A 55,349-nucleotide genomic window follows, 5' to 3' on the forward strand; every position below is an offset into this window, starting at 1 on the left:
CGTCCCGGCGATCACGGAGTACCAGGCGTCGCAGCCAGCTGCCAGCCCGGCCGCGGCGGAAGCATCCCCGGAGATGCCGATGGTGACATGGGCGGGGATGACGGCCCGGATCCCCGCGACCCGCGCTCGGGCCTCCGCCGGTCCGGCGGGGACGGCCGGGATCTTGATCGAAGCGATCCCCGGGAGCGCCGCGATGTCCGAGTACAGTTCGGTGGTGAAGGTGAAGCGGGTGGTCCCGGGATTGTCGTAGACAATGACGGGCAGCCCCGTGTGCCCCGCGACCGTCTCGAAGAGCCCGAAGACGTCGTCCGCGGTGAGTGGCTGGTAGGTCATCGGGGCGAGCAGGACTCCTGCGGCGCCGGCGCCTTCGGCGGCGTCGATATGGCGGAGGACGTCTGAGGTGCGAAGCGCGCCCACCCCGACGAACACTGGCACGTCGCCGGCGTTGGCGACAGCCAGGCGTGCCACACCGGCCCGCTCCTCCGGGCTGAGGTAGGCGTAGGAGCCGGTGGACCCGAGGGCCGTGATCGAGTCAACCCCGGCCGCGGCCAAGCGCCGGACGAGGCCACCGAACGCACCCTCATCAACCGCGTCCCGTGTCAGCGGCGTCAGGGGGAAGGCACTCAGGCCGGTAAAGCTGGGGTTCACTGGATGCTCCTTGCCATGGCGGCCCACTGTATAGGCGGGCCCGAAGGGCAGCGGCCGGCCCTTGCGCCTAGAATACTGACATGCCCACACGTGTTCACGAGTTTGACTGGCCAGACCGGGTGGTCGTCGGCACCATCGGCGTTCCGGGGGCGCGGACGTTTTACCTCCAGGTGAACGCCGGGTCGCAGACGGTGAGCATCGCCCTCGAGAAGCAGCAGTCGGCCCAGCTGGCGGAGAAGATCGACGAGATCCTCGACCAGCTCTTCACCGTCGACGGCAATCCCTTCAGCGTGCCGACCAGCACACCGGTCGAACTGGTCGACAACGATCCGCTGGCACCCGTCCAGGAGCAGTTCCGCGCGGGTGCCATGACGCTGGGCTGGGACCCGACGACGGCCCAAATCATCATCGAGGCCTACCCGATCACCGACGTCGACGCCGATGAGGACGATGATTCGTTCGACGACGACGCGGACGACCGCGAGATGCTCCTGGTGCGCATGCCGGTGGGAACCGCGCGGGCCTTCGCCAAGCGCACCCGGGAGATCGTGGGAGCCGGGCGTCCGACCTGCCCGCTCTGCGGCTACCCGATGGACCCCGACGGTCACACCTGCACCCTTCCCGGCATGTGATTTCCCCTGGGAGGGCCAGGTTCTTCCGGCCCCTCGGGTCTTCAGTGGGTCAGGACGCGCCGCCCACGAAGGCCGTGCTGGGGAGGTCTTTCTCGCCGTCAACGATGGCGGTGACAATGCGGGCGGCCACCGCGTCCGGGTCCAGCGCCGCGCCGAATTTGGGTGCCTGCCCGGCGATCGGATGCTCGGACAGCGCGGTGCCGGTATGGCCCGGCCTCGCGTCCAGGATCCGGATCCCGGCGCGGCGGAACTCGCGGCCGGCGGCCACCGCGAAGGCTGCGAGCGCGGCCTTTGACGCCGAATAGGCCGCCAGCCCGGCGACGGGCGCCTCGGCGACAATCCCGCTCAGGGTGACCACGAACGGGTCCCGGCCCCCCTCGCCGACTCCGCCAGGTGCGGCTGGGCCCCGGCTATCAACTCGATGACACTGGTGGTGTTCACGGCGAAGAGTTCGTCCACCGTTGCCGGGTCCAGGTCCGCCGCTGCGCCGAAGGCGACAACACCCGACGCCACCACCATCCCGTCCAGCCGGCCGTGCTGGGCCATCACGCCCTCAAGCACTTCCCTGACCGCGGCGGGCGCGCGCAGATCCTGTCCGCCGGAGCGCGAGGACCGGACCACGGCGGCTCCGCCGTCCTCCAGCCGGGCGGCGATGCGCGACCCGAGCCCTCCCGTGGCACCCAGCACCAGAACAACTGCACCCTCAAGCGTCGTCATGGCTCGATCCTAATGCCCCGAGTGGAAAGGGTAGCCAGTTCCCCGCCGCTACCAAGCGGGCCCGCTACGCGGTCCTGCCGCGTTTGGATGCACGGACGATCAAGGCCACTACCCCCGCCGCGACCGCGGCTCCCGCGACGGCCAGCAGAATCGTGTTCCTCGATGCCGGAGCGGACGTGTTTGCCGGGGCTTCCAGGCCGCGCCTCGCGACTTCGGGCACGTTCCAGTCTGAAGCTGAGGGGAAGATTCCCGGCGGCAGCTTCTCCCTACGGAGCTCGCGGCGCGTCTCGAGACGCTCCCGGACCTGTTCATTCGGCGCGGCGACGACGTCGTCCGCGGCCAGGGCCGTGGGGAAGTCGATGATGTACGGCTCACCGTAGTAGGCCGACGATGCCACGGACTCCAGCCACGTAAAGGGCGGTTCGTCCACGCCGTGGTCGGCGAAAGCGGCCCGCAGCCGCTTGATGATCTCGTCGTGGCTCCTGCCCTTGGAGTCCTTACTGACCTCGAAGATCGCCAGCTGGAGCTGCAGCTTCGCCTCGGCGTCCGGGTCGTTCGCCGCCGGGTCTTGGCCGGTCGGGTCCTCGACCGGCAGTTTGGCGTTCACGTCGGCGGACTTGCTCTGGTCAGGATTCATGGGGTTCCTTTCGTCGTGCCTGTCATCGCGGACTACGCAGCCACAGTGCGGCCTAGGCGCCATTATCCTCGACGTTACCGAGAGCGACCTGAGCAGCATCCCGATACCCATGGAGGCAGGAAGGGAAACCCGAATAGGAGGCATTCACAGGGAACGGCGCTTGAAGGGGTCAGGCCGCCAACAGAAGCTCCGTAAGCGACATCTCAAGGTTGCGCTGCGCCGCGTCGAGATAACTCTGAGCGCTGGATCAAAGACCGAGCCCGGCAAACGTACCGGGGCACTCTTTACCAGGCGGGCGGTTCATCAGCAGCTCACCAATCGCTCCCGGGATCATTCGCATGCCCCGAGTTCCCTGACAAATCGCCTGAGCTGTCCGCCCTGCTCCGTGAGGCGTATCCCCCATGACTCACTTCGTGTGCCCCCCCTCTAACGTCGGTCCGTTGCTTCTGAACTCTTGTCAGCCGATCAGGTAAGCACATCCGCGCCCGTCCGAGGCGGCCGTGCTGGCGAAGACTTTCGCTCTATCAAGGAAAGCGTTGACGTAGGCCGCCTCGGACTCCAGCGTGTGGCCGGGCGAGCAGGACCCGCCCAGAGCGACGTTGATGGCGTGGCCGTCGATCGCCTCAAGGTCTCTGGCGATCAATGCGACTTCGTGCGGCGGAAGCGCGCGCACCCAAGGGTGCCAGGTAAGACCATCGCCGGCGTGTGTCACATGTCCTTCGAACATCCGGTAGGAAGCTCGGGCCGCAGCACCTGGCGAGGGCGGACCAGTGAGCCGCTGCAAATACGGCCATGCTTTGTCGAGGTAGAGGAGGTCACGCTCCGGCAGGGATTGCCGGAGGTCTGTATAGCCCTGAATGAAGCCACGCTCAAGGCCGAACGCATCCGCGAGCGGGTCGGGGCCGATCACGGTCCGTGGATCAGCAAGTGCTTGCGCCGCCTGATCACTGTCAAATGCGTAGGCGTAGTACCGGATTCCCATGGAACCAATCCTGCACGGACAGCAGGCTGCGCCCATCAGGGTTCTACCGTATGTGGATGACTCGGGGATCCGGATCGACAGCGGTTAGACCTCCACGTCCGGCCTGCCTTCGCATGAGGCCAAGGTCCTTCCCTACCGTCCCAGCGAGCGGCTAATTTGCCTGAGGGCGGCATCATAGGCCGCTTCCCACGTCCAGCCAGCCGCCGGCGCCCCGGCAAGTTCCAGTGACACCATCCCATGCACTTGGCCCCACACCGCGCCCACCATCGAGGCGATCTCATCCCCCGGGGCTCCGGGCAGCGCAGCCTCGACTGCGGCGAACAGCGGCTCCATCGCCGGTTCAGCGGCTCCGGGTGTCGGCCGGCAAGGCACCTGGCTGGTCAGCGCCCCCCCGAACATCAGGCCGTAGAGGACAGGATGCTCCAAGGCCCAGGCCCGATAGGCCAGCCCTAATGCTTCGACGCCGCCGTCGGCCGCGTCCCTCTGGGAGGCAGCGAAGGACGCGAAGCCGTCGTCGAGTACGGCACTCAGCAGTTCCGCTTTACCCCCGAAGAGTGAATACACCGCCGTCGTCGATGTCCCCGCGGCAGCGGCCAGACCGCGCAGCGATACGCCCGCGGCGCCGTCGCGGGCGATCAGGGAGGCGGCGGCGTCGAGCAGCCTCCGCCGCAGGTTGTCGTCATGAACTACGGGTCTTGCCATGGGACCAGTATTCCATAACACTGTTCTGTAACACTGTTATGGAAAGGAATGAGACATGGCGGATCACGTTCACACGGGGCGATTCACGGCGGCTCCCGAAGGACCGGTGACAGTCTTCCTGATCGGGATGCGGGCGAACCGATGGTGGAAACTCGGGAAGGTGGCACAGGTGGCGGCGTCCATGCCCACGATGCTTGGCTACCTGGCCAGGACGCCGGAGGCCGGGCTGCTGGGCTACCAGCAATGGTTCGGCCGGACCACCATCATGGTCACCTACTGGAAGAGCCCCGAGCATCTGCAGCGGTTCGCGGCGGACCGATCCGCGCCGCACCTTGAGCCCTGGCGCCGGTTCATGCGGGAATCAGCCGGCACCGGCGACGTCGGAATCTGGCATGAGACCTACGAGACGATCCCGGGTGGCAGGGAAAGCATGTACAGCGACATGCCGGTCTTCGGGCTGGCAGCAGCGACCGGCCACGCCCCGGTCGGGGCAGGACTCAACACCGCTCGCCAGCGTCTGGACGCAGACAGGGCGGGGCATCATCCGTCCCAATGAGACGTCCAAGCCGATGCCGGCAGGCGGCTTCATTTTCGTTCGGAAGCCCAAAAAAGCGGATGGCCGCCGGGAACAGGTGTTCCCGGCGGTCATGCCTTTGCGGTCCTTGGCGGATTAGACGTTGAAGCGGAACTCCACCACGTCGCCGTCGGCCATGACGTATTCCTTGCCTTCGATCCGGACTTTGCCGCGGGACTTGGCCTCGGCCATGGAGCCGGCGTCGATCAGGTCGTCGAAGGAGACCACCTCGGCCTTGATGAAGCCGCGCTGGAAGTCCGAGTGGATGACGCCGGCGGCCTGCGGGGCGGTGTCGCCCTGGTGGATGGTCCACGCGCGGGTCTCCTTGGGACCGGCCGTGAGGTAGGTCTGCAGCCCCAGGGTGTGGAAGCCGACGCGGGCCAACTGGTCCAGGCCGGACTCGTCCTGGCCGTTCATTTCCAGCATCTCGCGGGCCTCTGCCTCGTCGAGTTCGACGAGGTCGGACTCGAGCTTGGCGTCGAGGAAGATGCAATCGGCGGGAGCCACCAGGGCGCGCAGTTCATCCTGCTTCTCGGGGCTGCCGAGGATGCCCTCGTCGGCGTTGAAGACGTAGATGAAGGGCTTGGCCGTCAGCAGGCCCAGCTCCTTCAGGTGTTCCATTTCCAGCTTGTCGCTCTTGATCGAGGAGAAGATGGTGTCGCCGCGCTCCAGGACCGTCTGGGCCGCCTTGACGGCTGCCAGCTCGGCAGCCTCGCGCTTCTTGATCTTGACTTCTTTTTCGATCCGCGGGATGGCCTTCTCGATGGTCTGCAGGTCAGCGAGGATCAGCTCGGTGTTGATCGTTTCCATGTCCGCGCGGGGATCGACCTTGCCGTCGACGTGGATGACATCGGGGTCGTCGAACACGCGCACCACCTGGGCGATGGCCTCGGCCTCACGGATGTTGGCGAGGAACTGGTTGCCCAGGCCTTCGCCCTCGGACGCGCCCTTGACGATGCCGGCGATGTCAACGAAGGACACTGCGGCCGGCAGGATGCGCTGGGAACCGAAAATTTCGGCCAGCTTCTCCAGCCGCGGGTCCGGCAGGTTCACGACGCCGACATTGGGCTCGATGGTGGCGAACGGGTAGTTCGCCGCGAGCACCTGGTTGCGGGTCAGTGCGTTGAAAAGAGTTGATTTGCCGACGTTGGGCAGTCCGACGATGCCAATAGTAAGAGCCACGAGGATTGATTCTACCGGTAAACGGCTCCCCGGCGTCGCTGGCTAAAACTGTCAGAGGTGCGTGCCAGAGTGAAGGCATGGACGCTTTCGCACTCATTCTCGCCCTCCTGATGCTGCTCATCGGGGCCGCCGCCGGCGGCGGTTTCACCTTCGTCGTACTCCGCCGCCGCGCGATTGGCCTCGAGCAGGACTTCGACGGGCTGTCCGTCCGGCTTTCCGAGACCACGGCCCAGCTTGCAGCGGCCGACGCCGAACGCCGGCTCCTCGCCGCGCAGAACCGCGAGCTGGGTGACGCGCGAGCGCAGGACGGCAGTGTGCTGCGCGCCCTGGCGCCCGTGGCCGAGAAGCTTTCCGCCGTGCAGCAGCAGGTCTCTCTGCTGGAGCGGGACCGTCTTGAGCAGTACGGCCAGCTGGCCCAGCAGCTGCAGGAAGCCAGGCTCTCGGATGAGCAGCTGCTGCGCTCCACCCACGCCCTGGAATCCGCCCTGCGGTCGAACAGTGCGCGCGGCCAGTGGGGCGAGGTGCAGCTGCGCCGCGTCGTCGAGGCGGCCGGCATGCTGCGGCACGTGGACTTCCATGAGCAGGTCCACAGCAGCGGCTCGGACACCGCCGTCCGGCCGGACCTCGTGGTCCAGCTCCCCGGCGCGAAGCAACTCGTGGTGGACGCCAAGGTCCCGCTGACCGCCTACCTTGAGGCCCAGGAACTCGGCGCCTCCGGCAAGGCCGGCCACGCCACCGGGACCGCGGGGCAGGGCCCGTTGCTGGCGGCGCACGCCAAGGCGCTGAAGGCCCATGTGGATGCGCTGAGCGGCAAGAAGTACTGGGACATCCCCGGCAACGCCCCGGAACTGGTGATCTGCTTCCTGCCGGCCGAATCCATCCTGGCTGCCGCCCTGACGGCGGACCCTGCCCTGCTGGACTACGCCCTGTCCCGCAACGTGGTGCTGGCCTCCCCCGGTACGCTGCTGGCCGTCCTGAAGTCCGTGGCCTTCACCTGGCGGCAGGACGTGCTGACCGACAGCGCGCGGGAGCTGTTCGAACTGGCCCAGCAGCTTTACGAGCGGATGGGCACCTTGGGCGAGAACGTCTCCAAGCTCGGTTCCTCACTCAAGACGTCCGTGGACCGGTACAACTCGATGGTGGGCACCCTTGAGGCCCGGGTGCTGCCGACGGCCCGCAAACTCAATGCCATGGACACCGCCGGGCTCACCGCACCGGTCACCGTTGAGGTGACACCGCGCTCCGTGGCCGCGCCGGAGCTCCAGTACGAGGCCCCCGCCGTGGCCGCAGCCGGACCGGCCGAAGCGGGCGAGTCCGCCGCCTAGGAACCCGGATAAGAGCTAGGAACCGGCCGCGGGGCGTGACCCGCGGCCGCCCAGGGCGCGGGAGACATCGCCGGCCTGCTTGAGCGTAGCCCGTAGTTCCTTGGGCAACGAGAACAGCAGGTCTTCCTCCGCGGTAACGACTTCCTCCACGGTGCCGTAGCCGTAGTCGGCCAGAAGCCGGAGCACTTCCTGGACCAGGACTTCGGGCACGGAGGCGCCGGAGGTGACGCCGACGGTGGCGACGCCCTCGAACCAGGACTCGTCGACCTCGTTGGCGAAGTCCACCCGGTAGGAGGCTTTCGCACCGTACTCCAGGGCCACCTCCACCAGGCGGACGGAGTTGGAGGAGTTGGCCGAGCCGACAACGATCACGAGATCCGCCTGCGGCGAGATCTTCTTGATCGCCACCTGCCGGTTGGTGGTGGCGTAGCAGATGTCGTCGCTGGGCGGATCCTGCAGGGTCGGGAAGCGTTCCTTCAGCAGCCGGACCGTCTCCATGGTCTCGTCGACGCTGAGTGTGGTCTGCGAGAGCCAGATGACCTTCTCCGGGTCCCGGACAGTGACCTTGTCCACTTCGTGCGGGCCGTTGATGATCTGAATGTGTTCGGGGGCCTCGCCGGCGGTGCCCTCGACCTCCTCGTGGCCGTCGTGGCCGATCAGCAGGATGTCGAAGTCGTCCTTGGCGAAGCGCACGGCCTCGCGGTGGACCTTGGTCACCAGCGGGCAGGTCGCATCGATGGTGCGGAGGCCGCGGTCCTCGGCGGACTGCACCACGGAGGGAGCCACGCCGTGCGCGGAAAAGATCACCAGGGCGCCCTCGGGGACCTCGTCGGTTTCGTCGACGAAGATGGCCCCCTTCTCCTCCAGCGAGCTGACCACGTGGACGTTGTGGACGATCTGCTTCCGCACGTAGACCGGCGGTCCGTAGTGCTCGAGCGCCTTTTCCACGGCGATCACGGCGCGGTCAACGCCGGCGCAGTAACCGCGCGGGGCCGCCAGCAGCACGCGCTTGGGCCCGGAAACGGGGGCCGCGGCCAGGATTTCCTCCGGCGAACGCCGCCGGCGCGGAACGGAGGGCATCGGAATGGAAACAGCGGTGGACGTCATGCCCCCATGCTACCGGTGTTCGCTACGGCCGGGCCGTGGGCCGCCTGCGCGGGGCGACGACGCGGAGCACGATGCCGGCCACCAGCAGCGCACCGCCGGCTACCAGGGCGGCGATGATCCACTGCCCGAAGTTCGCCGTGGCGGCGTCTACGAATTCGCGCTTAAAGATGCCCGCGACGTCGTTGCCGCCCGAGGTCGCCAGGACAGCCTTCCCGGCCAGGTCCGAGCCGAACTTCCACACCGCGGCCAGCACGAGCGCGCCCAGGCCCATGCCGGCCAGAACGGTCCACTTGCGGCGGGCAGCGACAAAAGCCAGGAGGAAGGCGATGCCAGCCCCCACGGCCACGGGCGTTCCCATCGGCGCATAGGCGGACACGCGTTCGATCATCTGGCGCTGGCTGGATTGCCCGATGTTGATCCGGACCGTGTCGGGGGCCTTCAGCGTCAGGGGCAGCGGGGAAGCCTCGGTGATCCGTTTCACCACCAGACCGACCAACGGTGCGACGTCGAGGGTCAGGGAGGTGGCGCCGTCGGTTTCCGGGGGCAGCGTCGACGGGTCCGCAAAGCTCAGCCGGTGACTGCGGCGGAGAGTCTCCGCCCAGGCATCCGCGTAGCCCGGAGCGGTGGTGAGGGACTTCGCCGCGTCGGTCAGGATCGGTTTGATCAGGTTGGCGAGCGCGTCCGGGAGCTGCTGCTGGCCGGTGCCGATGCCGTTCACCGCCGCCGTCGCCAGGCCCTGTTGGAAGGCGGGATCCTTGCCCAGCGGAGCGGTGAGGGCAACAAACCCGTCCTCCTGGACGATGTTGCGGTCCACCCAGAGGGCGGGGACGGCGACCGCGGATAAGGCCAGGCCGATCAGTACGGCGATGGCCGAGACAAAAGTGCGCACGAAAGTCTCCTGGTGGGTTGGGAGTGAAGCCATCCTACGGGTGAGCCCGGGCGGACGGTAAAACCACCGCGCGCCCCGCCACCAGGAGGCCTGCCGTTAGAAAGTCGGACGCCGCTGGTATTGCTATGGATAGAGTTGAAGCCGGCCCCGCCGCCGGAATCGTTCCGCGACCACCACCGAAGGACCCGCAACCATGCACCTGGCACCCCGCGTCGACAGCCGCCGGCATGTCTGAGGAGACCGCCGAGGCCTCTACGCTGCCGGCCACTGCCGCCGGCACCAGCCCGGACAATCCGTGGCCGCTGCAGCTGCTCTCCCAGAAGCTGAAGGGGTACATCGACCGGGCACCGTCGGCGTGGGTGGAGGGACAGGTCATCGAACTGAACCGCCGCGGCTCCAACGCCTACCTGACCCTCCGGGACATCGACGCGGAGATCTCCCTGCCGGCGTCGGTCTGGAGCAGCGTCCTGGACCGGCAGGCGACCCCGTTGGAGCGCGGTTCACGCGTCGTGGCCCTGATCAAGGCCGAGTTCTGGCTGAAGACCGGCCGGCTGAACATGTCGGTCAAGGACATCCGCCCGGTGGGGCTCGGTGACCTGCTGGCCCGCATCGAACGGCTCCGCCAGGCGCTGGCCGCCGAGGGGCTCTTTGCCGATTCCCGCAAGAAACGGCTGCCGCTCCTGCCCCACCGGATCGGGCTGATCACCGGCCGGGACTCGGACGCCAAGAAGGATGTGCTCCGCAATGCGGCGTTGCGCTGGCCCGCCGTCGAGTTCGAAGTCCGTGAGGTCGCCGTCCAGGGCAACACCGCCGTCGCGCAGGTCCTCGGCGCGCTCCGCGAGCTCGACGCCCATCCGAGGGTGGACGTCATTGTCATCGCCCGCGGCGGCGGCTCCCTCGAGGATCTCCTGCCGTTCAGCAGCGAGGAGCTCATCCGCGCCGTCTCCGCGGCTTCCACTCCGGTGGTCAGCGCGATCGGCCACGAGGCGGACCGGCCCATCCTCGACGACGTCGCCGACCTGCGCGCTTCCACCCCCACCGACGCGGCCAAGCGGATCGTGCCCGACGTGGCGGAGGAACTCGCCCGGGTCCGGCAGGCCCGCGACCACCTGCGGCGCGGCGTCGGCCGGCTGGTCGACCGCGAAACGGACCGGCTGGCATCGCTGCGGTCCCGGCCCGTCCTCTCCGCCCCGGAGGGGATGATCACCACCCGCCACGACGACGTCGAGCGGCTCAAGAACCGCTCGCACTCAGCGATCACCACGGCGGTGGTTCGCGCCGCGGACCAGCTGGTGCACCTCAAGGCGCAAATCCGGGCCCTGTCCCCGCAGAAGACCCTGGACCGCGGCTATGCCGTGGTCCAGCTGGACGACGGCATCGTCGAACCCGGGGCCCGGCACGAGGTCATCCGCTTCCCCGATGAGGCCCCGGACGGCACAGCCCTGGCAATCCGGGTGGCCGGCGGAAAATTCACCGCCCGGTCCACCGGCGGTGCCGAACCCACCGACGACTAACCCAACAGACCACCAGGAGAACCACCATGGCAGCGGACAGCGCGGCAACGCCCACCACCCATACGGACCTCGACGCCCTCAGCTACGAGGAAGCCCGCGAACAGCTCGTCGCGGTCGTCGGCAAGCTGGAGGCCGGCGGCGTCAGCCTCGAAGACTCACTCGCCCTGTGGGAACGCGGCGAGGCACTGGCGAAGCGCTGCGAGCAGTGGCTGGAGGGTGCCCGGAAGCGCCTGGCCGCCGCAAAGGAGCAGGCGGCCGACGAGGGCTAGGAGCGCCGGACCAGCTCCCGCTCCATGTCCAGGTCGATCTCCGGGGCGGGCCACTGCAGGGCCAGGGACTCCAGCGCGTCCAGCAGGAGCTGCTGCACGGCGATCCGGGCGTACCACTTCTTGTTCGCCGGCACCACGTGCCAGGGCGCGTGCTCGGTGCTGGTCCGCTCAAAGGCAGCCTGGTAGGCGTCCATGTAGTCGTCCCAGAAGGCCCGCTCCTTGAGGTCGTTGCCGCTGTACTTCCAGTGCTTGGCCGGATCGTCCAGGCGGGCGAGCAGGCGCTGCTGCTGCTCGTCCCGGCTGATGTGCAGCATCACCTTGACGATCTTGGTGCCTGCCGCGGCCTGCCGGGCCTCAAATTCGTTGATGGCCCGGTAGCGGCGGTCCAGTTCCTCGGCGTCGGCCCACCGGTGCACGCGGTGGATCAGGACGTCCTCGTAGTGGGAACGGTCGAAGACGCCGACCATCCCTGCCGCCGGCACCTCCTTCTCGATCCGCCACAGAAAATCGTAGGACTGCTCCTCGGGCGTCGGTGCCTTGAAAGATTTCAACTGCACGCCCTGCGGGTTCATCTGGCCCATGACGTGGTTGACGATCCCGCCTTTGCCGGCGGTGTCCATCGCCTGCAGGACCAGCAGGACCCGCTTCTTGCCACCGGCGCGTGACTCCGCGAAGAGCTGCTCCTGGAGCCGGGTCAGCTTGCCGTCCAGTTCGCCGAGCAGGGACTCGCCCGCGGCCTTGTCGCCGCTGTACCCGGGGGTGGCGCCGGGGTCCACATCGCCCAGAATGAACTTCTTGCCCGCCCTCAGCAACTCGGCGGGATGTTTCTCAAAGTTCACGGCGTCTGCCATTACAGCCTCATTCCGGTCCGGGCAGCCGGCCGCCGCGACGGGTGTCCGGCGGCGCTGCTGACCCGAATCCTAGTTGCCCTTGTAGCGGCTGAGGAAGTCCGCCATGCGGTTGATGGCTTCCTCCAGGTCCTTGACGTTGGGCAGAGTGACCATGCGGAAGTGGTCCGGGCGCACCCAGTTGAAGGCCCGGCCGTGGGAGACCAGGATCTTCTGCTGCCGGAGCAGGTCCAGCACAAACTTCTCGTCGTCCCGGATGTGGTAAACCTCGGGGTCCAGTTTGGGGAACAGGTACATGGCACCGCGGGCCTGCTGGGTGCTCACGCCGGGAATGGCGTTGAGCATGTCGTAGGCCTTATTACGCTGTTCCAGCAACCGGCCGCCGGGCAGGATGAGATCGTTGATGCTCTGGTACCCGCCGAGGGCGGTCTGGATAGCGTGCTGGGCCGGGACGTTGGCGCAGAGCCGCATGTTCGCCAGCAGGTTGATGCCCTCGAGGTAGTCCGCGGCGTTCTTCTTCGGCCCGGAGATGGCCATCCAGCCGGCCCGGAAACCGCAGACCCGGTAGGCCTTGGACAGTCCGCTGAAGGTCAGGCAGAGCACGTCATCCCCGGTGAGGCTCGCCATGTTCACGTGGACGGCGTCTTCGTAGAGGATCTTCTCGTAGATCTCGTCGGCGAAGAGCACCAGGCCGTGCTTCTCGGCCAGGGCCACGATCTTCTTCAGCGTCTCCTCGGGGTAGACGGCGCCCGTGGGGTTGTTGGGGTTGATCACCACGATGCCCTTGGTGCGCGGGCTGGTCTTGGCTTCCAGGTCCTCCAGGTCCGGCTGCCAGCCGGACTCCTCGTCGCAGAGATAGTGGACGGGCTTGCCGCCGGCGAGGGCGACGGAGGCGGTCCACAGCGGGTAGTCCGGCGTCGGGATCAGCACCTCGTCGCCGTCGTCGAGCAGGGCCATCAGGGACATGGTGATCAGTTCGCTGACACCGTTGCCGAGGTAGATGTCGTCCACGTGGATGTTCTGGATGCCACGGGTCTGGTAGTACTGCGAGACGGCGGTGCGGGCGGAGAAGATGCCGCGGGAATCGCTGTAGCCCTGGGCGTGCGGCAGATGGCGGATCATGTCCACCAGGATCGCGTCCGGCGCTTCGAAACCAAACGGGGCCGGGTTTCCGATGTTCAGTTTGAGGATGCGGTGACCCTCTGCCTCCATCTGCTGGGCGGCCTGAAGAATCGGTCCACGGATGTCGTAGAGGACATTATGAAGCTTGGTGGACTGCTGGATTTCTGCCATCCATCAAATATGCCATAAGGGTGATGGACTTCCCCTGAGACTTGCCTCACAGCCCGTCACGGCCATACGGACCAACGGCAGCGGCCGCCGGGCCCCGTCATCCGGGTCCCGGGCGGCCGCCGTCGTCAGGGTGTGGCGCCGTCTACTTGACGATGCCCTTGTCCTTCAGCCACGCCGCAGCGGCGTCCTTCGGGTTCTGCTTCTGGCTGCCGCTGACCGCCCGGTTGAGGTTGATCAGATCGTCGGTGGTGAGCTGCTTGGAGACGGCGTTCAGCGCTTCCTTGGCCTTGTCCGTCATCTTCGCCTTGTTGTACAGCGGCAGGACCTGCTGGGCGATGAAGTTGTTCTTCGGGTCCTCCAGCACCACCAGGTCGTTGTCCGCGATGGCGGGGGTGGTGGTGTAGATGTCGGCTACCTGGACCTGGTCGGAGAGCAGGGCCTTGACCGTCAGGGGGCCGCCGCCGTCGCTGAACGGTTCCAGCTTCTTGGGTTCGCAGTTGTAGTTCTTCTTCAGGCCCGGGAGGCCGTAGGCGCGCTCGGCGAACGTCGCGGGGGCGCCGACGACGATCTCGTTGCAGACCTTGGCCAGGTCCTCGATGGACTTCAGCTTGTACTTCTCCGCGGTGGCCTTCGTGACCACCATGGCGTCCTTGTCCTCGGCCTTGGACGCGTCCAGCACGGCCAGGCCGTCGGGCAGCTTGCCGGGCAGCGCCTTGGCGATGTCGTCCGCGGAGACCTCGGTGGCTTCCTTGTTTACGTACAGCAGGAGGTTGCCGGTGTAGTCCGGGACCACGTCCACGGAGCCGTCCTGGACGGCCTTGAAGTACACCTCGCGGGAGCCGATGTTCGGCTTGGTGGTGGCGGTGACGCCGGCCGCGTTCAGGGCACCGGCGTACAGTTCGGCGATGATCTGGCTCTCGGTGAAGTCGGCCGAGCCGATCACCAGGGATCCGCCGGCGCCACCGGTGGAACCGCCGCTGGCGGGCGCGGAGGACAGCGGGTTGGACGAGCCGCCGCAGGCGGACAGCGCCAGGGCCAGGCCGACACCGGTGGCCAGGGCGCCGAATGCGCGCCTGCCGAGGGCTCGTTGGCGGTTTTCCTTCATGATGTACCTCCTTGAAGAACAGGCTCCGCGGTCGCGGGGTCTGTGAGATCAACCGTGGCCTGCTGGCCGCGGTTTGGTGTGCGGGCGGCGCCCCGGACGAGGAAGAGCCGCTGGAACAGGGCCAGGACGAGGTCGACGGCGATCGCCAGGACGGCGATCAGCAGCGAGCCGCCGAGCATTTGGGGGAAGTCGGAAAGCACCAGCCCGTCGAAGAGGTAGCGCCCCAGGCCGCCTAGGTTGATGTAAGCGACCACCGAAACGGTGGCGATGACCTGGAGCACGCCGGTGCGGAACCCGCCGAACATGACGGGCAGTGCGTTGGGGAACTCGGCCCGGAACAGCACCTGGAGTTCGGTCATGCCCATCGCGCGGGCGGCGTCCACCACATTCCGGTCCACGCTGGAGATGCCGGCATAGGTGCCGGCCAGCAGGGGCGGGACGGTCAGGATCACGAGGGCCCAGACCGGGGGCATCAGCCCGATTCCCGCGAGCAGGACAAAGAGCGTCAGCAGGCCCAGGGTGGGCAGGGCCCGCAGCGCGCCGGCGAGGGCGACGACGGCCACCCGGCCGCGTCCGGTGTGGCCGACGTACAGGCCCACGGGCACGGCGATGGCCACGGCGATCAGCATGACCAGGCCGGTGTATTGCAGGTGCTCGGCCAGGCGCACGGGAATCCCGGTGCTGCCGGACCAGTGGTCCGGGTCTGCCAGCCACGCGAAAGTATCGGAGAAGACGTTGCTCATGCGCTGGCCTCCACGGTGGCCGCGCTGCCGCGGGCGGCCCCCCTGGGGCCGGCAGGCTTCGCCCCGGCGGCGCGGGCCCAGGGGGTCAGGAGGCGTTCGAGCAGCACCAGGAGGGCGTCCATGACGAGCGCGAGGATGAGGATGGCGATGATGCCCACCATCACCTCGGTGACAAAGTCGCGCTGCAGTCCGGCGGTGAACAGCATGCCGAGGTTGCCGATGCCCAGCAGCGCCGCGACGCTGACCAGTGAGATGTTGCTGACCGAGACCACCCGAAGGCCGGCGAACATGACGGGCAGGGACAGAGGCAGGTCGATCTGCAGGAAACGGGCCAGCGGCTTGAAGCCCATGGCGACGGCGGCCTGTTGCAGGTCATCGTCCACCGAATCGAAGGCGTCGAGGGCGGCACGGACCAGGAGCGCCACCGCGTAGATGGTCAGCGCGACGATCACGTTGAGCGGGTCCAGGATCCGGGTGCCGATCACGGTGGGCAGGATGATGAACAGCGCGAGGGAGGGAATGGTGTAGAGCAGGGACGAGGCCGTGAGGACCACGGCCCGGAGGGTGCTGCTGCGTCGCGCAAGCTGGGCCAGCGGGATCGCGATGAGCAGGCCCAGGACCATCGGCACCACCGCGAGCACAAGGTGCTGGCCCGCGAGGGTGAAGACGGTTCCGCTGTTGGCCAGGAACCATTCCATCAGAGTCGTCCCTGCCTGGCCCGCCGGTCCGCGTCGATGACGGCGAGCACCTCGTCGGCCTTGAGAATCCCGGCGACACGGCCGTCGTCGTCGACGGCGACGCCCAGACCCGAGGGCGAGGACAGCGCCGCGTCCAGGGCGCGGCGGAGGGTCTCGCCCTTGCGGAAGAGGGAGCCGCCGGGGACAGTGGCCGCTCCTGCCCCGGGACCGCTCCAGCCCAGGGGACGGCCCTCGTCGTCGACCACCAGCTGCCAGTCTCCGGCCTCGCTGCCGGCGCCGAGCTCGTGGAGCCGGACGGTCTGCGCCGCGTGGATGCGGACGCCGTCGGAGGGGCTGAAGGCCAGGTGCCGGAAGCCGCGGTCCCGGCCCACGAAGGCCGCCACGAACTCGTTGGCGGGAGCGCGCAGGATTTCCTCCGGCGCGGCGTACTGGGCCAGCTTTCCACCAGTAGCGAAGACGGCAACCTTGTCACCCAGGACGGTGGCCTCGTCGATGTCGTGGGTGACGAACACGATGGTCTTGGCGAGGTCCCGCTGCAGGCGCAGGAGTTCCTTCTGTAGCTCGTCGCGGACCAGGGGGTCCACGGCGCTGAACGGCTCGTCCATGAGCAGCACGGGCGGGTCAGCGGCGAGCGCCCGGGCCACGCCGACGCGCTGCTGCTGGCCGCCGGAGAGCTGGGAGGGGTAGCGCTTCCCGAGGGCGGAGGCGAGCCCGACGACGTCGAGCAGCTCCTCGGCGCGCTTGCGGGACTCGGCCTTGGAGACGCCGTTGAGCCGCGGGACGGTGGCGATGTTGTCCAGGACCGTACGGTGCGGCATCAGTCCGGAAGACTGCATGACGTAGCCCATGGAGCGGCGCAGCTGGGGTGCGGGGACACTGGTGACGTCCCTGCCATCCACGGTCAGGGTGCCCGAGGTGGGCTCCACCATCCGGTTGATCATCCGCAGGGAGGTGGTCTTGCCGCAGCCGGACGGGCCGACGAAAACCGTGATCGCGCCCTTGTCGATGGACATGCTCAGATCGTCAACGGCCGCCTGGCCGCCCTGATACTTCTTCGTGACGCTCTGGAACTCGATCATGGCCTCTGCCATTACGGGCTTACCTAACTGTTGGCGGCAACATGGGACGGTCCAGCCAACTGATCATATGCATGCTTATTTTTTACTGTAAAGCGAGTAGGAGCCCAGCGTAACGGGCGCCGCAGACAGGTTGATCAAACGAGTCGAAAAAGTGATCAAACCGTCCCACGGCGCCCGCGTCCCCGCGGCGGCGGCGGACCGCCTCCGCGGGGGCGGCGGACCGCCTCCGCGGGGCGAGCGAAACTCTCCCCGCGGAGTCTTCGGCACCGTTGCCCGGGCGGATGGGCGCACCTTTTCGTTAGCGGCCGCGCCGCCCGGCCTTGCCGCCGCTGCCGCCACCTCTGCTGCTGCCGGGTTCTCCGGAGCCGGCGGCCCGTTTGGCCCCGTACCCCTCTCCCAGGCGTTCCGCCGCCCGCTGGCCGCGGCTGGCCGCGGACACCTTCTGGTGCCATTCCCGCTGGTAGGCCCGCCGCGCGGCCGCGTCGTGCCGGCGGCCCAGGGCGGCGAGCTCGCGCTGCATCTTCTGGTAGCTGGCCCAGCGGCGGCCCTGCAGTGTGCCGTCGGCGAGTGCGGCCTGAACGGCGCAGCCCGGTTCGCGGTCGTGGGCGCAGTCGGCGAACCGGCAGCCGGCAAACAGCTCCTCGAGGTCGCCGAACACTTCGCCCATGCCGTCCTCGGCGTCGAACAGGCCGAACCCGCGCACCCCCGGGGTGTCCATCAGGACGGCGCCGCCGGGCAGTGGAACCAGCTCGCGGACGGTGGTGGTGTGGCGGCCCTTGCCGTCACCGGCCCGGACGGGTCCGGTGTCCTGGACATCGGACCCGGCGAGCGCGTTGATCAGCGTCGATTTCCCGGCTCCGGAGGGTCCCAGCAGCATGATGGTGCCTCCCGGGGGCAGGTGGGCGAGCAGTTCCTCCAGTCCGTCGCCCTGCTGCGCGGACGTGGTGACCACGGCGGCGCCGGCGGCCTGGTGGAGGACGGTGGCGACGACGTCATCCGCCACGCCCGCCAGGTCCGCCTTCGTGATGACCACCAGGGGTGTGGCGCCGGAATCCCAGGCGGCCACGAGGGTGCGCTCCAACCGGTTATGGGTGAGGGGCCAGTCCACCGGAACCACCACCCCTACGACGTCCATGTTGGCGCCAAGCACCTGGGCCTCCGAGGAAGCGTCGAAGGCCTGTTTGCGGATCAGTGCCGTCCGGCGGGGCAGGACGTCGATGATGGCGGTCTCCCCCACGCTGTCGGGGCCGAGCCACACCCAGTCGCCGGTGGCGGGCCAGCCGCCGTTGCGGGGATAGGGGAGGTGGAGCGGACCGTCGTGCGCGGCGACCACGACGCGGGTGCGGTCGACGCGCGCCACGCGGCCGGCGCCGGTTCCTCCGGACACGGGATGGTCAGCGAACATGTCCCGGACGGAATCGGTGAAACCGTAGGCTTCCGGGCCGCTGGGGACGTGGTGATGATGAGATGGTGCAGAGTGAGCGTTCAATGGGAACCCTTTGTGCTGGGCCCCGGGACATGTCGCCCGCTGCGGTCGGAATGGACCGGCGTATACCCGCCCGGCAGGAGATGCCGGAGGTCGGGTCAGGAAGCGCGGACGGCCGGGGCAGAACGTGTGCTGTGGCTGCTGGTGGTGCGCTGCGCGCGCAGATCCGTTGCAATCATCACGTTCACCTCCCCCGCAGTAGCTTTCGCGTTCCCCCGCTGCCGATCACGGCGCGGTGTCTTCAGGGTAGCCGCCCCCGCCGCCGCTGGCTAGGGACCGTTCGGGGAAAGCCTGCCGTCCACCGGCCGTTCCCGGTAGAGCCTCAACGCCACATCGACGAGCGAGACCCGGTTCAGCCCGGCGACCTCGGCCAGCGGGATCCACGCCGCGTGCGTGGTGCTGCCGCCGACCTCATGGCGCAACTCTCCCCCGGTGATCTCCGCTTCGTAGACGAGTCGGAGCGACTGGAAGTCCCGGTGGCCGCCGTCGAGCCGTGACTCGGCGGGCCAGTACCCGACGTCCACGCCCAGCAGGGCGCCGACGGCGGCGTCATAGCCGGTCTCCTCGAAGATTTCCCGCCGGCAGCCGTCCACGGGGTGTTCGGCCAGGTCCAGTCCCCCGCCGGGCAGCGTCCAGCCCTCGCGGCCGCCCTGCTTCCAATACGCGAGGAGGAGGCTGTCGTCGCGGATGACGACGCCGTAGGCGGCAGGGCGGGTGTCGAATGGCAGGGTCATCGTCCCAGCGTAACCGCGCACCGCCGGCCCTGCCGGATCCGGCGGCCGGGCCCTAGAGTTTGAGGGTGACCAACCTCGAAGTCCTGCCGCCCGAAGAAGTCTGCCCCGCCGCGCACAGCGTGGCTGGAACCGCCAGCGGTCCGTGCCTCCAGCTCTGGCCGGCCCGCGAGGTCCCGCTCGGCGGGGTCCGGGCCATGAACGTCTCCCGCACCCTCCCGCAGAGGGGCCTGCCGACCGTGGGCGCGTGGTGCTTCCTGGACAGCTTCGGCCCCGACCGCGTCGCCATGTCCGTGCTCCCGCACCCGCACACGGGGCTGCAGACCGTCACGTGGCCGCTGGCGGGAACCATCCGGCACCGCGACAGCGTGGGCAGCGACGTGATCGTCCGGCCCGGGGAACTCAACATCATGACGGCCGGACGGGGCGTCTCCCACTCCGAGTTCGCGGTGCTGCCCGGCGGCCCTGATGCCGAAATGCCGCTGCAGCGCGGCCTGCAGCTGTGGGTGGCGCTCCCGGACAGCGACCGGCACCGCGGCCCGGCGTTCGAACAGCACCGGGACCTGCCCGTGGTCCGCGGCCAGGGCTTCGCGGCGACCGTCATGGTGGGGAGCCTGGCCGGGACGACGTCGCCCGCCACCACCTTCACGCCGATCCTTGGGGCCGACATCAGCTGCGACGGACCGCTGGACCTGCCCCTGGACCCGGACTTCGAGCACGCCGTCCTGGTGCTCGACGGCAGCGTGGAACTCGACGGCCAGCAGGTGCCGCCCGGACCGCTGGGCTACCTCGGCACCGGCCGGGACCGGCTGCAACTGGTGGCCTCTCCCGGGACCCGGTTCGTGCTACTGGGCGGGGAACCGTTCGAGGAGGAACTGCTGATGTGGTGGAACTTCGTCGGCCGCAGCCACGAGGAGGTGGCACAGGCGAGGGAGGACTGGGAGGCGCAGGCCGGACTCACGGACGCCGACGCCGCGTCGGCCCGCTTCGGGCTGGTGCCCGGCCATGGACCCGACGCCGGCCCGGAAGCCGGGCGGATCCCCGCGCCGCCGCTGCCCGGGGTGCCGCTTCGTCCGCGCCGGCGGCACTGACCACGACGGCCGGTTGGCCCGGACCCGTTTAGCCCGGCTCAGTCCTGTTCGGCGACGAGCTGCAGGACCCCGAACACCGGCTCCTGCTGCAGCACCCGGACGTCGGTGATCCCCTCGGCGGCGAGCGCGGTGCGGAACGCGTCCTGCAGGCGCACCACGTTCATACCGAGCCCGCTGCCCAGGATCACGGGACCGGCGATGCCGAGCTGCCGGAGGGTCTGGACGGCAAGGTCGGCCAGGTCGCGCCCGGCCTGTCCGATCAAGGCCTGGCTGGCGGGGTGCCCGGCGTCGGCGGCCTCGACCACCACACGCGCCTGCTGGGCCCAGAAGCGCCGGCCCGTGGCCGGCGAGTGGAAGAGGGCAATGAGCTTGTTGGGGTGGTCCGTGCCGCAGGAGGCCAGCAGCGCCCGGGTCAGTTCGTCCGGTTCCAGTCCCTGGTTCATCCGGCGCAGGCTGTGCCGGACCGCTTCCCGGCCGAGCCAATAGCCGCTGCCCTCGTCGCCGAGCAGGTAGCCCCAGCCTCCGGCACGGGCCTCGGCGCCCTCGGCGTTCCGCCCCCAGGCGGCAGAACCGGTGCCGGCGATGACGGCCACCCCGGTGGCGGCTCCCCCGGCCGCCAGCAACAGCCGGGAGTCATGGACCACGGTGACCCGGGCGCCGGGCGCGTGCGGGCTGATCAGCGCGGCGAGCGCGGCGGCGTCCTCGTCCGTGTCGATGCCGCCGGCACCGGCGTAGACGCGGGCGATCGTGCCGCCGCCGATCCTGGCAAACAGCTCCGCCAGGTTCCGGGCCGCCTCCTCGGGGGTGACGTTTTGGACGTTGGCGCTGCCGACGGACTCGTCGGCCACGGGGACGCCGGACTCGAAGCGGACACCGCGCGTCTTGGTTCCGCCGATGTCCAGGCCGATCACGGCCCCGTCGGGGCTCGGGACGGCGGCCGGGGGGACGGAGGGGGTGTCAGAATGGGTCACCGGACAAGCCTACTGACAACGGCCGCCGAAAATCCCGTCAGGAGTACCCATGCCGCACCCGATGTTTGGCACCAGCGTCATCGCCGCGCCGATGGCCGGCGGGACGTCGACGCCGTCCTTCGTCACCACCGTGCACCGGGCCGGCGGGCTGGGCTTCCTCGCCGCCGGCTACAAGGACCCCGCCGCGATGGCGGCCGAGATCCGCTCCGTGCGCGCCACGGGCGCCCGGTTCGGGATGAACGTCTTCGTCCCCGACCCGGCCCAGCTGCCGCCGGGCCCCGCCGTGACGGCGGCGCTGGCGGCGTACCGGCAGGAGCTGATCCCCGAGGCGGGTCGCTACGGCGTTCAGCTCCCGGCGCCGCGGCTGGACGATGACGACCGCTGGCAGGAGAAGATCGATCTGCTGCTCGCCGACCCGGTGGAACTTGTCAGCTTTACCTTCGGCCTGCCAGGGACGGACACGGTGCGGCGGCTGCAGCGGGCGGGTTCCCTGGTGCTGGCCACCGTCACCGGCCTGGCCGAGGCGAGGCTGGCGGAGGAGCAGGGGGTGGACGCCCTGGTGGTGCAGCACTCCTGCGCCGGCGGGCACAGCGGGGCCTTCCTGCCGGGATCGCTTGGGATGTTGCAAGAGGGCCCGGCGGAGGGTACTACGGCGGACCTGGTCCGGGCGGTCCGCGCCGCCGTCGGACTTCCCCTGGTGGCTGCCGGCGGCATCATGGACGCGGCCGGGGTGGCCGGCGTCCTCGCCGCGGGCGCCGGCGCCGCGCAGGTGGGGACGGCCCTGCTGCGCACAGAGGAGAGTGGAACCCGCCAGCTGCACAAGGATGCCTTGGCCAGCCCGCGCTTCACCGGAACGGCCATGACCCGGGCGTTCACGGGACGTGCCGCCCGGGCCCTGGTGAACGAGTTCGTTGCCGCGCACCCGGACGCGCCGGAGGCCTACCCCGCGGTCCATCACCTGACGGCGCCGCTGCGGGCGGCCGCGGCCGCCGCCGGGGATCCGGAACGGCTGAACCTGTGGGCGGGCACCGGATGGCGGGAGGCGAAGGCCGGACCGGTCGCCGGGGTGCTGGCACGGCTGCTGGGCTAGCCTCGCTCCACGCGCCGGCCGCAGCGCGCCGGGGACGACCGCCGGAGACGACCGTTTAGCGGCCGGAGCGGCCGCGGACGAAGCCCGCCAGCAGGGAGGGGCCCTCGCTGAGCACCAGCTCCCGGAACAGGCGCACCGGGTCCGGTTCGGCGTCCGCCCCGCCGCGCCGTTCCCGCCACGCGAGGCCGATCTCACGGAAGGCCAGCTCCGACTCCAGCGCCAGCTCCACCCAGCCCAGTTCGGGCGGCTGTCCGGGCTGGTGCCGGTCCGGGGACGGGCCCGCCGGCGGCAGGATGCTGACGCCCAGCCCGGCCGAGACAAGGCCACGGGCCGTATGGGAGTCCTGGCTTTCGAAGGCGATCCGCGGCCGGAAACCGGCCTCCCGGAACAGGGCATCGGAGAGGGATCGCAGCCCGTACCCGGGGCCCATCGCCACGAACGGTTCGGCCCGCAGTTCGGCCAGCGGCACGCTGGCCCGGCCCGCCAGGCGGTGGCTGTGGTGGACCACCAGGCGCAGCGGTTCCCGGTAGAGGGCGGCAGAGGAGATCCCCCGGCTGGGGCCTGCGACGGGGGCCGTCAACGCCAGGTCGGCCTCCCCCGCGGCAAGCTCGGCCAGGCATCCGTCGCGGGAGCCCTGACTGAGCTGGAAGGCCGGCTGCGGGTGCCGCCGGTGGAAGGCGCTGATCAGCAGGGGCAGCATCGCCTCGCCGAAGGTGTGCTGAAAGGACACCGCGATCCTGCCGCGGACCACCTCCGATTCATGCCGCACCACGTCCAGTCCCGCCTGGAACTGGGCCAGGGCCGCCTCGATGTGCGGCAGCAGCGCCTCCGCCGCCGGGGTGAGCCGGACTCCCCTGCCGTCGCGGAGCACCAGTTCCGTGCCGATGAGGCGGCCGGCCCGCGCTATGCCGCGGCTGACCGTGGATTGCGGCAGGCCCAGGGCCTCGGCCGCCGCGGTGACGTGCCGGGTCCGGCCCAACTCGGCCAGGACCGGCAGCAGCGGCAACAGCTGGACAAGGTGTTTGTTCTCCACATCCACGCGGGACCTCCTCGGCAGATGACCTCCCGACGGGCCGGGAAAATGTTCCGTTTGGGCCATGAATCTAATGGTAATGATGCATTGGAAGCATACCCGGCCGGCGTCTACGCTGGGCAGATGCCCCGCCACCCCGTCTCCAGCCCCGCCACCGGCCGGCCCTCCCCCGTGGCACCGCCCGTCCCCGGCACTGAAGCCCCGGGGAACCACGGGCAACGGGAACCGCAGGCAGCGTGGGCCGGCCACCGCAAGGGCTCCGCGGGATACCGAAGGATCCTTGCCGGCCTGGCCTTCGCCGGCGTCGCCACTTTCGCGCAGCTGTATTCAACCCAGGCCGTCCTGCCGCTGATTGCGCGCGGAATGGAGGTCACCGCGGCGGAGGCCGCCCTGACGATCTCCCTGGCCACCGTCGGGCTGGCCCTCACGGTCCTGCCGTGGTCTTTTGTTGCGGACCGGGTGGGACGGGTCCGGGCCATGGCCTGGGCGATCTCGGCGGCAACCGTGTTCGGCCTGCTGGCGCCGCTGGCGCCGACGTTCCCGGTGTTGCTCGCCCTGCGGGCACTGGAAGGTATGGCACTGGGCGGGATTCCGGCGATCGCGGTGGCCTACCTGAATGAGGAGATCACGAAGGCCCAGGCCGCACTGGCCGCAGGGACCTACGTTGCCGGCACCACCCTGGGCGGGCTGGCGGGCCGGTTGCTCGCCGGACCCGTCGGCGAACTCTGGGGCTGGCGCGCCGCCGTCCTGTGCGTCTCCGCCATGGCCGCGGTGGCGGCGGTCCTGTTCCTGGTCCTGGTCCCGCCGGCCCGGAACTTCACCCCGTCCGCCGCCGGGGGCTTGCGCGGCGCGTTGGCCACCCTGGGACACCATGGCCGGAACCCGCGGCTGCTGGCCATCTACCTGCAGGCCTTCCTGCTGATGGGCGGCTTCGTGGCCGTCTACAACTATTTGGGGTTCCGGCTCTCCGCCGCACCGTTCGGCCTGCCGGCCACCCTAATCAGCCTGATCTTCCTGGCCTATCTCTCGGGCACGGTCTCGGCCCGCTGGGCCGCCGGGCTGACCGCGCGGCATGGCCGCCGGAACGTCCTGATCGCCGGGACGGTGCTGATGGTGGGCGGCCTGGCGCTGACGCTTACCGCTCATCTGGTCCTGATCCTGGCCGGGCTCCTGATCTTCACCGGCGGTTTCTTCGCCGCCCACAGCATCGGCTCCGGCTGGACCGGGGTGATCGCCAGCGGCGGCCGGGCCCAGGCCGCCTCGCTCTACAACCTCGCGTATTACCTGGGCTCCAGCGTCCTGGGCTGGGCGGGGGGCCTGCTCTTCCAGTCGCTGGGCTGGACGGCGCTTGCCCTGGGGGTGATGGCACTGGCGGCGACGACGGCGGCGGTCACCGCCGTCGTTCATCCGGCCGGCGTGCCCGGCACCGCGCAGGCCTAACGCATGGCTTCCAGGGCCTGAACCAGGTCCGCGATGACGTCCGCCGGGTCCTCGAGCCCCACCGAGACCCGCAACAGCCCGGCGTGCGGCTTCGCCTCGGCCGCAACGGGCCGGTGTGTCAGGCCGGCGGGATGCTGGATGAGGGAGTCGATGCCGCCCAGGGAAACGGCGTGGGTGAGCAGCCGGACGGCGCCCGGAAGCCGCTCAGCATGGTCCGCGCTGCCCAGCTCGAAGGCCAGCAGCGATCCCGGTCCGGCCATCTGCGTCCCCACCAGCCCCTGCGGATCGCAGTCCGGCAGCCCCGGGTAGTAGACGCGGCGGACCAGTCCATGGCCGGCCAGGGCCACGGCCACCTTGTGCGCTCCGGCCTGCTGGGCCCGGACCCGGACCGGCAGGGTGGCCAGTCCGCGGTGCAGCAGGTAGGCCGGCCAGGGCGTCAGGATTCCGCCGGTGATGGCCCGCACCCGCCGCAGCCGGGCGGCCCACTCGCCGCCGGCCGCAATGACCCCGCCCATCGCGTCCCCGTGGCCGCCGATGAATTTGGTGGCACTGTGCAGCACCATGGCCGCCCCGTGGCGTGCCGGCTGCTGCAGCACCGGGGTGGCGAAGGTGTTGTCCACCAGCACCGGGACCCCGTCGGCGGCGGCCACGACGGCGGCGATGTCCACCAGGTCCAGGCTGGGGTTCGCCGGCGTTTCCAGGATGACCAGGCCGGTGTCCGGCCGCAGCGCACCGCGCACGCCGCCGGCCGTGGTGAAGGTGACCTCGGTGCCCAGCGCGCCGGAGGCCAGCAGGTGGTCGCTGCCGCCGTAGAGCGGCCGTACCGCAACGATGTGCTTCCTCCCCGTCGCCACGACGGCCAGCAGTGCGGCACTCAACGCCGCCATGCCGCTGGCGAAGCCCACGGCCTCGGGCATCGCCTCGAGCAGGGCCACGCCCTCTTCGAAGCGTGCCACCGTCGGATTCCAGAGCCGCTGGTAGACCGTGCTTTGGCCTTCCTGCGGGGTGCCGCCCGTGGCCAGCTGCTCGTAGGCGAGGCCGCCGTCGTGGACGGAGGGAAGCGGGGCGGTGGTGGACAGGTCGATCGGGACGGCATGCAGGCCCTGGTCCGTGAGGCCCTGGCGGCCGGCGTGGACGGCCTGGGAGTCGAAGGAAAGCACGATTCTCCTTGTGAATATTCGCCATTGAATAGGGCAAGTATCCGGCAGATATTCGGAAGGAGACAGGTGTTTCGAATGGAACCGGCGGATATGGCCGCCTAAGATGAACCTAAACCACATAAAGGAGGACCCGTGAGCAGTGCTGCGAAGAATGTTCGGACCGGAGCGGGGGCCGGCGAACCGCTGGACGCTATCGACGAGCGTCTGCTGGCAGCGCTGGTGGCGGACGCCCGCATCTCCAACAAGCAGCTGGCCGAGCTGGTGGGCATCGCGCCCTCCACCGCCCTGATGCGCACCCGGGCGCTCTCCGACCGCGGCATCATCCAGGGCTTTGAGGCCAAACTCAGCCTCCCCGCCGTCGGCCGGTCGGTGCAGGCCCTGATCGCGGTGCGCCTGCGGGCCCACGACCGCGAACAAATCGACCGGTTCACCGCCCGCGTGCCCAAGCTCCCCGCCGTGCTCTCGACCTTCCACACCTCCGGCTCGGTGGACTACCTGCTGCACATTGCCGTGGCCACCACGGAGGACCTGCGTGACTGGGTGCTGGACAACCTGGCCACGGACCCGGTGGTGGGCCACACGGAAACCACTCTGGTCTTCGACCACATCCAGGGCAACCACGGGCCGCTGCCGGACTGAGGCGAGGGACCTTCGGCGCCCGCGGACCCGAGGGACTAGGCGCGCAGCGCCTGCCGCAGCGACACCGCCGCGAGAACCAGGCCCAGCGCGGCGCAGAGCACCACGAAGCCGGCCACCGCGGTCTGCAGCCCGACGGCGCCCGCGGCCAGGCCGAGCCCGATCACCGGGAAGGCGCTGCCGAGGTAGGTGATCACGTACACCGTGCTGATGATCTGCGCGTGGCGGGCCGCCTCGACCTTGCCGGCGACGGTGTTGAAGACGGTCCGGAACGCCACGCCCTGGCCCAGGCCCGCGGTGACGCTCGCCGCGACCAGCAGCCAGGGGCTGCTCCAGGCGGCAGCGGCGGCGATCAGCAGCACCGAGACGGAGAGCAGCACGAGCCCCGCCGGGACCACGAACCGTCCCCGCACGGCCAGCAGCTGGCTCAGGGCGGACGCGGCGAGGGTGAGGCCGGCCAGGACCCCGATCAGCGGACGCGAGTCGGCGTGGACGATCTGCGCGAAATAGCCCGGGGCCAGGGAGAGGCAGAAGCCGAACACGGCGAAGCTGAGGAAGCCCACCGACGAGGCGAGCCAGAAGGCGCCCCGTGCCTCGCTGGAGACGGACGGCCTGCGCGGGGCGAGGACCTTCAGCGGCTGCTGCCCGGCGGTGGAGGTGATCGCGGGGCGGGCCTTGAGCAGGTACAGCGGGACCAGGAGCGCCGCCAGGACCAGCGAGTGGAGGTAGTACGGCGTCGACGTCGGACCCGGGAACACCGAGAGCAGCCCGCCGATCGCAGGCCCGGCCGCCACCCCGCCGGCCGAGGCGAGCAGCGTGAAGCGGGAGGCCCATTCGGGCCGGCTGGGCAGCAGTTCCCGCAGCGCCGCGGAGCTCGCCCCGGTGGCCAGGGCCACCGCGGCGCCCTGCAGGGCACGCCCTGCGCAGAGCGCCGCCAGGCTGTCGGCCGAGGCAAAGACCAGTCCGCCGGCCAGGCCCGTCAGGACCGCCAGCACCATCGCAGCACGCCGGCCGATGTGATCGGACCAGTGCCCCGCAAGGATCAGGGTGGCAACGAGGGCCAGGACGTAGGCAGAGAACGCCACCGTCACGTCCAGCGCCGAGATGCCCAGCCGGGCCTGGAGCAGCGGGTAGAGCGGGGTCGCGAGATTGGCTCCCACCAAGAGCGTGAAAATGACGACGCCGGCCATCACCAGCCGGGCGGTGACGGAGGCATCCCAACCCCAGCGGGCGGCGGTGGCCGGGCGCATGCGGAGTTCGCTGAAGACGGTCATGACGGTGTCCCTGCACATCGGGGTACCGCGGGCGTTCCCGGTGGGGAGGCTACGGACCCGGTAAAGAAATGGATGCCTCCAGAATGCGGCACGCATGATCGTTCACCTCTCTTTTCGTGCCAGAATTGATCAAAACCATCAATGATGCCCCGCGCGGATGAACCGGAGTGATGATTTGAACAGCCTCGACCCCACCGACCTGCGGATCCTGCTGGAACTGGTCAAGGATCCCCGGGTCCAGATCGGCGAACTCAGCGACGCCCTGGGCATCGCGCGGAACACGGCGCAGACCCGGGTCCGGCGGATGTTGCGTTCGGGGATCCTGCACGACGGCGGCCGTGAGATCGACCTGGAGGCGGTGGGGTACGACGTCGTCGCGTTCGTCACGATCGAGGTGAACCACCGGGAGCTCGACGGCGTGGTCGCCGCACTGCGCCTCATCCCCCAGGTCCTGGAGGTGCACGAAATCTCCGGCCGGGGCGACGTCTGGTGCCGGCTGGTGGCCACGGACACGCACAATCTCCAGACTGCCCTGCGCTCCATCCTGCGGATCAAGGGCGTCATCCGGACCGAGACGGTGCTCGCCCTGCACACCCACATCCCCTACCGCACCGAGCCGCTGATCAGCCGGCTGGCTCAGGGCGCCGCCGGAACCGCTGCGCGGCCAGCGCGCCGGGCCGTTGCGGCCGGTGACGGCACCGACGCTGGATAATGGCCCGGTGACTATCATCGACAACGCCGTCTACGTGGACGGCGTCCGCCGGGCCGAGCCCGAGAGCCTGGAACAGACCTTCGAGACCCTGAATCGCCACGGGGGCATGGCGTGGATCGGCCTCTACCGTCCCACCACCGAGGAAATGGCCGCCGTCGCCGCCGAATTCGGACTGCACGGCCTCGCCGTGGAGGACGCCGTCTCCGCCCACCAGCGCCCGAAGCTGGAACGCTATGACGACAACCTCTTCACCGTGCTCCGGCCCGCCCGCTACCTGGACGACTCCGAGACCGTGGAGTTCGGCGAGCTGCACGTCTTCACCGGCCGCAACTTCGTGGTGACGGTGCGGCACGCCGAGACCGCCGGCGTCGGCCAGGTGCGGCGCCGCCTGGAGCTGCGCCCGGACCTGCTCTGCCACGGGCCCGAGGCCGTGCTCTACGCGCTGATGGACCAGGTTGTGGACGACTACGGGCCGGTGGTTGCCGGGCTGGAAAACGACATCGACGAGATCGAGGACCAGCTCTTCAGCGGCGACCCCCTGGTCTCCCGGCGCATCTATGAGCTCGCCCGCGAGGTGATCCACTTCCAGCGGGCCATCCATCCGCTGCCGGCCATGATGCAGCACCTGCGCAGCGGCTTCGAGAAGTACCGGGTGGATTCGGAACTGCAGCACAATCTCCGCGATGTCGAGGACCACGTGGAGCGGCTGATTTCCCGCGCGGACTCCTTCCGGGACCTGCTGCAGAACGCGCTGACCCTGGACGGCACGCTGACCGCCAACCGCCAGAATGAGGCGAGCGCCGAACAGAACGAGCAGGTCAAGAAGATCTCCTCCTGGGCCGCGATCTTTTTCGCCCCGTCCTTCGTGGCCGGGGTGTACGGCATGAACTTCGAGAATATGCCGGAGTTGCACTGGGCGTTCGGGTATCCGATGGCGATCGGGCTGATGGCCGCCACGGCGACGCTGATGTATGCCATCTTCAAGCGGAAGGGCTGGCTCTGACCGGAGCCCGCTGACGCCGGCACCCGCTCACGGGCGGGCCTTCCCTACCGCCCCGTGTCCCGCGGGCCCCGTGTACTCTGGCCGCATGAGCGCGCGGCGGGAGCGGTTCCGGCACATCGTGGAGACCCTGGGCAGGCACGGGCTGGGATTCGCGGTGGGCGGGCTGCACCTGGAGCGGTTGCACTTGACCGGCCGGCCCGGAGGGTTGCCCGGCGCCCGGATGCCTGCCCCGGAGCGGGTGCGCCTGGCCCTGGAGGAACTCGGGACGGTGTTCATCAAGTTCGGCCAGATCGTCTCCACCCGGACCGACATCCTGCCCCCGGACTACGCCGCGGAGCTCGCCACCCTGCAGGACGCCTCCCCCGCCATCCCGGCCGAACAAATCCGCGACGTCATCGCCGAGGAGCTCGGGCCGGCCGCGCACCAACTGCTGGCCGGGCTGCGGGACACACCGCTCGCCACCGGTTCCATCGGGCAGGCCCACGAGGCAACACTCGCCGGCGGGGGCGCGGCCGACGGCGGCGTCTTGGCCGACGTCGTGGTCAAGGTGCGCCGGCCCGGCGTCGTCGAGGAGGTCAATGAAGACCTGGAAATCATGGCCGAACTGGCCAAACGTGCCGAACAGGCATCCTCGGCCGTGGCCGGCTGGCGGGTCGCGGCCCTGGTGGACGAGTTCGCCCAGACCCTCCGGGCGGAACTGGACTACCTGCAGGAGGCGCGCAACGCCGAGCAGTTCGCGGCCAACTTCGCCGGTGACCCGCGCGTGCACATCCCCCGGGTCTTCTGGGACGCCACCACCACGCGGGTGCTGACCCTGGAGCGGCTGCGCGGCATCAAGATCAGCGACGTCGGCGGGCTGCGGGCGGCCGGGATCGACACCGGGGACCTCGCCGTCCGCGCCTGCACCGTGCTCCTGAAGATGGTCTTCGAAGACGGGTTCTTCCACGCCGACCCGCACCCGGGAAACTTCTTCGTCGAACCCGACGGCAGGCTGGGGATCATCGATTTCGGCATGGTGGGCAAGATCGACGACGGCGCCCGGTGGAACCTGGTGCGGGTACTGCTGGCGGTTGTGGACAAGGACCCCCGGAGCCTGACCACCGCGGTGGTGCGGCTCTGCGGCGGCGCCGACGGCGACTATGGCACCCTGCAGGCGGCGTTGGGCCGGCTGTTGGACCGCTACGCCGACCGGCCACTGGCGGAGGTGCCGCTGGTACCGGTCCTGGCCGAGCTGGCGGGGCTGCTGCGGACCAGCCGGCTCCGCCTGCCGCGGGAGACGGCCCTGATGGTCAAGATGCTGGTCATGGCCGACGGGCTGGGCAAACAGCTGGACCCCGGCTTCGAGCTGACCGAACAGCTGGGGCCCTTCACCCGCGGTGTGGTGCTCTCCTCTCTCACCCCGGAGGCGGTGGCTGAGCGGCTGAAGAAGCTCGGGTGGGAGGCCCTGAGGTTCGGCATCGAGGCACCGGAACTGGCCCGGAGGCTGCTGGAGGTGCTGGAGCGTGGCGGGGTGGACGTGCATTTCCGGGCCGGGGAACTCCAGTCGCTGATGGACCGGGCGGAGAAGACCGGCAACCGGATCGTCGCGGGCCTGATCGTCGCTGCGCTGATCGGCGCCGTCGGGGAACTGGTGTCCTTCCAGCCGGACCGGTGGAAACGGTGGCCCAAGGCCCTGTTCACCGCCGGGCTGGGCGGTGTTGGTGCCCTCGGCGGCTATCTGGCGATCGGCTCGCGGCCGCACCGGCGGCGCGGGACCGGCTAGGGCCGCCTGCTTCAATCCAGCAGGTTGTCCGGGACTGCCTCAGGGCGTGGGGCGTCGGTGCCGTGCCTGCGCCACCAGCCGGGCAAAGGCTAGGACGAACACCGCCTCGATCGCCGCCATCAGCGCGAGCCAAAGCCACTCACGGTGGCCGATGAAGTAGACCACCCCCGCCCCCACCAGGATGCTGCCAAGGACCAGCGCGTACACCGCGAAGCCGACGGCTACCTTCGCGCTGCGGACCCCCGTGCGGAAGCCGAAACCGTTGGGCTCGCCGCCCGGCTGTCCGCGCACACGGTCCTCCCGGGCCGGGCCAAGCCGGTCGAATTCCTCCCACGGATCGGGGCCATGTTCCGGAGGTAGGTCCGGACGTTGGTCCGGAGGTTGTTCCGCCATTGCCCCATTTTAGTCGGCGCCGTCAGCCGCCGCAGGTCAGGCGGCGCGCTGCTCCACCTGGCCGGGGGCGGCGCCGTCGGCCCCGAAGACCAGCAGCCGGGTGGCAATCTTCTCCGTGAAGAACCGGTCGTGGCTGACCACCACGACGGCGCCCGGGAAGTGCAGCAGGGCCCGTTCCATCACCTGGGTACTCGAGAGGTCCAGGTGGTTGGTGGGTTCGTCGAGGAGCAGCACGGACGCCCCCGAGAGCAGGCACTGGGCCATGGCGACGCGGGCCTTCTGGCCGCCGGAGAGGTTGCCAATCTTTTGCTTGAGGTCCGCCTCGGAGAACTGGAACATCGCGAGGAAGCGGTTGACCGACTTCCTGGTGGCGGTCAGGGCCAGGCTGTCCGGGAGGGCGTTGACGGCGTGCGAGACGGTGTCGCCGTCGTCGAGCGCCGCCAGCATGGCGTTGTAGGAGACGTACCCCGGACCCTTGGCCCAGGCGACCGTGCCGGCGTCGGGGGCCTCCTCGCCGGTGAGGACCCGCAGGAGGGTGGATTTGCCGCTGCCGTTGGCGCCCAGGACGGCGATCCGGTTGCCCTTGCGGATCTCGAAGCCCAGATCCGTGAACAGCGTCCGGCCCTCGTAGGACTTTTCCAGCCCCTCGACCCGGCAGAGGACGTCCTTGACGTGCAGGCCGCCGTAGATCTCGGTGACGATCTGGTCCACCGGCCGGGGGGTGCGCGACTTCTTGATCTTGGCCAGCTTGTTCTCCAGGCCCCGGCTGGCGGCCTTGGCGGCCTCGCGCCGGTCGGCAATTCCCTCCGCCTCGAAGGCGAGCAGCTCGGCCTCGTGGACGAACTGCTGTTCCAAAGTCTTGAGCCGGAACTGCTTCTGGACCACGTATTCGGCGAAGTTCCCCGGATACTCGTGCAGGTGGTAGTTCTCCACTTCGACGATCCGCGTGACCACGGCGTCCAGGAACATGCGGTCGTGCGAGACGATGACGGCGGCGCCCTTGAAGTCGCGGAACCAGTTCTCCAGCCACTGCACCCCGGCGACGTCGAGGAAGTTGGTCGGCTCGTCCAGCAGCAGCACGTCCGGGCTTTCGAGCAGGATCTTCGCCAGCGCGGCGCGGTTGCGCCAGCCGCCCGACAGCTCGTCGATGGCGCAGTGCCGGTGGGCGTCCTCGAAGCCGAGGGTGGTCAGCACGGTGTCGATCCGGCGCGGGTAGTCCCACCCGTCCAGCCGTTCCATCTCCTCGAAGAGGGCGGCCTGCCGGGTGATCAGGCGGTCCAGTTCCCCGGCACCGGGGTCGGCGGCGATGGCGGCGTCGATCCCGGCAAGTTCCGCCTCGACGGCCTTCACCGTGCCGAACAGTCCGTTGAGGACCTCCGTGATGGTGGAGGCACCGTTGAGTTCGGAGAACTGGGAGAAGTAGCCCACGCGGATGCCGGGATCGACGCTGACCGTACCGGTCTCCGGGGCGACTTGGTCCAGGACCAGCTTCAGGACGGTGGTCTTGCCGGAGCCGTTCTTGCCGATCAGCCCCACCCGGTCGCCGGGCTCGAGCCGGAAGAAGACCTCACGGAGGACCGGAGTGTTCTCGAAGCGGACGCTGACGTCGTTCAGGCGGATCAGGCTCATGGGGGTCCTTTCGGGGCGCCCGTGCCCGACGGCGGACCGTACGGTGGGCGGCCCGGCCGCTGTGGGAAGCGGGAGTGGAAATCCGGGTGGCGCAGGGAACCCGTGGTTTCCAGAATATCCCGGCATGCGAAGAGCCCCGCACCGCGGCTGCGGTACGGGGCTCTTGCGGTATGGGGCGCTTGGGGTGTGCGGTCCGCTAGCGGCCGGACTTGCCGTGGCCGGGCGCGGGAGCGGCTGCCTGGGCCGGCGCGGGAGCCGGGGCGGCCTGGGCGCCCTGGACGGGTGCGTGGCCGTAGCTCGGGACGGCGGGGGTGGCCGCGTGCTCGTCGCGGTGCTGTTCGGCGTTGGCCTGGCCGGCGGCACGGTGCGCCTCGGCGTTCGCGTGGGCCCAGGCGCTGTTGCCCGGTTCAGACGGAGTGGATTTCTCCGGTTCGCTGTCCTTCGTTTCCGTGGACTCGCCCGGTTCCGTGGCCTCGCCGGTTTCGGTCGGGGCAGCGGACGGGGTATCGGTGGCTGAGGGGGCCGGGGCGGGCTCCGTCGGTTCCGCGGTCTCGGTCGGCTCCGCGGATGCGGTAGCGGTCGGTGCCGGTTCCGTGGGCTCGGCGGTCTCAGTGGGGGCGGCCGTCGGGGAGTCGGTGGCGGTCGCCGTGGCGGTGACGGTCGGCGTCGGATCCGCGGTGATCTCGCTGACCGTGGCGGCCATCGCCGCCCCCGCTCCGCCGGTGACGACGACGGCGGCCACGGCTGTTGCCTTGCCTGCGGTGCCCAGGGCGCCGAGCCACGTGAAAATTCCTGCCAAGGGGTGTTCCTTCCAGAGTTCCAAAGAGGTGTCCGGCAGGCCCTGTCACCAAGCCAACCGGGGAAAACATTACTCAGACGGAGACGGCGCGACGGCGGGGAACGGGATTCCTGCGGATTTCTTGGGGATAAACAGTGGTGCGGGGCGTACCGGCGGGCTCAGGGACCCCGGGGCGCGAACATGATAACGGCCACGCCCGCCAGGCAGACCACGGACCCGATGACGTCCCAGCGGTCCGGCCGGAATCCGTCCACCGCCATGCCCCAGGCCAGGGACCCTGCCACGAAGACGCCTCCGTAGGCGGCCAGGATCCGGCCGAAGTGGGCGTCCGGCTGAAGTGTCGCGACGAAGCCGTAGAGCCCGAGGGCGACGATCCCGATCCCGGCCCACCACCAGGCGCGGCCCTCGCGGACGGCCTGCCAGATCATCCAGGCCCCGCCAATTTCGGCCACGGCGGCCAGGGCAAAGAGCAGGACGGTGCGCGCAATGGTCATGCCACCATCTTTGCGCACCCCGGCCCTTGTCCGCGGCGGCGTCGGCGGGTATGAGTGAAGCATGCAGACCGGACAGGGGCTCCTTGAGGGGCGGGTAGCGGTGGTGACCGGGTCCTCCCGAGGCCTGGGCTTTGCGATGGCGGGGCTGCTGGGCGCCGAGGGGGCCGCCGTCGTCCTCGCGTCCCGGTCGGCCGCCGACGCCGAGGCGGCCGCCACCCGGCTCCGGGCGGCGGGAATCACGGCGTTGGGGCTGGGCTGCGACACTGCGGAGCTGGCCGACGTCGAGTCCCTGCGCGACGAGGCCCTGCGCCTCGGCGGGCTGGACATCTGGGTAAATAACGCCGGCGTCTCGGGTGTGTACGGGCCGACGGCGTCCACGCCGGTGGACGACTTCACGCGGGTGGTCCGGACCAACATCCTGGGCACCTTCCACGGTTCCCGCGTGGCGCTGCCGGTGATGCTCGGGCAGGGCCACGGTGACCTGGTGAACCTCTACGGCCAGGGCGACGGCGGGCCGGTGCCGCTGCAGAACGCGTATGCCTCCAGCAAACGGTGGGTGCGACAGTTCACCGAGACCCTGCGCCGGGAAACGCGCGGCACCGGCGTGCGGGTCCACGGCATGAATCCCGGCCTGGTGGAAACGGACCTCCTGCGGCGCATCCGGGCCCAGTCAGGCTACGAGAAGCGCCTTTCGGCCCTGCAGGTGGTGGTGGGGCTGTGGGGGCAGGCCCCGGAGGCCGCCGCGAAACCCCTGCTGGGCCTGGTCACGTCGGATGCGGCGGCGTACCGGGACCTCACCCCGGCCCGGCTGGTGTCCCGGGGCGCCCGAAACGTCCTGGCCGGCCGGCTCCGCAGGAGTCACCGAATGCCGCTGGATATCACCGTGGTGGAACCGGAACGCTGACCGGCGGAAGCACCGGCGCCGTGGCGGCTACCTGACGGTCAGCGCCGGGTTGACGGGCGCCTTTGCGGCGTTGACCTGCAACCCGGCCGTGACCTTCTGCCCGGCGGCGAGCTTCGCCGTCCAGTCCGAGCCGGTGCAGGTGACGGACGTCTTCGGGACCACCGTGCACTTCATCCCCCAGGAGTTGGCAACCGAGGTCACCGTGGGGTCGTTCCAGGACACGGACCACGACGGCACCGCACGCAGCGCCGTAAGGTCCAGGTTCGCCACGTAGCCGCCGGGCCAGGAACTGGTCAACCGCCAGGTGGCCGACAGGGCATCCCCGCCGACCGGTCCCGGGCTCGCGCTCGGCGAGGGCGACGGCGACGGGCTGGTGGTCGGTGCCGGTGCGGGAGCGGTGGGCGCGCCCGTCGGCGTCGGGGTGGGCGAGGGAGACGTCGTCTGCGTAGGCGCGGGCGACGTCGTCGGCGTCGGCGTTGGGGACGTGCCCGGGGCGTTGGTCAGAATCGGGGCCAGCGCATCCAGCTTGGCGCGTTCCGGCGTGCGCCAGTCGGACTGGACCAGACCGCCTGTTCCGGCCGAGTTGGGGTTGAAGGACCAGTAGGCAAAGGACATGCCGTTGGCCTGGAGGTAGCTGACAATCGAGGCCATCCACGCCTTGTCGGAGGCGGTGGCCAGGGCGGTGCCGAACTCCCCCAGCAACACCGGAGCGATTCCCTTCTTCTGCAGGTATCCCCAGTTGCGGTCCCAGACGGCGGGGAGGTTGGCCGGGTAGGCGGGGTCGCTGAACCATTTCTGGGCGAACATGGACGCCGGGTAATCGTGCGGCGAATAAACCACCCGGTGCGGCACGGCGAGGGACACCGGCTTCGCGCCGGCGTCCGCCAGGCCACCACCCCACCAGGTGCCTCCCGCGGTCGCCTGGTTCTCGATTCCCTCGACGAGGATCAGGAGGTTCGGGTTGGCGGCCAGGACGGCGTTGCCTCCCCGGGTCGCCGCCGCCTGCCAGTCGGTCGCGGCGGGTCCGCCCCAGGTGGCGGATCCCGCGGGCTCGTTGTGCAGGTCGGCCCCGATCACGGTCGGATCGTTCCTGTAACGGACCGCCAGCATCTGCCAGTCCGAGATCCACCGGGACTCGGGGACGGCGGCGGTGTACCAGAGGGGCGACTGGCTTGCCGAGGAAGGGCGGTGCCGGTCCAAGATGACCTGCAGGCCGTTGGCCTTGGCCCGGGCGATGACCGTGTCCATCACATCCAGCGGGCGCTTGCCCTCCAGGTTGTAGGCCCGGTTGGCCCAATAGTTGACGCTGCCCTTGATGGTTGTGGCGGCCAGGCACTCGTTGGAGAACGGAAGCCGGACGGTGTTGAACCCCATGGATTTTATGTTGGCCAGGGCTTCGTCGATGGTCAGGGTGCCCCAGAGTCCGTGCGGGACGCAGTCGGGGGTCTCCAGCCCGAACCAGGAGGCCGCCTTGATGATGTACGGGGCGTTATTCGAGTCCCGGATGGTGCCGCCGTCGGTGTGCAGCCACCCCGTAGCCGCGGGCGTGGTGTCCGCGACCCGCTCGAGGACCGCACCGGGCTCCGCGGGCCCGGCGCAGCCCGCCACCGCCAGCAGGACGGCAACCCCCGCGGCGACGACACCCAGCGTCCGGGCCGGACGACGGCGGGCAGGGCTCTGTTTGGTGGGGCGGCCTGATGACACATGTCCTCCAAGATTCCGGGCCAGGCAGGCCCACTGCGCCTCACCGTACCCAGCCCGGCCGCCGCTCCTTCGGCGACGCTCTGGGGTGGGCGGAATATTTCCTGGTCTTCGGCCCGCTTCCGACGGCGACGAACTCCCGCGGCGCACGTGGCCGGGGCTGGGGTTTGGCTGGGACTTGGCCCCGGATGCGGCGCTCCTACTTGCGCGATAGATGCTAAGCAGGCTTAGGATAGGGCCATGGCCGTATCGAGCGGCCGCCAACCAGAGGAGGAAACACCATGGGACTGGGCGACAAGATCGAGAACGCTGCCGAGAAGATGACCGGCAAGGGTAAGGAAGCCGCCGGCGACGCGACGGGCAACGACCGCCTCCGCGCCGAGGGCCAGGCCGACCAGGCCAAGGGCGACCTCAAGCAGGCCGGCGAGAAGGTCAAGGACGCCTTCAAGAAGGACTGATCCCGGACTACTGCCAAGGGCGCTTCCCGCAACGGGAGGCGCCCTTTGCTGTGCCACGCCAGTTGCCGGGCGTCACCCCGGTGCACGCCCGGAACCGGCGGATCCTAGAACTTGCCGTACTTGGCCCGTGCCATCGAATACACCCCGTAGCAGACCAGACCGGCCGCGGTCGCGGCGAGCAACACCACGCCAAACGGCTGGGACCCCAGAGTCTTGAGGCCGCCGTCCAGGCCTGAGGACTTGGAGGGGTCCGCCGTCGCCGCCGCCACAATGATGAGGATGCCGACCACGCCCAACACGACGCCCTTGGCGGCGTAGCCGATGGTGCCGAGCCACTCCACGGCGGTGCGGGGGTTCCCGGGAACGCTGAGGTCCTCCATGAACTTCCGGGTGACGCCCCGGTAGACGTAGTAGACCCCGCCGCCGATGATGGCTGCGCCGATGACGATCAGCAACAGGACGCCGGCGGGTGCGGCCAGAATCTTGGCGGTGAAGTCGCTGGCCGACTGGCTGGAGCTCTTGGTACCGCCAGCGGCGAAGACGGCAAAGGTGATGGCCAGGAAACCGAAGATGACGGCTTTTCCGGCCGCCGACGCCGTTTCCTTGGCCTTGTCCTTCGCCTCGCCCTGCGCGCGGCCCGCGACGACGGCCTCGCTCACCATCCAGAGGGCCAAGGCCGCGCAGGCAGCGAACCCCACCCACAGGAGGATGGCGCCGCCGGGCTTGGACGCCAGGGAGCCGATGGCCCCGGACTGGTCCGCCTCGCCGCCCTGCCCGCGGTCAATCTGGAGGGCGATGGCACCGATCAGGATATGGACCAGGCCGATGAAGACGTAGCCGGCCCGGGCGAGGTTCCGGAGTGCCGGTCCCCTGGCAGCGGAGATGGCCTCAGAGACGGCCCTGTTGGCTTTTTGCGAGGCTTCACCCACGGCGGGATCCTTCACTGGAGCGGCAGAAGTGGTCCGCCCAGCATAGCCAGCGTAAAGGTCGAGGGGAATGATGGGGCCGCGCGGGGAACCGGCGGCGGGAGGCAATGTGGAGCTAAGGAGATTCGAACTCCTGACCTCTTCGATGCGAACGAAGCGCTCTACCAACTGAGCTATAGCCCCGTGACAACGCCGCTCCCGAAAGGGAACGGCGTCACCAAACGTTCTTAGGCTACAAAGTATCTGCCCGCAACGCCAACCGACGCACCGGCGCGGGCACCAACCCCACTCGGAAAAGCCAAAAAGCCCCGGATTCACCGTGGTGGTGGATCCGGGGCTTCCTGCGTGGACTCAGGCTCGGCGCCGCTGCAGGACGTCGTCGAGGTTGCTCAGTGCGCTCTGGCCCTTGCCCTGGGGTTTGGACGCGGCAGCCTCCTCGGCGCCGCGCACGGAGGCCTGCTTCAGCGACGGCTTGCCGACGGCCTTCGGTGCGGCGGGGAGGTCGAGGGGTTCCGGGGCCGCACGTTCGGCCTTGGGGGCCTCGACGTAGGTCGGCTTGGGCACCTGTACCGGTTCCCAGCTGGCGCCCTCGGGGGAGGCGGGGTCGCCGACCTGGTGGACGGAGGTGTCACCGGACGCGGCCGCCTCGGCCAGGGCGGCCTGCCGCAGCTCGGCGGCGGTCAGCGTTGCGGGACGGACCGGCCCGGCGTCGGCTTCGGCGTCGAACAGGGGGCTGTCCTTTGCCGGAGCGTCGGAGGGGACGGCAGTGGGGTGCTCGGCAGGCGCGGGCCGCGCCGGGCGGGGCGGGGCCATGGCCGACCGGAACGCGCGCTCAACCTTGCGGCGACGGTCACGGACGGCGAGGGAACGAAGGAGTACGACGGCGGCGACCGCGGCCAGCAGGGTCAGGACCGGCAACCAGCCGGAGCCCAGACCGAAGAGCCGGAGCACTCCGGACACGACACCGGTCAGGAGAGACACCACCGCCAGCAACGCCAGCGCCAGGCGGCCGTACCGGATGCGGAACGTGGAGTTTGCCGGAAGCCTCGAGGGCCGGGCGGACTTCATCGACGCCGGGGCGGACGCCGCGTCCGGCGTCGAAGGGGCGGAGGCGGGGCGCTGCGTACTGGTCATCGGTTTCTCCTGCGGTGACGTCATGGCCACGACGTTTCCGGCTTGGGGGTCGGCTCGTTCCACGTCCGCGGCGTCCATCAGGAAGTCTCCAGCCGGCCGAAGCTGGCGGCTGTTCCGGAGCATGTAGGGAGCCACCCATACGATCCAGAGCGCAACAGCGACGACAAGGATCACTGAGCTGCTGAGAGGGAAGTCCACACTCAAAACCGTAAGAGCTTGAGGGCGTGGCGGACCGCATTAGCGGCGGTGTGTCGCGGCGCGGCCGGAGAAACTGCCCAACGTGACGAAAACGCAGGTCAGGACGGCGTTTCCCGCCGGCGTACCGGGCCCTCCCGGAGCCACCGGCCCAGCAGGCCCTCGGGGACCTCCTCGGCCGTCAGCGCGAAGCTGCGGTGGTCCGCCCAGCGGCCGTTGATGTGCAGGTACCGGGGCCGATACCCCTCGTCCCTGAAGCCGAGTTTCTCAACCACCCGCAGGCTGGGACCGTTCTCCGGCCGGATGTTGATTTCCATCCGGTGCAGCCCGAGGGTGCGGAAGCAGTGGTCCGTGGCCATGGCCACCGCGGTGGGCGCGATGCCCTGCCCGGCCCGGTCCTGGTCCACCCAGTACCCCAGCGTGGCCATCATGGCCGAGCCCCACACAATCGAGGAGACGGTCAGTTGCCCCACAATGACGGGTTCCCGGTGTCCCGGCGTCCAGGCAGCAATCACGAACGGCAGGGCCGTCGCCTGTGCCGCCTGGGCTTTCAGCGAACTCACCATCTGCCGGTAGTTGGGCAGGCCGCCCCCGGGAGCCGGGTTGGACGCCTCCCAGGGGGCCAGCCACTGCTCGTTCCGGGCGCGGAGGGCGCTCCACTCGCGGCGGTCACGGTACCGGATCGGCCGCAGGACCAGGTCGCCGCTCTCCAGCGTGACCGGCCAGGTGAAGCTGCCCCCCACGGGACTAGTGCGTCAGCCCGGCGGTGAAGCCCGGCAGCCACTCCCGCAGGCCCGGGCCCAGGTCTTCGCTGTCGCAGGCCAGCTGGACGCAGGCCTTCAGGTAGCTCAGCTTGTCGCCGGTGTCGTAGCGGCGGCCGCGGAAGACGACGCCGTACACGCCGTAGCCTTCACCCTCGCCGGCGGCGAGTTCCTGCAGTGCGTCGGTGAGCTGGATCTCGCCGCCGCGGCCGGGCTCGGTGCGCTCCAGCACGTCGAAGACGGCCGGGTGCAGGACGTAACGGCCGATGATCGCCAGGTTGGAGGGCGCGTCTTCGACGTCGGGCTTCTCCACGAGGTGGTTGATGCGCACGTAGTCTTCGCCGTCGACGGCCTCGACGTCGGCGCAGCCGTAGGCGCTGATCTGGGACGGATCGACCTCGATCAGGGCCACGACCGAACCGCCGGTCTTGGCCTGCACCTCGATCATGGTGCTCAGCAGTTCGTCGCGGGCGTCGATCAGGTCATCACCGAGCAGGACGGCGAACGGCTCGTAGCCGACGTGCTGCTTCGCACGCAGCACAGCGTGGCCGAGGCCCATCGGGTCACCCTGGCGGACGTAGTGGATGTCGCCGAGGTTGCTGGCGGCCTGGATGGACTCGAGCTTGGCGGTGTCACCCTTTGCTTCGAGGGTCGCCTCCAGGGTGGGGACCCGGTCGAAGTGGTCTTCAAGGGCCCGCTTGCTGCGCCCGGTGATCATCAGGACGTCGTTGAGGCCCACCTTGACGGCTTCCTCGACCACGTACTGGATGGCCGGCTTGTCGACGACGGGCAGCATCTCCTTCGGCATCGCCTTGGTGGCGGGAAGGAAGCGGGTGCCGAGGCCCGCTGCGGGGATGACGGCCTTGCGGACGGAGGCGTTAGGTGTCTTCACCCGACTAATCTAACCGAGGGGGCAAACATCAGGTAATTGCCCTTACGGTGCGGCTGCGGCGTGTTTGCCCGGCCGGCGAGGCGAAGGAGCCACTGCATGGAAGCGCGCGACAGGGACACCAAGGAAGCGATCCGCACCCGGCACCGGCAGCGTCGGGCGGCAATGACGCCGGCGGCGCGCTCGGCGGCCGGTTCAGCCCTGGCCGTGCACGGCGCCGCGTGGGCGGCGTCGCTTACCGACGGCGGAACAGGCACCTTCGCCGCCTACCTGGGGGTCGGCTCGGAGCCGCCGACTCTTCCCCTGTTGGAGGCCCTGCACGACGCCGGGCATAGGGTGCTGCTTCCCGTCTGCGAGCCGGACCTGGAACTGAGCTGGGTGGTGTGGACGCCGCAGAGCGAATACGCGCGGAGCCGGTACGCGCCGCTTCAGGAACCAATCGGGGAACGGCTTGGCACCGATGCCGTGGCGGGGGCAGCCGGAATCTTCGTTCCCGCCACCGCGGTGGACCTCGACGGAAACCGGATCGGCCAGGGCGGCGGCTACTACGACAAGTTCCTCGCCGCCCTCTCGGCCCTGCCCGGGAACGACGGCAGCCACCCGGTGCCGACTGCCGGCGTCGTCTACGCCGATGAAGTGTTGCCCGCGGGCACCATCCCCGTCGAAGTCTTCGACCGGAAGGTCGGGGCCGCACTCACGCCCGACGGCCTTGTTCCCACAGTCGCCAGCCGCTGACGCCGCATATTCTTCCACTTGTTCGCGCGGTGATAGAATTAGCACTCAGGCCCTGTGACTGCTAATCCCCTGGCTCCCCGAGCCAGCCGCCCCTCAAGGAGCGGACGGGAGGGACGCAGTACGGGACCTGCTCGTTTGTCCTAGAGGAGGAACCCAGTGCCCACGTACGCCTACGCTTGCAAGGACTGCAACCACGCCTTCGAGACCGTGCAGTCGTTCTCCGATGAATCGCTGACGACCTGCCCGGAGTGCCAGGGAACATTGCGCAAGAAGTTCAACAGCGTCGGAGTCGTCTTCAAGGGCTCCGGCTTCTACCGGACCGATTCCCGCGATTCCAAAGGCAGCTCCGTGGCGCCCGCCGCACCGGCTGCCACCCCGGCCGCGGCTCCGACCGCCGCCGCCAACTAAGGCACCTGCAGCTTCCCGCTGTAGCTTGTCCACATAGCCCGGACCGGGGCTAAGCCCGCCGCGTTCAGGCTCCTACCGTGAAGCCATGGCACCAGCAAGGCTTCACTTCTTTCGTACCGGGACTGCCCGCGGCCCATCCGTTGTGGGCCGGCCCGCGGGAGGACGCTTACTTACCTCCCGCCGGTCCTCCCCACGTCGCCTCCGTCGCTGGGTGGGGCGCAACCGCAGGCTGATCGCCGCCCTTCTGTTGTGCCTGGCCGCCGGGCTCGCAGTCCAGCAGCTTACTCCCGCTCCCCCGCCGACGGTCACGGCCTGGGCCGCGGCCGGGGATCTTCCGGCGGGGCGGCTCCTCGCCCCGGGGGATCTCAACGCAGTCCAGGTTCCGCCGGGGGTTTTACCTGACGCGGCCATTGACCCGTCGACGGCCGAGGGGCAGCAGCTGGGCATCGCGTTGAGCCGGGGGCAGTTGCTGAGCTCATCGTTCTTTGTCGGACCCGGCCTCTTGACCGGGAGCCCACCCGGTTCCGCCGCCGTACCGTTGCGCATGGCTGATCCCGCCTCGATCCAGCTGGTCTCCCCCGGTCAGCTGGTCAACATCGTGCTGACCGGCGGCAATGGGTTTGAGCAGGCGGCAACGTCGGAGATTCTGGCCGCGCGCGTCCCGGTGCTCTGGACCTCCGCCCGTGGCGGCAGGTCCGGGCAATGGCTCGACGTCGGCGATACGGACGGGCTGATGGTGGTTGCGGCCGACCCCGAGCAGTCCAGGAAGCTTGCCGGCGCGTCGACGCAGGGACAGTTATTTTTTGTCCTCGTTGGTCCCGGTGGGCCGTAGTCACGCTGCGGGCGTGCTGTTGCTCACCGTCCCGCGCCGGCGCTGCCCCGCCCCTGGTGTCAGCCCCAGTGCGGCGGCTTCTGTTCCTGCAGCCAGGCGTCGTGGTCATACCCGCCGGGCTCGTCGCCCCAGCGTCGGGGATCATCCTCCGCGGCTTTGGTGGGAAGGATCCCTGCCGGGGACGCGCTGTGTGCAGCGGCGCCTTCGGCCCGGGACGGCTGACCGGAAGCACTGGCTGCAGTCCGGTCCGCGTCCTGATCCGGGGTACCGGCACTCCGGCCCTCCCCGGCCCGGGCTGCCCTGTCGGTATCGATGGTGGCCGCCGTGGCGGGTTCCCCGTGGGCTTCGCCGGGATGGTTCCGGTTGTCGTTTGCGGCGCTCTGGTGACTGGTCACGTCCGCCTCCTTAGTACTGCTCGTAAATTCCTGCTGGTGCGCCGCGGCGGCCCAGGCGGTGGGCGCCTGGCCGGTGGCCGCATACGCGTCCCGGGCGCTCTCGAGCCCGAAACTTTCCATGTCGTCCGAGAAGCCCGGAGCGGTCCCGATCCGGGAGGACGCCACCGGCTTCTCCAATCCAAGGTACCCGCCAATCCGGTCCGCGCACACGGAGGGATCGGTAAAGACCTCGATGGTCCACAGCGCCATGTAGCGCCAGCCCAGGCGTTCCAGCAGCTGCGGCCGGAGCCGGCTGCGTTCGCGGACGGTCATCCGCCGGTAACGCTCGGTTCCGTCGGATTCGATGGCCACCGGACGCGGGATGTCGGCGTCGTCCTGTCCAATCGTGTGCAGTGGATCCGCAGCCGCCACCATGTCCAGGGCTCCGTCGTACTGGTGCCAGACGCGGGCGCCGCGGGCGCGGAGCCTGTCGCCGAGGTCCGTGACCAACGGGTCCGCACCTAGCGCCTGCTCGCTGGCGGCGGCGCGGGACGCGGGGCTGCCCAGGTCCGAGTTGCCGGCAATCTCCCGGTCGATCAGCTCGTAGAAGTCAACGGCCCCGTGGCTCAGCCGGGAGCTGTCCAGATCCTCGGGCCGGAAGCAGGTGAGCACGTGGAGGGAGCGCCGGGCACGGGTCATCGCCAGTGCGAACTTGGCGCGGCCGCCTTCGACGGACAGGGGCCCCAGGCTGTGCAGCGCGCGGCCGTGCGGCGTGCGGCCGTAACCGGGCGAGAAGATCACCCGGTCGCGGACCAGGCCTTGCGCCCGTTCGAGGTCGACCACGCGGAACGATTCGGTGCCCGCGGTGAAGAAGCCCGCCAGCAGCGGGTAGTTCGGCAGCTGCAGTCGGATGGCCTCGCCGATCCGGGCGGCGTGCCGCAGGCTGCCGGTGACGACGGCGAGGGAGGTCCTCGGACGCAGCCTCGCGTGGTCGAAGACAAGTTCCACAACCCGGTTCACTTCGGCCAGGACGGACTCGACGCCGTCCTGGTCAGCGCTTGGGAGACCCGTTCCGTCCGGCAGGTATTCGACCGTGAGGGCGCGGTCCAGCCCGGTTGCGGACTGCCCCTCGGGCAGCCGCCGGAGTTCGCCGCCGTAGAAGTTCTTACTCAGCTGCCGGACCAGATCCTCGTCCACGGCTCGGTAGACGGTCCGGAGCCTGCGCACCGGCAGCACCGCCGCCAGGCTCTGGTAGGCGCTATCGACGCGGTGGTGGGAGCTCTCTCCCGCCGCGAGCCGCTCGACACCCACGGTAAAGGTTCGCGGGCTGGCGATCCTGTCATCGCCGAAGGCAATAACCTGGCGGGACCGCGCGACCGCGGGGAGCACTGCCTGCAGGGAGGTCGCCTCGGCGTCGAGGATCACCACCGCGTCGAAGTGCCGTTCGGCGGGCAGCAGGCTCGTCATCAGGTACGGGCTGATGGACCAGACGGGCACGAGCATGGGGATGAGTTCGGCAGACTGGGCGGTGAGCGCCGCCGGCGTGACCCGGCCGTCCTTGAGCAGGCTCCGCAGCAGTTCGGCTTGCCGCGGGTGCTCTGCCAGCGCCGCCCGCCAGCGCTCCGCGAGCTTCCACCGGAGCCGGGCAGCGCCGCTGGCGATATGGGCGTTGTCCGCGAGGCGGTATTCCGCCTCCAGCTGCCGGAGGGCATCGCCGTCGGACATGGCGAGGTAGTCGTCCCCGCTGATCATCGCCTCCAGCGCGGACTGCCACCAGGCGAGCTCGAGTTCGGCGGCGACGGAGTCCGCGGAGACCTCACGCTCGGCAAGATCCGCCAGCAGCTCACCCAGGCCGTGCTCGCGCATGTTTTCAATCAGCAGCGTGCGTTCGGGCAGGGTCTCAAGGGTGCCGGTGTCCGCCACCAGGCGGGTCAGCCGGTCGAGCAGCTCCGGGTACGGCGTATTCTGCACGTCGCCGCCGTCGCGGGTATACCTGACGGCCTCGCCGAGGTCCTTGAGCTCGCCGTCCAGTTCCCGGTACAGCCCCGACAGCTCGCCCAACCCGGACGGCACCGCGGGGTGCCGCTGCGTGGTGGCGTACCCCGACCACGCCGCCCGCTGCTCCTGCACCAGGACCAGCGAACTGTGCAGGTCGGCAATGTGGACGCCGGGCCGGACGTACTCCTTCGCGACCCGCCGCAGCCGCGACCGCTGCATGGAGGGCATATCAATGCTGCGCTCCCGTCGCCACGACGAGGAAGCAGTGGCCGAGATCAGGTCGTGGACCGGACGGTCGAAGATGTCGGGGGTGAATTTGTCCAGGCTTCCCCGCACGGCGACCAGCAGGTCGATCTGGTCGCCCCACTCGGCAAAGGTGTCCCCCAGCCGGATTTCGGCGTGCTCGGCGACCTCGTTCATACGGTCGCGGAGCCTCGGCAGCTTCTCCGCGACAGAGCGCGCCACCTGCTGCGCTTCCTGGGTTTCCTTGCGGGTCAGCAAACGGGCGCCGTGCCACGGGCTCAGGGTCGAGGCCCGGCTGAAGCTGCCCAGTTCCGCGGCTCGCCGCAGCCGCTCGGCCAGTTCCGCGCGGTCGCGGATGTTATCAAGGACGCTGCGCTTGAGCCTGACGGTGGTCGCCGGGGCGGGATGGATCGCGGTCAGGGCCGCGAGCGATTGCATCGCCTCGTACGGGGAGCAGCCCCAGCGCTCCCGCACGTTGTGCAGGGAGGCCACGTGGTCCATCAGCGCGTGCCGGTGCTCAGTCAGGGTGGCGTGCAGGTTCTTCAGCTGCGGTTCGAGGGACTTCTCGTTGCGCACGATCGCGCGCACCAGCTGGCCCTTGAGCTGGAGCGGGGTGGTGCTCCCGGCCAGCTGCACCAGCATCGAGTCCAGGCCCAGGGCTTCGAGCTGCGCGGAGACCTCGCCCAGGCTGGCGCGGCGGTCCCCCACCACCAGCACGCTTTTGCCCTCGTCGACGAGGGCGCCGATGGTGTTGATCGCGGTCTGGGTTTGTCCGGTTCCCGGAGGGGCGCTGACCACCAGGGAGTCGCCGGCACGGACGGCATCCACCACGTATTGCTGGTCGGAGTCCGCGTCGAGGAGCAGAAGCTCATCGGCGGGGTTCCGCTCGTCCGTGCTGGCGAAGCGGCCGTCCTTGAGCTCGGGTACCTCCACGGAGTCGCCTGCCGCCACGCGGCCAAGGGCGGCAATGAGCTTGTTCTCCGGGTTGATCCACGGGTCGTCGAGGTTGCCGGAGAGATCGGCGAAGGTGGAGACGAGGAGGTTGTGCTCCACCTCGGCGCCGTGGATCGGCTGGATCAGTGTCGCGAGCCGGTCCAGGACGGGCAGCGGGTCGAAACGGGCGGTGCTGTAGGCCATCCGCGTCACGGCGTTGACGTCGAAGACGATGCCGTGGATGGTCTTCAGGTGACGGACCAGTGCCGGGTTGATCCGGGCCTGCTCTGTAAGTTGCAGCTCGTAGTCGTCTTCGCCGGGACGGACCGTGAGGGACACGGCCGTGAGCATGACCGGAGCGGAGACCCGCTGCGGCTTCCCGCCGACGGCCGAGGTCCAGACGACGGTGCCGGCCGAGAGGTACCCCGCGTCGATGCCCCGGTCGTTGGCCAGCTCAAAGATCTTCGAGCGCAGGTTCCGGGAGGCGCGCGCCGCCACGACGTACTGCTGGCGGTCACGGATGAGGGTGGACAGCCGCGTGCGCCGCCCGGCCATCAGCTGCGCCAGGCCCGACGGGTGGGCATGGGTCAGGTCGATGGAACCCTCGGGCGTCTTTGTGAAGCGCAGCATCGTGTCGGGGCCCGTGACGGGCTTCAGTCCCGACAGCCATTTCCTGAACTCCTCGGAGCCTTCGGGGTGGCCTTGACCAACTGACACTTCTGCCTTCTTTTCTGTGCTCACGGTTTCTGTGTTCGCGCGGAACGCCCTGGACCATACCGGCATGCCTTCGAGCGTAGCCCGGATCGGCCCGCCGGGAGGGGCCGCAACACTGGCAGGGGCCAAAATAGTGCGGTCGATTCCTCTCCACCGGCCGGAGGATTAAACGCCAAGGGCCGGCCTCCGGAGAGGCCGGCCCTTTACAAGGCTATTCCCACTCGATGGTTCCCGGCGGCTTGCTGGTCACATCCAGCACCACCCGGTTCACGCCGTCGACCTCGTTGGTAATCCGGTTCGAGATCCGGGCCAGCAGGTCGTACGGGAGCCGCGACCAGTCCGCGGTCATGGCGTCCTCGGAGGAGACCGGGCGCAGCACGATCGGGTGGCCGTAGGTGCGGCCGTCGCCCTGCACGCCGACGCTGCGGACGTCGGCCAGCAGTACCACGGGCATCTGCCAGACCTCGTTGTCGAGGCCGGCGGCGGTCAGCTCGGCGCGGGCAATCGCGTCGGCCTTGCGCAGCAGGTCGAGGCGTTCCTTCGTTACTTCACCGACGATGCGGATGCCGAGGCCGGGGCCCGGGAAGGGCTGGCGGCCGACGATTTCCTGCGGCAGGCCGAGCTGGGCGCCAACGGCGCGCACCTCGTCCTTGAACAGGGCGCGCAGCGGTTCGACGAGCTCGAACTGCAGGTCCTCGGGCAGGCCGCCGACGTTGTGGTGGCTCTTGATGTTGGCCGCGCCCTCGCCGCCGCCGGATTCGACGACGTCCGGGTACAGCGTGCCCTGGACCAGGAACTTGATCTTGTCGCCGTGCGCTGCCGCCTCGGCGACGATTGCCCGCTCGGCCTCCTCGAAGGCACGAATGAATTCGCGGCCGATGATCTTGCGCTTGGTCTCGGGGTCGCTGACACCGGCCAGGGCGGCCTGGAAGCGTTCCTGCTCATTGGCGACGTAGAGCTTGACGCCGGTGGCGGCGACGAAGTCGCGCTCCACCTGTTCGGCTTCGCCTTCACGCAGCAGGCCGTGGTCGACGAAGACACAGGTGAGCTGGTCGCCGACGGCGCGCTGGACCAGGGCGGCCGCCACGGCGGAATCCACGCCGCCGGAGAGGCCGCAGATGACCCGGGCGTCGCCGACCTGCTCGCGGATCCGGGCGACCTGCTCCTCAAGGATGTTGCCGGTGGTCCAGTTCGGTTCCAGCTTGGCACCCTTGAAGAGGAAGTTCTCCAGGACCTGCTGGCCGTAGGCGGAGTGCTTGACCTCGGGGTGCCACTGCACGCCGTAGAGGCACTTCTCCTCGTTGGCGAAGGCGGCGACGTCGGCGCCGGCCGTCGTGGCCAGGACCTCGAAGCCCTCCGGCGCTTCGTGCACGGAGTCCCCGTGGCTCATCCAGGTGCTCTGGTGCTGCGGCATGCCTTCGAGGATGGAGCGGCCCTCACCCAGGACGGTGGTCTCCGTGGCGCCGTACTCGCGAAGGCCGGTGCGGGCCACCTTGCCGCCCAGGGCGTTCGCCATGGCTTGGAAGCCGTAGCAGATGCCGAAGACCGGGACGCCGGCGTCGAACAGGTCTGCGCCCACGCCGGGGGCGCCCTCGGCGTAAACGCTGGACGGGCCACCGGAGAGGATGATCGCGGCGGGGTTCTTGGCCAGCAGCTGCTCGGTGCTGTAGGTATGCGGAACAACTTCCGAATACACATTCGCTTCCCGGACGCGGCGGGCAATCAGCTGCGCGTACTGGGCACCGTAGTCAACAACCAGGACCGGCCTTTGGGACGTCTGGGATGCAGTGGGTGTGGTCACCCCTCTAGCCTACTTTGCGCCCCCGCTCCCCCGCACATTCGCGGTGCGGCGGGTAAGCGAACTCACAGGCCGGCCGCGTCACGCGCGGCCGGTGAAGGTCAGCGGCGAACCGTGGCGGACGGTCTGCGGCGGCGCGGGGGCCGAGAAAGGGCTTAATAGCGCTGTGGTGCCTGCGGGTTGGCGGCCAGTTCGGCTTCGACCTCGGCGTGGAACTTCTTCTCCACGAAGAACGAGAGGAACGGCACGACGCCGCCGAGGGCCAGGATGATCATCTTGCCGAAGGGCCAGCGCATCAGGGACCAGAGGCGGAAGTTGGACATCAGGTAGACCACGTACATCCAGCCGTGCACGATCAGCACGGTGACCGAGACGTTGACGCCGCCGATAACGCCGGCCGGGTCGGCGTCGGCGAACCCGAAGCCGAACGGTTGCCCGGTGACCGCGTTGGTGCCGCCGGCGAAGAGGTACTGGCCGAAGACGTAGCGGGCGATCAGCTCGGCGCACAACAGCAGCAGCATGGAACCGGTGAGGTAGGCCAACACCTTGTAGAACTTCAGCGCGGAGCGGATCTGGGCCTCGGTTCCGCCGAAGCGGCGCTTCTTGCCGGCGGGTCGTCCCGGTCCGGCGGGCTGCTGCGGGTCGATGGCCGGTTTGGGCTCAATCATGATTGCACTCTCGGGTCGGTGGTGGTGTGGGTGGACGGGGTGTCGGTGTCCGGGTGCGGCGGGTCCTGTCGTTCGGACTGCTCGCGTTCCTGCTCGTCGAGGGCGTCCTCGAGATCCCGGCGGTAGTCGTCCTTGACCAGCCGCCACCAGATGAAGAGGGCGAACCCGGCGAACACCACCCATTCGGCGGCGTAGAAGAGGTTCAGCCAGTTGATGCTCTGTTGCGGCGGCTGGGGGCCGATGTCCAGGGCCTTCGCCGGCGCGGCAACGGCGACGTTGGCCCCGCCGGCGCGCTCGGCGCTGGCGGCGACGAAGCCGGGGTAGCTGCTGACATTCCAGACGTTGATCAGCTCGGCCGTGGAAACGGCGGTCGCCCGGCCGGGACCCGGGTCGGTGTTGGGGACGGGTGCCTCGGACGGTATCAGCCGCCCGGTCAGGGCGATGGTGCCCGAGGGCGGCGCGGCCGCGTCCGCGGGATCGGCAACCCAGCCGCGGGCAACGGCCAGCCAGGTTTCGGGGCTTCCGCCGGCACCGATCAGCACGGGGGCCCCCTGGACGGCGAAGCCGGTGACAATCCAGTACCCCTTGGCGCCGTCCTTGACCCGTCCGGGGACCAGGACCTGCTTCTGCGGGTCGTAGTGGCCGGTGGCGGTAACCACCTGGTCGGCCGCGGTGCCGGGGAAGAACTCGCCGGGTTTGAGGACGGCGGTCAGCGGTTTCGGGTCTTCGGTGGCGGTGGAAACCGGCGCCTCGGACCGCGTGGAGCGGCCGAACTGCCACTGGCTCAGCAGCACGAAGACCCCCGAGATCACCAGCGCAAAGACCAGGCCGGCGATCCAGCGGGGTTTGAGGGCGGTTTTCAACACCCCTTAACCGTACTTCGTCCGCCTGTAGAAGACCGAAACGGGCCTGGGAGTCCCGGCTGCCCCTAGAGTGGAGCAGCCCGGTCCCTGCGTGGCGACGAAGTCGACACGAAAGGGCCTGCCCCACTCTTAGTGGTCGAAGAACACCAGGGAGGAGTTGATCAGTTCGGCGATGACTTCCGGGTCGTAGGCCCGGCGCAGGGACTCCCGGAAGGATTCCTTGGACAGGGAGCGGGCCAGCGTGGCGAGGACCTCAAGGTGGTCGGAGAACGAACTCGCCGGCGTCGCGATCAGCAGCACCACGGTGGCTGGACCGTCGGCGGCGCCGAAGTCCAGCGCCTTGCCGTACTTGGTGATGCCCACGGCGATCGAGGTGCGGGAAACGAACTCGCTGCGGGCGTGCGGCAGCCCCACGCCGCCGGGCAGGCCGGTGGCCATCTGGTGTTCCCGGGCGTTGACATGGGAGAGAAAGCCCTCCAGGTCCGAGATCCGGCCCGCCTCGAACATCCGCTGCGCGAGCTGGGCGGAGGCGTCGTACTTGTCGGCGGCGTCCAGCTCCAGGATCACCATCTGCGGCGTGGTGAGGTCGGCATCGTACCGGTCCAGTGGTTCCGCCAAGAGCTGTCCCTTCGGTTTGGCTTCGTGCACGCCGGCCGGCTGGGGCCGTTCCCGCCCGGGTCAGCGCAACGGGACGATGTCCTCCACACCCAGCCGTGCGGCGTCGGCGGATTCGTCGTCCGGCTGTTCCTGGCTGAGCCGTTCGGCGTCCACCCGGGCCAGGTAGTGCTTGATTTCGCTCTCGCGCTGCGCATCGCTCCAGCCGAGAACTTCACCCATGAGTTTAGCGACTACCGGCGCGGCTGACACACCGCGGTCCCAGGCCTCGATCGAGATCCGGGTCCGGCGGGTCAGGACGTCCTGCACGTGCCGGGCGCCCTCGAACTTGGCCGCGTAGACCGCCTCGGCGCCCAGGTAGTCGTCGGCCCCGGGCAGCGGCTCGGCAAGCTCGGGGTTCTCTGCTATGAGGGCCAGGACTTCCGGGGCCATCGAGCCGTACCGGTTGAGCAGGTGTTCGACCCGGGCCACGTGCACCCCGGTCTCCTCGGCCATCCGGCTGCGCTTGTTCCACGCCGCCTTGAAGCCGCTGGCGCCCAGCAGCGGGATGGACTCCGTGCACGACGGCGGGACGCGTTCGTCCATGGTGCGGGTGGCCTCGTCCACGGCGTCCTTGGCCATCACGCGGTAGGTGGTCCACTTGCCGCCGGCGACGACGACAAGGCCGGGTACCGGGTGCGCCACGATGTGTTCCCGGGAGAGCTTGGCGGTGGAGTCGCTCTCCCCCGCCAGCAGGGGCCGCAGGCCGGCGTAGACGCCCTCGACGTCCTCCCGGGTCAGCGGCCGCTTCAGCACCTTGTTGACGTGCTCGAGGATGTAGTCGATGTCCTTGCTGGAGGCCGCAGGATGCGCCTTGTCCAGGTTCCAGTCGGTGTCGGTGGTGCCGATGATCCAGTGCCGGCCCCAGGGAATGACGAACAGCACCGATTTCTCGGTCCGCAGGATCAGTCCGACGGTGGACTGGAACCGGTCGCGGGGCACCACCAGGTGGATGCCCTTGGACGCGCGGACCTTCAGCTGGCCGCGGTCCGTGACCATGGCCTGGGTCTCGTCGGTCCACACCCCGGTGGCGTTGATGACCTGCTTGGCGCGGATGTTGAAGCTGGAGCCGTCCTCGTGGTCGACTACCTTGGCGCCGACCACCCGCTCGCCCTCCCGGAGGAAGTCCACAACGGCCATCTGGTTCACGGCATGCGCGCCGTAGTAGGCGGCGGTCCGGATGAGGTTCGCGACGTACTTGGCGTCGTCGACCTGGCCGTCGTAGTAGCGGATGGAGCCGACGAAGGCGTCGTTTTTCAGGCTGGGGGCGGCCCGCAGCGTTCCCCGCCGGCTCAGGTGCTTGTGGAAGGGGACGCCGCGGCTGTGCCCGCCGGTGATGGACATGGCGTCGTACAGGGCGATGCCGGAGCCGACGTAGGGCCGTTCCACGAAGCGTTTGGTCAGCGGGTAGAGGAACGGGACCGGACGGGCCAGGTGCGGGGCCAGGACCGAGAGGATCAGGCCACGCTCGTGCAGCGCCTCCTTGACCAGGGCGAAGTCGAGCATCTCCAGGTAGCGCAGGCCGCCGTGGATGAGTTTCGAGGACCGGCTGGAGGTTCCTGCGGCCCAGTCGTTGGCCTCCACGATGGCGACGCTCAGCCCCCGGGTGACCGCGTCCAGCGCGGCGCCGGCGCCGACGATGCCACCGCCGACGATGAGGATGTCGAGTTCCTTGCCGGGCTCCGCGGTTGCCCGCAACGCGGCCAGGGAAGCTTCGCGCTCGTCGGGTCCGAGCGCGCCTCCGGCCTTGGGAGCACCACCGGGAAAACTGTTCATCTCACGCCTCCATCCGGATCAAACCTCGTAGTGCACCACACTACGTCCAAGTTCGGCGGATGGGCAGGGGCAGGACGGCGGACCGGTTACCCCCTACGCCGGCTCAGTTCCCGGCGTAAGGCGAGACGACGACGTCGACGCGCTGGAATTCCTTCAGGTCCGAGTAGCCGGTGGTCGCCATCGAGCGGCGCAGGGCGCCGACCAGGTTGGCGGTGCCGTCGGTGTGGTGGCCAGGTCCGAAGAGAACCTCCTCGAGCGGGCCGACGGTGCCGACGTTGACCCGGTCGCCGCGCGGCAGCTCCAGGTGGTGGGCTTCCTGGCCCCAGTGCCAGCCGCGGCCGGGGGCTTCTTCGGCGCGGGCGAGGGCGCTGCCGAGCATGACGGCGTCGGCGCCCATGGCGATGGCCTTGACGATGTCGCCCGAGGTGCCCATGCCGCCGTCGGCGATCACGTGGACGTAGCGTCCGCCGGATTCGTCCATGTAGTCGCGGCGGGCGGCCGCGACGTCGGAGATGGCGGAGGCCATCGGCGAGTGGATGCCCAGGGCGCGCCGCGTGGTGGTGGTGGCGCCGCCGCCGAAGCCGACCAGGACGCCCGCGGCGCCGGTGCGCATCAGGTGCAGGGCGGGGGTGTAGCCGGCGGCCCCGCCGACGATCACCGGGACGTCGAGCTCGTAGATGAACTGCTTGAGGTTCAGCGGCTCGTGGTCCTTGGAGACGTGCTCGGCGGAGACCGTGGTGCCGCGGATAACAAAGATGTCGACGCCGGCTGCCAGCACGGTCTTGTAGTGCTCCTGGGTCCGCTGCGGGGTCAGGGACCCGGCGACGGTGACGCCGGCGGCGCGGATCTCGGCCAGCCGGGAGGTGATGAGTTCGGGCTGGATCGGCGCCTGGTACAGCTCCTGCATGCGGCGGGTGACGGCGGTGGAGCTGTCCTCCGCTTCGAGGGCCGCCAGCTGGTCCAGCACCGGCTGCGGATCCTCGTACCGGGTCCACAGGCCTTCGAGGTCCAGGACGCCGAGGCCGCCGAGACGGCCGAGAGCGATGGCGGTTTCCGGCGACATGGCCGAATCCATGGGTGCGGCGATCACCGGCATGTCGAACTTGTAGGCATCGATCTGCCAGGAAACGGAGACGTCCTTGGGGTCACGCGTACGGCGGTTGGGGACGATCGCAATGTCATCCAGGGAGTAGGCACGACGCCCACGCTTGCCTCGGCCAATCTCAATCTCGTAAGTCACTGCTCTAGGTTATCCCAGGCCCGGCCCGGGATGCCTGCGGCCGGCCGCCATGGGCAGCGCTGCCCATGGCGGTCCCGCGGGCCTGTCCCCTACGCTGGGGTCACACCAGCCCCCATTCATCCCTTCCTGGAGGACCATCCATGGCCCCTGGCCTTTACGGCGCCGACGTCGAGCAGTTGCGGTCCTTGTCAAAGTCCATGGGGCTGTCCGGGTCGCGGCTCTCCGACACCGAGCGCCGGATCAACTCCCTGGTGGCGGGAGCCGCCTGGCAGGGCGCCGATGCCGGCCGGTTCCGCAGCGAGTGGAGCGGCACCCTGAAGCCGCTCCTCAGCAGGGCCTCGCAGTCGCTGGCGGAGGCCTCGAAGCTCCTCCTCACCCAGGCCAACGAGCAGGAGGCGGCCAGCGCGCAGGGTGGAACCGCGGGAACCCCCGGCACCGGAGGCACCTCCCGCCCCGGCACTCCCGCCGGCAGCGCCTCCGGCAGTGCCGGTGGCACC

55 protein-coding genes and 1 tRNA gene (2 of these 56 only partly in view) are annotated in these 55,349 nt (G+C 69.6%); 18 read left to right on the top strand and 38 right to left on the bottom strand.

Features of this window, described 5'->3' with window-relative positions; translation table 11 throughout:
• On the bottom strand, positions 1-648 hold the 5' portion of the coding sequence (locus AB0O44_RS00725; RefSeq protein ID WP_290255797.1) for a dihydrodipicolinate synthase family protein. The gene continues 255 nt to the left of window position 1, outside the view; only the first 648 of its 903 coding nucleotides appear in the window; it begins with the start codon at positions 646-648; its stop codon lies off the left edge, out of view.
• Between the two features lie 80 nt (positions 649-728).
• Between AB0O44_RS00725 and AB0O44_RS00730 the strand changes: the two genes are divergently transcribed.
• Positions 729-1,280 (top strand): DUF3090 domain-containing protein, encoded by a 552-nt coding sequence (locus AB0O44_RS00730; RefSeq protein ID WP_290255798.1) that lies wholly within the window; start codon positions 729-731, stop codon positions 1,278-1,280.
• A gap of 49 nt (positions 1,281-1,329) precedes the next feature.
• On the opposite strand, the gene AB0O44_RS00735 is transcribed toward AB0O44_RS00730, so the two are convergent.
• The 5 genes from AB0O44_RS00735 to AB0O44_RS00755 all read right to left on the bottom strand — a co-directional run bounded on the left by AB0O44_RS00735 (position 1,330) and on the right by AB0O44_RS00755 (position 4,318).
• Positions 1,330-1,638: an SDR family NAD(P)-dependent oxidoreductase gene (locus tag AB0O44_RS00735; RefSeq protein WP_290255799.1), complete on the bottom strand. Its 309-nt coding sequence runs from the start codon at positions 1,636-1,638 to the stop codon at positions 1,330-1,332.
• Entirely contained in the window at positions 1,626-1,997 is a 372-nt protein-coding gene (locus AB0O44_RS00740; protein WP_364133105.1) for an SDR family NAD(P)-dependent oxidoreductase, read from the bottom strand. The genes AB0O44_RS00735 and AB0O44_RS00740 overlap by 13 nt, the downstream gene beginning before the upstream one ends.
• 64 nt (positions 1,998-2,061) lie before the next feature.
• Positions 2,062-2,634 (bottom strand): hypothetical protein, encoded by a 573-nt coding sequence (locus tag AB0O44_RS00745; RefSeq protein ID WP_364133108.1) that lies wholly within the window; start codon positions 2,632-2,634, stop codon positions 2,062-2,064.
• 457 nt (positions 2,635-3,091) lie between these two features.
• A complete protein-coding gene (locus tag AB0O44_RS00750) occupies positions 3,092-3,616 on the bottom strand; it encodes a hypothetical protein (RefSeq protein ID WP_364133111.1) in 525 nt (174 codons plus the stop codon).
• Between the two features lie 132 nt (positions 3,617-3,748).
• Entirely contained in the window at positions 3,749-4,318 is a 570-nt protein-coding gene (locus AB0O44_RS00755) for a TetR-like C-terminal domain-containing protein (RefSeq protein ID WP_364133113.1), read from the bottom strand.
• Between the two features lie 55 nt (positions 4,319-4,373).
• On the opposite strand from AB0O44_RS00755, the gene AB0O44_RS00760 reads away from it, so the two are divergent.
• Positions 4,374-4,874 (top strand): DUF4188 domain-containing protein, encoded by a 501-nt coding sequence (locus tag AB0O44_RS00760; RefSeq protein WP_364133116.1) that lies wholly within the window; start codon positions 4,374-4,376, stop codon positions 4,872-4,874.
• A 114-nt stretch (positions 4,875-4,988) separates the two neighbouring features.
• On the opposite strand, the gene ychF is transcribed toward AB0O44_RS00760, so the two are convergent.
• Positions 4,989-6,074 (bottom strand): redox-regulated ATPase YchF, encoded by a 1,086-nt coding sequence (ychF, locus tag AB0O44_RS00765; RefSeq protein WP_364133119.1) that lies wholly within the window; start codon positions 6,072-6,074, stop codon positions 4,989-4,991.
• Positions 6,075-6,151: 77 nt separating this feature from the next.
• On the opposite strand from ychF, the gene AB0O44_RS00770 reads away from it, so the two are divergent.
• Positions 6,152-7,399 (top strand): DNA recombination protein RmuC, encoded by a 1,248-nt coding sequence (locus AB0O44_RS00770; RefSeq protein ID WP_364133122.1) that lies wholly within the window; start codon positions 6,152-6,154, stop codon positions 7,397-7,399.
• Positions 7,400-7,414: 15 nt separating this feature from the next.
• Here AB0O44_RS00770 and AB0O44_RS00775 read toward each other — a convergent pair whose 3' ends face one another.
• Together AB0O44_RS00775 and AB0O44_RS00780 are read right to left on the bottom strand one after the other, a co-directional pair.
• Positions 7,415-8,506 (bottom strand): 4-hydroxy-3-methylbut-2-enyl diphosphate reductase, encoded by a 1,092-nt coding sequence (locus AB0O44_RS00775; RefSeq protein ID WP_290255810.1) that lies wholly within the window; start codon positions 8,504-8,506, stop codon positions 7,415-7,417.
• Positions 8,507-8,528: 22 nt separating this feature from the next.
• Complete coding sequence (locus tag AB0O44_RS00780; protein ID WP_364133126.1) at positions 8,529-9,395, bottom strand: hypothetical protein; 867 nt, start codon at positions 9,393-9,395, stop codon at positions 8,529-8,531.
• Between the two features lie 227 nt (positions 9,396-9,622).
• Here AB0O44_RS00780 and xseA point away from each other — a divergent pair, with 227 nt between their 5' ends.
• Positions 9,623-10,909: an exodeoxyribonuclease VII large subunit gene (gene xseA / locus AB0O44_RS00785; RefSeq protein WP_364133129.1), complete on the top strand. Its 1,287-nt coding sequence runs from the start codon at positions 9,623-9,625 to the stop codon at positions 10,907-10,909.
• Positions 10,910-10,935: 26 nt separating this feature from the next.
• Positions 10,936-11,178: an exodeoxyribonuclease VII small subunit gene (locus tag AB0O44_RS00790; protein WP_290255813.1), complete on the top strand. Its 243-nt coding sequence runs from the start codon at positions 10,936-10,938 to the stop codon at positions 11,176-11,178.
• On the opposite strand, the gene AB0O44_RS00795 is transcribed toward AB0O44_RS00790, so the two are convergent.
• From AB0O44_RS00795 to AB0O44_RS00830, 8 genes are all read right to left on the bottom strand, one after another.
• On the bottom strand, positions 11,175-12,029 hold the full coding sequence (locus AB0O44_RS00795) for a polyphosphate kinase 2 family protein (protein ID WP_364133132.1): 855 nt from the start codon (positions 12,027-12,029) through the stop codon (positions 11,175-11,177). The two genes, AB0O44_RS00790 and AB0O44_RS00795, sit on opposite strands and share 4 nt — an antisense overlap.
• A 69-nt stretch (positions 12,030-12,098) precedes the next feature.
• Positions 12,099-13,319 carry a pyridoxal phosphate-dependent aminotransferase gene (locus tag AB0O44_RS00800; RefSeq protein ID WP_364133135.1) on the bottom strand — a complete coding sequence of 407 codons (1,221 nt, stop codon included), beginning with the start codon at positions 13,317-13,319 and terminating at the stop codon, positions 12,099-12,101.
• Positions 13,320-13,461: 142 nt separating this feature from the next.
• Positions 13,462-14,424 carry an ABC transporter substrate-binding protein gene (locus AB0O44_RS00805; protein WP_290255816.1) on the bottom strand — a complete coding sequence of 321 codons (963 nt, stop codon included), beginning with the start codon at positions 14,422-14,424 and terminating at the stop codon, positions 13,462-13,464.
• Complete coding sequence (locus AB0O44_RS00810) at positions 14,421-15,167, bottom strand: ABC transporter permease (protein WP_290255817.1); 747 nt, start codon at positions 15,165-15,167, stop codon at positions 14,421-14,423. The genes AB0O44_RS00805 and AB0O44_RS00810 overlap by 4 nt, the downstream gene beginning before the upstream one ends.
• On the bottom strand, positions 15,164-15,865 hold the full coding sequence (locus AB0O44_RS00815; protein ID WP_364133139.1) for an ABC transporter permease: 702 nt from the start codon (positions 15,863-15,865) through the stop codon (positions 15,164-15,166). Before AB0O44_RS00815 ends, AB0O44_RS00810 begins: the two co-directional genes overlap by 4 nt.
• Positions 15,865-16,956 carry an ABC transporter ATP-binding protein gene (locus tag AB0O44_RS00820; protein WP_364133142.1) on the bottom strand — a complete coding sequence of 364 codons (1,092 nt, stop codon included), beginning with the start codon at positions 16,954-16,956 and terminating at the stop codon, positions 15,865-15,867. Before AB0O44_RS00820 ends, AB0O44_RS00815 begins: the two co-directional genes overlap by 1 nt.
• Positions 16,957-17,242: 286 nt before the next feature.
• Positions 17,243-18,349, bottom strand: a complete 1,107-nt coding sequence (gene rsgA / locus AB0O44_RS00825; protein WP_364133145.1) for a ribosome small subunit-dependent GTPase A — start codon at positions 18,347-18,349, stop codon at positions 17,243-17,245.
• A 350-nt stretch (positions 18,350-18,699) separates the two neighbouring features.
• Entirely contained in the window at positions 18,700-19,164 is a 465-nt protein-coding gene (locus tag AB0O44_RS00830; protein ID WP_364133147.1) for an NUDIX hydrolase, read from the bottom strand.
• A gap of 65 nt (positions 19,165-19,229) precedes the next feature.
• Here AB0O44_RS00830 and AB0O44_RS00835 point away from each other — a divergent pair, with 65 nt between their 5' ends.
• The gene (locus AB0O44_RS00835) at positions 19,230-20,252 is read left to right on the top strand and encodes a pirin family protein (protein WP_364133149.1); all 1,023 of its coding nucleotides are present in this window, start codon (positions 19,230-19,232) and stop codon (positions 20,250-20,252) included.
• Positions 20,253-20,290: 38 nt separating this feature from the next.
• On the opposite strand, the gene AB0O44_RS00840 is transcribed toward AB0O44_RS00835, so the two are convergent.
• Positions 20,291-21,223, bottom strand: a complete 933-nt coding sequence (locus AB0O44_RS00840) for a BadF/BadG/BcrA/BcrD ATPase family protein (RefSeq protein ID WP_364133152.1) — start codon at positions 21,221-21,223, stop codon at positions 20,291-20,293.
• Between the two features lie 49 nt (positions 21,224-21,272).
• Here AB0O44_RS00840 and AB0O44_RS00845 point away from each other — a divergent pair, with 49 nt between their 5' ends.
• Positions 21,273-22,313 (top strand): nitronate monooxygenase, encoded by a 1,041-nt coding sequence (locus AB0O44_RS00845; protein WP_364133155.1) that lies wholly within the window; start codon positions 21,273-21,275, stop codon positions 22,311-22,313.
• Positions 22,314-22,368: 55 nt separating this feature from the next.
• Here AB0O44_RS00845 and AB0O44_RS00850 read toward each other — a convergent pair whose 3' ends face one another.
• Complete coding sequence (locus AB0O44_RS00850) at positions 22,369-23,352, bottom strand: LysR family transcriptional regulator (RefSeq protein ID WP_364133158.1); 984 nt, start codon at positions 23,350-23,352, stop codon at positions 22,369-22,371.
• A 117-nt stretch (positions 23,353-23,469) separates the two neighbouring features.
• On the opposite strand from AB0O44_RS00850, the gene AB0O44_RS00855 reads away from it, so the two are divergent.
• The gene (locus tag AB0O44_RS00855) at positions 23,470-24,786 is read left to right on the top strand and encodes an MFS transporter (protein ID WP_364133161.1); all 1,317 of its coding nucleotides are present in this window, start codon (positions 23,470-23,472) and stop codon (positions 24,784-24,786) included.
• Here the strand turns inward: AB0O44_RS00855 and AB0O44_RS00860 are convergent.
• Complete coding sequence (locus tag AB0O44_RS00860) at positions 24,783-25,946, bottom strand: PLP-dependent aspartate aminotransferase family protein (RefSeq protein WP_364133164.1); 1,164 nt, start codon at positions 25,944-25,946, stop codon at positions 24,783-24,785. The genes AB0O44_RS00855 and AB0O44_RS00860 overlap by 4 nt on opposite strands.
• Before the next feature lie 132 nt (positions 25,947-26,078).
• Here AB0O44_RS00860 and AB0O44_RS00865 point away from each other — a divergent pair, with 132 nt between their 5' ends.
• Positions 26,079-26,585 (top strand): Lrp/AsnC family transcriptional regulator, encoded by a 507-nt coding sequence (locus AB0O44_RS00865; protein WP_290255827.1) that lies wholly within the window; start codon positions 26,079-26,081, stop codon positions 26,583-26,585.
• A 35-nt stretch (positions 26,586-26,620) separates the two neighbouring features.
• On the opposite strand, the gene AB0O44_RS00870 is transcribed toward AB0O44_RS00865, so the two are convergent.
• Complete coding sequence (locus tag AB0O44_RS00870) at positions 26,621-27,856, bottom strand: MFS transporter (protein WP_364133166.1); 1,236 nt, start codon at positions 27,854-27,856, stop codon at positions 26,621-26,623.
• Positions 27,857-28,031: 175 nt separating this feature from the next.
• On the opposite strand from AB0O44_RS00870, the gene AB0O44_RS00875 reads away from it, so the two are divergent.
• The 3 genes from AB0O44_RS00875 to AB0O44_RS00885 all read left to right on the top strand — a co-directional run bounded on the left by AB0O44_RS00875 (position 28,032) and on the right by AB0O44_RS00885 (position 31,333).
• Positions 28,032-28,568 carry an Lrp/AsnC family transcriptional regulator gene (locus AB0O44_RS00875; protein WP_364133169.1) on the top strand — a complete coding sequence of 179 codons (537 nt, stop codon included), beginning with the start codon at positions 28,032-28,034 and terminating at the stop codon, positions 28,566-28,568.
• Positions 28,569-28,575: 7 nt separating this feature from the next.
• Positions 28,576-29,571: a magnesium/cobalt transporter CorA gene (gene corA / locus AB0O44_RS00880; RefSeq protein ID WP_290255830.1), complete on the top strand. Its 996-nt coding sequence runs from the start codon at positions 28,576-28,578 to the stop codon at positions 29,569-29,571.
• Between the two features lie 85 nt (positions 29,572-29,656).
• Complete coding sequence (locus AB0O44_RS00885) at positions 29,657-31,333, top strand: AarF/UbiB family protein (RefSeq protein WP_364133172.1); 1,677 nt, start codon at positions 29,657-29,659, stop codon at positions 31,331-31,333.
• 39 nt (positions 31,334-31,372) lie between these two features.
• Here the strand turns inward: AB0O44_RS00885 and AB0O44_RS00890 are convergent, their stop codons facing one another.
• The 4 genes from AB0O44_RS00890 to AB0O44_RS00905 all read right to left on the bottom strand — a co-directional run bounded on the left by AB0O44_RS00890 (position 31,373) and on the right by AB0O44_RS00905 (position 34,648).
• Positions 31,373-31,726, bottom strand: a complete 354-nt coding sequence (locus tag AB0O44_RS00890; protein ID WP_364133174.1) for a hypothetical protein — start codon at positions 31,724-31,726, stop codon at positions 31,373-31,375.
• 36 nt (positions 31,727-31,762) lie between these two features.
• On the bottom strand, positions 31,763-33,355 hold the full coding sequence (locus AB0O44_RS00895; RefSeq protein ID WP_364133177.1) for an ABC-F family ATP-binding cassette domain-containing protein: 1,593 nt from the start codon (positions 33,353-33,355) through the stop codon (positions 31,763-31,765).
• A gap of 196 nt (positions 33,356-33,551) precedes the next feature.
• Entirely contained in the window at positions 33,552-34,154 is a 603-nt protein-coding gene (locus AB0O44_RS00900) for a hypothetical protein (RefSeq protein WP_364133179.1), read from the bottom strand.
• 158 nt (positions 34,155-34,312) lie between these two features.
• Positions 34,313-34,648 carry a YnfA family protein gene (locus AB0O44_RS00905; RefSeq protein ID WP_290255835.1) on the bottom strand — a complete coding sequence of 112 codons (336 nt, stop codon included), beginning with the start codon at positions 34,646-34,648 and terminating at the stop codon, positions 34,313-34,315.
• 61 nt (positions 34,649-34,709) lie between these two features.
• Here AB0O44_RS00905 and AB0O44_RS00910 point away from each other — a divergent pair, with 61 nt between their 5' ends.
• Positions 34,710-35,552, top strand: a complete 843-nt coding sequence (locus tag AB0O44_RS00910; RefSeq protein WP_364133181.1) for an SDR family NAD(P)-dependent oxidoreductase — start codon at positions 34,710-34,712, stop codon at positions 35,550-35,552.
• Between the two features lie 27 nt (positions 35,553-35,579).
• Here AB0O44_RS00910 and AB0O44_RS00915 read toward each other — a convergent pair whose 3' ends face one another.
• Positions 35,580-37,256, bottom strand: a complete 1,677-nt coding sequence (locus AB0O44_RS00915) for a cellulase family glycosylhydrolase (RefSeq protein WP_364133183.1) — start codon at positions 37,254-37,256, stop codon at positions 35,580-35,582.
• Between the two features lie 278 nt (positions 37,257-37,534).
• Here AB0O44_RS00915 and AB0O44_RS00920 point away from each other — a divergent pair, with 278 nt between their 5' ends.
• Positions 37,535-37,711 carry a CsbD family protein gene (locus AB0O44_RS00920; protein WP_290255838.1) on the top strand — a complete coding sequence of 59 codons (177 nt, stop codon included), beginning with the start codon at positions 37,535-37,537 and terminating at the stop codon, positions 37,709-37,711.
• A 104-nt stretch (positions 37,712-37,815) separates the two neighbouring features.
• Here the strand turns inward: AB0O44_RS00920 and AB0O44_RS00925 are convergent, their stop codons facing one another.
• The 5 genes from AB0O44_RS00925 to galU form a co-directional block, all read right to left on the bottom strand.
• Positions 37,816-38,640 carry a DUF1206 domain-containing protein gene (locus AB0O44_RS00925; RefSeq protein WP_364133186.1) on the bottom strand — a complete coding sequence of 275 codons (825 nt, stop codon included), beginning with the start codon at positions 38,638-38,640 and terminating at the stop codon, positions 37,816-37,818.
• Positions 38,641-38,747: 107 nt separating this feature from the next.
• Positions 38,748-38,820, bottom strand: a tRNA-Ala gene (locus tag AB0O44_RS00930).
• Positions 38,821-38,988: 168 nt separating this feature from the next.
• On the bottom strand, positions 38,989-39,771 hold the full coding sequence (locus AB0O44_RS00935) for a hypothetical protein (protein WP_364133189.1): 783 nt from the start codon (positions 39,769-39,771) through the stop codon (positions 38,989-38,991).
• Positions 39,772-40,067: 296 nt separating this feature from the next.
• Positions 40,068-40,709, bottom strand: coding sequence for a GNAT family protein (locus tag AB0O44_RS00940; RefSeq protein WP_290255841.1), 642 nt, complete (start codon positions 40,707-40,709; stop codon positions 40,068-40,070).
• A gap of 4 nt (positions 40,710-40,713) precedes the next feature.
• Positions 40,714-41,619, bottom strand: a complete 906-nt coding sequence (gene galU / locus AB0O44_RS00945) for a UTP--glucose-1-phosphate uridylyltransferase GalU (protein ID WP_290255842.1) — start codon at positions 41,617-41,619, stop codon at positions 40,714-40,716.
• Between the two features lie 96 nt (positions 41,620-41,715).
• On the opposite strand from galU, the gene AB0O44_RS00950 reads away from it, so the two are divergent.
• The 3 genes from AB0O44_RS00950 to AB0O44_RS00960 all read left to right on the top strand — a co-directional run bounded on the left by AB0O44_RS00950 (position 41,716) and on the right by AB0O44_RS00960 (position 43,591).
• Entirely contained in the window at positions 41,716-42,351 is a 636-nt protein-coding gene (locus tag AB0O44_RS00950; RefSeq protein WP_290255843.1) for a 5-formyltetrahydrofolate cyclo-ligase, read from the top strand.
• A gap of 156 nt (positions 42,352-42,507) precedes the next feature.
• Positions 42,508-42,759 carry an FmdB family zinc ribbon protein gene (locus tag AB0O44_RS00955; RefSeq protein ID WP_290255844.1) on the top strand — a complete coding sequence of 84 codons (252 nt, stop codon included), beginning with the start codon at positions 42,508-42,510 and terminating at the stop codon, positions 42,757-42,759.
• Positions 42,760-42,844: 85 nt separating this feature from the next.
• Positions 42,845-43,591, top strand: a complete 747-nt coding sequence (locus tag AB0O44_RS00960) for an RcpC/CpaB family pilus assembly protein (protein WP_364133195.1) — start codon at positions 42,845-42,847, stop codon at positions 43,589-43,591.
• A 59-nt stretch (positions 43,592-43,650) separates the two neighbouring features.
• Here the strand turns inward: AB0O44_RS00960 and AB0O44_RS00965 are convergent, their stop codons facing one another.
• From AB0O44_RS00965 to AB0O44_RS00995, 7 genes are all read right to left on the bottom strand, one after another.
• Complete coding sequence (locus AB0O44_RS00965) at positions 43,651-47,856, bottom strand: DUF4011 domain-containing protein (protein ID WP_364133198.1); 4,206 nt, start codon at positions 47,854-47,856, stop codon at positions 43,651-43,653.
• Positions 47,857-48,064: 208 nt separating this feature from the next.
• Complete coding sequence (gene guaA / locus AB0O44_RS00970) at positions 48,065-49,654, bottom strand: glutamine-hydrolyzing GMP synthase (RefSeq protein WP_364133200.1); 1,590 nt, start codon at positions 49,652-49,654, stop codon at positions 48,065-48,067.
• A 152-nt stretch (positions 49,655-49,806) separates the two neighbouring features.
• Complete coding sequence (locus tag AB0O44_RS00975) at positions 49,807-50,319, bottom strand: DUF3817 domain-containing protein (RefSeq protein ID WP_290255848.1); 513 nt, start codon at positions 50,317-50,319, stop codon at positions 49,807-49,809.
• Positions 50,316-51,185 (bottom strand): SURF1 family protein, encoded by an 870-nt coding sequence (locus AB0O44_RS00980; RefSeq protein ID WP_364133202.1) that lies wholly within the window; start codon positions 51,183-51,185, stop codon positions 50,316-50,318. Before AB0O44_RS00980 ends, AB0O44_RS00975 begins: the two co-directional genes overlap by 4 nt.
• A 126-nt stretch (positions 51,186-51,311) precedes the next feature.
• A complete protein-coding gene (locus AB0O44_RS00985) occupies positions 51,312-51,800 on the bottom strand; it encodes a PTS sugar transporter subunit IIA (protein WP_290255850.1) in 489 nt (162 codons plus the stop codon).
• A 60-nt stretch (positions 51,801-51,860) separates the two neighbouring features.
• The gene (locus AB0O44_RS00990) at positions 51,861-53,612 is read right to left on the bottom strand and encodes a glycerol-3-phosphate dehydrogenase/oxidase (RefSeq protein WP_290255851.1); all 1,752 of its coding nucleotides are present in this window, start codon (positions 53,610-53,612) and stop codon (positions 51,861-51,863) included.
• Between the two features lie 103 nt (positions 53,613-53,715).
• Positions 53,716-54,852 carry a GuaB3 family IMP dehydrogenase-related protein gene (locus tag AB0O44_RS00995; RefSeq protein ID WP_290255852.1) on the bottom strand — a complete coding sequence of 379 codons (1,137 nt, stop codon included), beginning with the start codon at positions 54,850-54,852 and terminating at the stop codon, positions 53,716-53,718.
• Positions 54,853-54,992: 140 nt separating this feature from the next.
• Here AB0O44_RS00995 and AB0O44_RS01000 point away from each other — a divergent pair, with 140 nt between their 5' ends.
• Positions 54,993-55,349: the 5' portion of a hypothetical protein gene (locus AB0O44_RS01000; RefSeq protein ID WP_364133205.1), read on the top strand. It continues 537 nt past the right edge of the window; the window shows 357 of its 894 coding nt (coding positions 1-357); its start codon is at positions 54,993-54,995; its stop codon lies off the right edge, out of view.

The organism is Arthrobacter sp. NPDC080082 (assembly GCF_040686595.1).
Classification (GTDB): Bacteria; Actinomycetota; Actinomycetes; order Actinomycetales; family Micrococcaceae; genus Arthrobacter.

What these genes read in the sequence shown, in the direction of transcription:
- AB0O44_RS00760 (WP_364133116.1), top strand. Translation starts at nt 4,374, where the DNA reads ATGGCGGATCACGTTCACACGGGGCGATTCACGGCGGCTCCCGAAGGA.
- AB0O44_RS00745 (WP_364133108.1), bottom strand. Translation starts at nt 2,634, where the DNA reads ATGAATCCTGACCAGAGCAAGTCCGCCGACGTGAACGCCAAACTGCCG.
- AB0O44_RS00935 (WP_364133189.1), bottom strand. Translation starts at nt 39,771, where the DNA reads ATGACCAGTACGCAGCGCCCCGCCTCCGCCCCTTCGACGCCGGACGCG.
- AB0O44_RS00740 (WP_364133105.1), bottom strand. Translation starts at nt 1,997, where the DNA reads ATGACGACGCTTGAGGGTGCAGTTGTTCTGGTGCTGGGTGCCACGGGA.
- AB0O44_RS00775 (WP_290255810.1), bottom strand. Translation starts at nt 8,506, where the DNA reads ATGACGTCCACCGCTGTTTCCATTCCGATGCCCTCCGTTCCGCGCCGG.
- AB0O44_RS00885 (WP_364133172.1), top strand. Translation starts at nt 29,657, where the DNA reads ATGAGCGCGCGGCGGGAGCGGTTCCGGCACATCGTGGAGACCCTGGGC.
- AB0O44_RS00895 (WP_364133177.1), bottom strand. Translation starts at nt 33,355, where the DNA reads ATGAGCCTGATCCGCCTGAACGACGTCAGCGTCCGCTTCGAGAACACT.
- AB0O44_RS00910 (WP_364133181.1), top strand. Translation starts at nt 34,710, where the DNA reads ATGCAGACCGGACAGGGGCTCCTTGAGGGGCGGGTAGCGGTGGTGACC.
- AB0O44_RS00990 (WP_290255851.1), bottom strand. Translation starts at nt 53,612, where the DNA reads ATGAACAGTTTTCCCGGTGGTGCTCCCAAGGCCGGAGGCGCGCTCGGA.
- AB0O44_RS00960 (WP_364133195.1), top strand. Translation starts at nt 42,845, where the DNA reads ATGGCACCAGCAAGGCTTCACTTCTTTCGTACCGGGACTGCCCGCGGC.
- AB0O44_RS00920 (WP_290255838.1), top strand. Translation starts at nt 37,535, where the DNA reads ATGGGACTGGGCGACAAGATCGAGAACGCTGCCGAGAAGATGACCGGC.
- AB0O44_RS00815 (WP_364133139.1), bottom strand. Translation starts at nt 15,865, where the DNA reads ATGGAATGGTTCCTGGCCAACAGCGGAACCGTCTTCACCCTCGCGGGC.
- AB0O44_RS00820 (WP_364133142.1), bottom strand. Translation starts at nt 16,956, where the DNA reads ATGGCAGAGGCCATGATCGAGTTCCAGAGCGTCACGAAGAAGTATCAG.
- AB0O44_RS00790 (WP_290255813.1), top strand. Translation starts at nt 10,936, where the DNA reads ATGGCAGCGGACAGCGCGGCAACGCCCACCACCCATACGGACCTCGAC.
- AB0O44_RS00830 (WP_364133147.1), bottom strand. Translation starts at nt 19,164, where the DNA reads ATGACCCTGCCATTCGACACCCGCCCTGCCGCCTACGGCGTCGTCATC.
- AB0O44_RS00795 (WP_364133132.1), bottom strand. Translation starts at nt 12,029, where the DNA reads ATGGCAGACGCCGTGAACTTTGAGAAACATCCCGCCGAGTTGCTGAGG.
- AB0O44_RS00950 (WP_290255843.1), top strand. Translation starts at nt 41,716, where the DNA reads ATGGAAGCGCGCGACAGGGACACCAAGGAAGCGATCCGCACCCGGCAC.
- AB0O44_RS00845 (WP_364133155.1), top strand. Translation starts at nt 21,273, where the DNA reads ATGCCGCACCCGATGTTTGGCACCAGCGTCATCGCCGCGCCGATGGCC.
- AB0O44_RS00855 (WP_364133161.1), top strand. Translation starts at nt 23,470, where the DNA reads ATGCCCCGCCACCCCGTCTCCAGCCCCGCCACCGGCCGGCCCTCCCCC.
- xseA (WP_364133129.1), top strand. Translation starts at nt 9,623, where the DNA reads ATGTCTGAGGAGACCGCCGAGGCCTCTACGCTGCCGGCCACTGCCGCC.
- AB0O44_RS00755 (WP_364133113.1), bottom strand. Translation starts at nt 4,318, where the DNA reads ATGGCAAGACCCGTAGTTCATGACGACAACCTGCGGCGGAGGCTGCTC.
- AB0O44_RS00800 (WP_364133135.1), bottom strand. Translation starts at nt 13,319, where the DNA reads ATGGCAGAAATCCAGCAGTCCACCAAGCTTCATAATGTCCTCTACGAC.
- AB0O44_RS00890 (WP_364133174.1), bottom strand. Translation starts at nt 31,726, where the DNA reads ATGGCGGAACAACCTCCGGACCAACGTCCGGACCTACCTCCGGAACAT.
- AB0O44_RS00870 (WP_364133166.1), bottom strand. Translation starts at nt 27,856, where the DNA reads ATGACCGTCTTCAGCGAACTCCGCATGCGCCCGGCCACCGCCGCCCGC.
- AB0O44_RS00805 (WP_290255816.1), bottom strand. Translation starts at nt 14,424, where the DNA reads ATGAAGGAAAACCGCCAACGAGCCCTCGGCAGGCGCGCATTCGGCGCC.
- AB0O44_RS00750 (WP_364133111.1), bottom strand. Translation starts at nt 3,616, where the DNA reads ATGGGAATCCGGTACTACGCCTACGCATTTGACAGTGATCAGGCGGCG.
- AB0O44_RS00770 (WP_364133122.1), top strand. Translation starts at nt 6,152, where the DNA reads ATGGACGCTTTCGCACTCATTCTCGCCCTCCTGATGCTGCTCATCGGG.
- AB0O44_RS00730 (WP_290255798.1), top strand. Translation starts at nt 729, where the DNA reads ATGCCCACACGTGTTCACGAGTTTGACTGGCCAGACCGGGTGGTCGTC.
- rsgA (WP_364133145.1), bottom strand. Translation starts at nt 18,349, where the DNA reads ATGTTCGCTGACCATCCCGTGTCCGGAGGAACCGGCGCCGGCCGCGTG.
- AB0O44_RS00905 (WP_290255835.1), bottom strand. Translation starts at nt 34,648, where the DNA reads ATGACCATTGCGCGCACCGTCCTGCTCTTTGCCCTGGCCGCCGTGGCC.
- AB0O44_RS00975 (WP_290255848.1), bottom strand. Translation starts at nt 50,319, where the DNA reads ATGATTGAGCCCAAACCGGCCATCGACCCGCAGCAGCCCGCCGGACCG.
- AB0O44_RS00810 (WP_290255817.1), bottom strand. Translation starts at nt 15,167, where the DNA reads ATGAGCAACGTCTTCTCCGATACTTTCGCGTGGCTGGCAGACCCGGAC.